At 68.3% G+C, this 44,891-nt stretch carries 60 protein-coding genes and 4 pseudogenes; 31 read left to right on the top strand and 33 right to left on the bottom strand.

From position 1 onward, the window contains the following. Positions 1-58 precede the first annotated feature (58 nt). From BLS95_RS60170 to BLS95_RS56605, 3 genes are read left to right on the top strand one after another with little or no spacing between them, the layout of a single operon-like run. Entirely contained in the window at positions 59-529 is a 471-nt protein-coding gene (locus BLS95_RS60170; RefSeq protein ID WP_425434809.1) for an IS5 family transposase, read from the top strand. Continuing rightward, a complete protein-coding gene (locus tag BLS95_RS60165; RefSeq protein WP_425434810.1) occupies positions 421-1,005 on the top strand; it encodes an IS5 family transposase in 585 nt (194 codons plus the stop codon). Before BLS95_RS60170 ends, BLS95_RS60165 begins: the two co-directional genes overlap by 109 nt. A gap of 23 nt (positions 1,006-1,028) precedes the next feature. After that, positions 1,029-1,190 carry a hypothetical protein gene (locus tag BLS95_RS56605; RefSeq protein ID WP_176993911.1) on the top strand — a complete coding sequence of 54 codons (162 nt, stop codon included), beginning with the start codon at positions 1,029-1,031 and terminating at the stop codon, positions 1,188-1,190. Positions 1,191-1,438: 248 nt separating this feature from the next. Here BLS95_RS56605 and BLS95_RS52865 read toward each other — a convergent pair whose 3' ends face one another. Beyond that, positions 1,439-2,095: a MerR family transcriptional regulator gene (locus BLS95_RS52865; RefSeq protein ID WP_090947211.1), complete on the bottom strand. Its 657-nt coding sequence runs from the start codon at positions 2,093-2,095 to the stop codon at positions 1,439-1,441. Positions 2,096-2,621: 526 nt separating this feature from the next. Here BLS95_RS52865 and BLS95_RS52860 point away from each other — a divergent pair. Beyond that, positions 2,622-3,086 carry a hypothetical protein gene (locus tag BLS95_RS52860; RefSeq protein WP_143044311.1) on the top strand — a complete coding sequence of 155 codons (465 nt, stop codon included), beginning with the start codon at positions 2,622-2,624 and terminating at the stop codon, positions 3,084-3,086. A 466-nt stretch (positions 3,087-3,552) separates the two neighbouring features. Here the strand turns inward: BLS95_RS52860 and BLS95_RS52855 are convergent, their stop codons facing one another. Together BLS95_RS52855 and BLS95_RS59465 are read right to left on the bottom strand one after the other, a co-directional pair. Then, the gene (locus tag BLS95_RS52855) at positions 3,553-4,497 is read right to left on the bottom strand and encodes an ATP-binding protein (protein ID WP_245765824.1); all 945 of its coding nucleotides are present in this window, start codon (positions 4,495-4,497) and stop codon (positions 3,553-3,555) included. Then, entirely contained in the window at positions 4,498-4,806 is a 309-nt protein-coding gene (locus BLS95_RS59465) for a response regulator transcription factor (RefSeq protein WP_281250149.1), read from the bottom strand. Positions 4,807-4,930: 124 nt separating this feature from the next. Here BLS95_RS59465 and BLS95_RS52850 point away from each other — a divergent pair, with 124 nt between their 5' ends. The 7 genes from BLS95_RS52850 (at position 4,931) to BLS95_RS52820 (ending at position 9,747) form a co-directional block, all read left to right on the top strand. Then, on the top strand, positions 4,931-5,194 hold the full coding sequence (locus BLS95_RS52850; RefSeq protein WP_245765823.1) for a VOC family protein: 264 nt from the start codon (positions 4,931-4,933) through the stop codon (positions 5,192-5,194). A gap of 143 nt (positions 5,195-5,337) precedes the next feature. Then, positions 5,338-5,913, top strand: a complete 576-nt coding sequence (locus BLS95_RS52845; RefSeq protein WP_090947209.1) for a DoxX family protein — start codon at positions 5,338-5,340, stop codon at positions 5,911-5,913. Between the two features lie 640 nt (positions 5,914-6,553). Continuing rightward, entirely contained in the window at positions 6,554-6,952 is a 399-nt protein-coding gene (locus BLS95_RS52840) for a DUF6069 family protein (protein ID WP_090947208.1), read from the top strand. A gap of 25 nt (positions 6,953-6,977) precedes the next feature. Further along, positions 6,978-7,334: a YciI family protein gene (locus BLS95_RS52835; RefSeq protein ID WP_090947207.1), complete on the top strand. Its 357-nt coding sequence runs from the start codon at positions 6,978-6,980 to the stop codon at positions 7,332-7,334. Between the two features lie 6 nt (positions 7,335-7,340). Beyond that, complete coding sequence (locus BLS95_RS52830) at positions 7,341-8,528, top strand: RNA polymerase sigma factor (protein ID WP_090947206.1); 1,188 nt, start codon at positions 7,341-7,343, stop codon at positions 8,526-8,528. 1 nt (position 8,529) lies between these two features. Next, positions 8,530-9,027 (top strand): SRPBCC family protein, encoded by a 498-nt coding sequence (locus BLS95_RS52825; RefSeq protein WP_090947205.1) that lies wholly within the window; start codon positions 8,530-8,532, stop codon positions 9,025-9,027. A gap of 135 nt (positions 9,028-9,162) precedes the next feature. Further along, positions 9,163-9,747 (top strand): dihydrofolate reductase family protein, encoded by a 585-nt coding sequence (locus BLS95_RS52820; RefSeq protein WP_090947204.1) that lies wholly within the window; start codon positions 9,163-9,165, stop codon positions 9,745-9,747. Between the two features lie 288 nt (positions 9,748-10,035). On the opposite strand, the gene BLS95_RS52815 is transcribed toward BLS95_RS52820, so the two are convergent. From BLS95_RS52815 to BLS95_RS59460, 7 genes are all read right to left on the bottom strand, one after another. Further along, entirely contained in the window at positions 10,036-11,406 is a 1,371-nt protein-coding gene (locus BLS95_RS52815; RefSeq protein ID WP_090947203.1) for a LuxR C-terminal-related transcriptional regulator, read from the bottom strand. Between the two features lie 50 nt (positions 11,407-11,456). Next, a complete protein-coding gene (locus BLS95_RS52810; RefSeq protein WP_090947202.1) occupies positions 11,457-11,669 on the bottom strand; it encodes a hypothetical protein in 213 nt (70 codons plus the stop codon). A gap of 301 nt (positions 11,670-11,970) precedes the next feature. Further along, entirely contained in the window at positions 11,971-12,597 is a 627-nt protein-coding gene (locus tag BLS95_RS55280; RefSeq protein WP_143044310.1) for a hypothetical protein, read from the bottom strand. Next, a complete protein-coding gene (locus BLS95_RS55275) occupies positions 12,575-12,844 on the bottom strand; it encodes a hypothetical protein (protein ID WP_143044309.1) in 270 nt (89 codons plus the stop codon). The genes BLS95_RS55280 and BLS95_RS55275 overlap by 23 nt, the downstream gene beginning before the upstream one ends. 151 nt (positions 12,845-12,995) lie before the next feature. Then, positions 12,996-13,367: a hypothetical protein gene (locus BLS95_RS52805; RefSeq protein WP_090947201.1), complete on the bottom strand. Its 372-nt coding sequence runs from the start codon at positions 13,365-13,367 to the stop codon at positions 12,996-12,998. Between the two features lie 57 nt (positions 13,368-13,424). Further along, complete coding sequence (locus BLS95_RS56600) at positions 13,425-13,592, bottom strand: hypothetical protein (RefSeq protein ID WP_176993910.1); 168 nt, start codon at positions 13,590-13,592, stop codon at positions 13,425-13,427. A 61-nt stretch (positions 13,593-13,653) separates the two neighbouring features. Further along, the gene (locus tag BLS95_RS59460) at positions 13,654-13,779 is read right to left on the bottom strand and encodes a hypothetical protein (RefSeq protein ID WP_281250148.1); all 126 of its coding nucleotides are present in this window, start codon (positions 13,777-13,779) and stop codon (positions 13,654-13,656) included. Between the two features lie 6 nt (positions 13,780-13,785). Between BLS95_RS59460 and BLS95_RS52800 the strand changes: the two genes are divergently transcribed. Continuing rightward, complete coding sequence (locus BLS95_RS52800) at positions 13,786-14,070, top strand: hypothetical protein (RefSeq protein ID WP_143044308.1); 285 nt, start codon at positions 13,786-13,788, stop codon at positions 14,068-14,070. Between the two features lie 20 nt (positions 14,071-14,090). On the opposite strand, the gene BLS95_RS58790 is transcribed toward BLS95_RS52800, so the two are convergent. From BLS95_RS58790 to BLS95_RS52790, 3 genes and pseudogenes are all read right to left on the bottom strand, one after another. Beyond that, positions 14,091-14,279, bottom strand: coding sequence for a hypothetical protein (locus BLS95_RS58790; protein ID WP_245765822.1), 189 nt, complete (start codon positions 14,277-14,279; stop codon positions 14,091-14,093). Positions 14,280-14,299: 20 nt separating this feature from the next. Further along, positions 14,300-14,575: pseudogene (locus BLS95_RS60160) on the bottom strand (GntR family transcriptional regulator); the annotation flags it as partial. A 303-nt stretch (positions 14,576-14,878) separates the two neighbouring features. Then, the gene (locus BLS95_RS52790) at positions 14,879-15,472 is read right to left on the bottom strand and encodes an NUDIX domain-containing protein (protein ID WP_143044306.1); all 594 of its coding nucleotides are present in this window, start codon (positions 15,470-15,472) and stop codon (positions 14,879-14,881) included. Positions 15,473-16,084: 612 nt separating this feature from the next. On the opposite strand from BLS95_RS52790, the gene BLS95_RS52785 reads away from it, so the two are divergent. Beyond that, complete coding sequence (locus BLS95_RS52785) at positions 16,085-16,636, top strand: hypothetical protein (protein ID WP_090947197.1); 552 nt, start codon at positions 16,085-16,087, stop codon at positions 16,634-16,636. 239 nt (positions 16,637-16,875) lie between these two features. On the opposite strand, the gene BLS95_RS52780 is transcribed toward BLS95_RS52785, so the two are convergent. Then, positions 16,876-17,307 (bottom strand): MarR family winged helix-turn-helix transcriptional regulator, encoded by a 432-nt coding sequence (locus BLS95_RS52780; RefSeq protein WP_090947196.1) that lies wholly within the window; start codon positions 17,305-17,307, stop codon positions 16,876-16,878. A gap of 105 nt (positions 17,308-17,412) precedes the next feature. Here BLS95_RS52780 and BLS95_RS52775 point away from each other — a divergent pair, with 105 nt between their 5' ends. The 4 genes from BLS95_RS52775 (at position 17,413) to BLS95_RS52760 (ending at position 20,530) form a co-directional block, all read left to right on the top strand. Further along, positions 17,413-18,798 carry an MFS transporter gene (locus tag BLS95_RS52775; protein ID WP_090947195.1) on the top strand — a complete coding sequence of 462 codons (1,386 nt, stop codon included), beginning with the start codon at positions 17,413-17,415 and terminating at the stop codon, positions 18,796-18,798. Continuing rightward, positions 18,795-19,196, top strand: coding sequence for a PPOX class F420-dependent oxidoreductase (locus BLS95_RS52770; RefSeq protein ID WP_090947194.1), 402 nt, complete (start codon positions 18,795-18,797; stop codon positions 19,194-19,196). Before BLS95_RS52775 ends, BLS95_RS52770 begins: the two co-directional genes overlap by 4 nt. A gap of 361 nt (positions 19,197-19,557) precedes the next feature. Beyond that, the gene (locus BLS95_RS52765) at positions 19,558-20,187 is read left to right on the top strand and encodes a hypothetical protein (RefSeq protein WP_090947193.1); all 630 of its coding nucleotides are present in this window, start codon (positions 19,558-19,560) and stop codon (positions 20,185-20,187) included. Between the two features lie 16 nt (positions 20,188-20,203). Continuing rightward, complete coding sequence (locus BLS95_RS52760) at positions 20,204-20,530, top strand: hypothetical protein (RefSeq protein WP_090947192.1); 327 nt, start codon at positions 20,204-20,206, stop codon at positions 20,528-20,530. Positions 20,531-21,051: 521 nt separating this feature from the next. Here BLS95_RS52760 and BLS95_RS52755 read toward each other — a convergent pair. Continuing rightward, positions 21,052-21,621, bottom strand: coding sequence for an Imm1 family immunity protein (locus BLS95_RS52755; RefSeq protein WP_245765825.1), 570 nt, complete (start codon positions 21,619-21,621; stop codon positions 21,052-21,054). A 35-nt stretch (positions 21,622-21,656) separates the two neighbouring features. After that, positions 21,657-22,049 (bottom strand): hypothetical protein, encoded by a 393-nt coding sequence (locus BLS95_RS55265; protein WP_143044304.1) that lies wholly within the window; start codon positions 22,047-22,049, stop codon positions 21,657-21,659. Positions 22,050-22,513: 464 nt separating this feature from the next. On the opposite strand from BLS95_RS55265, the gene BLS95_RS55260 reads away from it, so the two are divergent. Together BLS95_RS55260 and BLS95_RS52745 are read left to right on the top strand one after the other, a co-directional pair. Then, positions 22,514-22,933, top strand: a complete 420-nt coding sequence (locus tag BLS95_RS55260; protein WP_143044303.1) for a hypothetical protein — start codon at positions 22,514-22,516, stop codon at positions 22,931-22,933. Between the two features lie 2 nt (positions 22,934-22,935). Continuing rightward, positions 22,936-23,274 (top strand): hypothetical protein, encoded by a 339-nt coding sequence (locus BLS95_RS52745; RefSeq protein WP_090947189.1) that lies wholly within the window; start codon positions 22,936-22,938, stop codon positions 23,272-23,274. Between the two features lie 331 nt (positions 23,275-23,605). Here the strand turns inward: BLS95_RS52745 and BLS95_RS52740 are convergent, their stop codons facing one another. The 9 genes from BLS95_RS52740 to BLS95_RS52705 form a co-directional block, all read right to left on the bottom strand. Next, complete coding sequence (locus BLS95_RS52740) at positions 23,606-23,938, bottom strand: hypothetical protein (RefSeq protein WP_090947188.1); 333 nt, start codon at positions 23,936-23,938, stop codon at positions 23,606-23,608. A 653-nt stretch (positions 23,939-24,591) separates the two neighbouring features. Beyond that, positions 24,592-25,398 carry a hypothetical protein gene (locus BLS95_RS56595; protein WP_176993908.1) on the bottom strand — a complete coding sequence of 269 codons (807 nt, stop codon included), beginning with the start codon at positions 25,396-25,398 and terminating at the stop codon, positions 24,592-24,594. Between the two features lie 294 nt (positions 25,399-25,692). Continuing rightward, positions 25,693-26,283 carry a Pr6Pr family membrane protein gene (locus tag BLS95_RS52730; RefSeq protein WP_090947186.1) on the bottom strand — a complete coding sequence of 197 codons (591 nt, stop codon included), beginning with the start codon at positions 26,281-26,283 and terminating at the stop codon, positions 25,693-25,695. Beyond that, positions 26,280-26,441, bottom strand: a complete 162-nt coding sequence (locus tag BLS95_RS56590) for a hypothetical protein (RefSeq protein ID WP_176993907.1) — start codon at positions 26,439-26,441, stop codon at positions 26,280-26,282. Before BLS95_RS56590 ends, BLS95_RS52730 begins: the two co-directional genes overlap by 4 nt. Before the next feature lie 244 nt (positions 26,442-26,685). Then, complete coding sequence (locus BLS95_RS52725; RefSeq protein WP_281250147.1) at positions 26,686-27,276, bottom strand: IS66 family transposase; 591 nt, start codon at positions 27,274-27,276, stop codon at positions 26,686-26,688. Between the two features lie 40 nt (positions 27,277-27,316). Further along, a complete protein-coding gene (locus BLS95_RS59455; RefSeq protein WP_143044302.1) occupies positions 27,317-27,508 on the bottom strand; it encodes a transposase in 192 nt (63 codons plus the stop codon). Next, positions 27,509-28,027 carry a DUF6444 domain-containing protein gene (locus BLS95_RS52715; RefSeq protein ID WP_281250146.1) on the bottom strand — a complete coding sequence of 173 codons (519 nt, stop codon included), beginning with the start codon at positions 28,025-28,027 and terminating at the stop codon, positions 27,509-27,511. It lies immediately after the preceding gene. Positions 28,028-28,335: 308 nt separating this feature from the next. Further along, positions 28,336-29,406 (bottom strand): FAD-dependent monooxygenase, encoded by a 1,071-nt coding sequence (locus BLS95_RS52710; protein ID WP_090947182.1) that lies wholly within the window; start codon positions 29,404-29,406, stop codon positions 28,336-28,338. After that, the gene (locus tag BLS95_RS52705; RefSeq protein WP_090947181.1) at positions 29,403-30,152 is read right to left on the bottom strand and encodes an SDR family NAD(P)-dependent oxidoreductase; all 750 of its coding nucleotides are present in this window, start codon (positions 30,150-30,152) and stop codon (positions 29,403-29,405) included. Before BLS95_RS52705 ends, BLS95_RS52710 begins: the two co-directional genes overlap by 4 nt. Positions 30,153-30,254: 102 nt before the next feature. Here BLS95_RS52705 and BLS95_RS52700 point away from each other — a divergent pair, with 102 nt between their 5' ends. Further along, positions 30,255-30,845 carry a TetR/AcrR family transcriptional regulator gene (locus tag BLS95_RS52700; protein WP_090947180.1) on the top strand — a complete coding sequence of 197 codons (591 nt, stop codon included), beginning with the start codon at positions 30,255-30,257 and terminating at the stop codon, positions 30,843-30,845. A gap of 83 nt (positions 30,846-30,928) precedes the next feature. Then, a complete protein-coding gene (locus BLS95_RS56585; protein ID WP_176993905.1) occupies positions 30,929-31,102 on the top strand; it encodes a hypothetical protein in 174 nt (57 codons plus the stop codon). 243 nt (positions 31,103-31,345) lie between these two features. Here the strand turns inward: BLS95_RS56585 and BLS95_RS55245 are convergent, their stop codons facing one another. Then, positions 31,346-31,633 carry a hypothetical protein gene (locus BLS95_RS55245; protein WP_143044300.1) on the bottom strand — a complete coding sequence of 96 codons (288 nt, stop codon included), beginning with the start codon at positions 31,631-31,633 and terminating at the stop codon, positions 31,346-31,348. 14 nt (positions 31,634-31,647) lie between these two features. Beyond that, a pseudogene (locus BLS95_RS60155) lies at positions 31,648-31,959 on the bottom strand (nSTAND1 domain-containing NTPase); the annotation flags it as partial. A 278-nt stretch (positions 31,960-32,237) separates the two neighbouring features. Here BLS95_RS60155 and BLS95_RS52695 point away from each other — a divergent pair. Next, complete coding sequence (locus BLS95_RS52695) at positions 32,238-32,426, top strand: hypothetical protein (protein ID WP_143044299.1); 189 nt, start codon at positions 32,238-32,240, stop codon at positions 32,424-32,426. 400 nt (positions 32,427-32,826) lie between these two features. Then, positions 32,827-33,606, top strand: a pseudogene (locus BLS95_RS52690) (Tn3 family transposase); the annotation flags it as partial. A 79-nt stretch (positions 33,607-33,685) separates the two neighbouring features. Here BLS95_RS52690 and BLS95_RS52685 read toward each other — a convergent pair. Then, positions 33,686-35,119, bottom strand: a complete 1,434-nt coding sequence (locus BLS95_RS52685; protein WP_218136448.1) for a DHA2 family efflux MFS transporter permease subunit — start codon at positions 35,117-35,119, stop codon at positions 33,686-33,688. Between the two features lie 89 nt (positions 35,120-35,208). On the opposite strand from BLS95_RS52685, the gene BLS95_RS52680 reads away from it, so the two are divergent. From BLS95_RS52680 to BLS95_RS52675, 3 genes and pseudogenes are all read left to right on the top strand, one after another. After that, entirely contained in the window at positions 35,209-35,781 is a 573-nt protein-coding gene (locus tag BLS95_RS52680) for a TetR/AcrR family transcriptional regulator (RefSeq protein WP_090947177.1), read from the top strand. Between the two features lie 54 nt (positions 35,782-35,835). Continuing rightward, positions 35,836-36,036: pseudogene (locus tag BLS95_RS60150) on the top strand (site-specific integrase); the annotation flags it as partial. A gap of 30 nt (positions 36,037-36,066) precedes the next feature. Then, a complete protein-coding gene (locus BLS95_RS52675; protein WP_218136447.1) occupies positions 36,067-36,522 on the top strand; it encodes a tyrosine-type recombinase/integrase in 456 nt (151 codons plus the stop codon). Here BLS95_RS52675 and BLS95_RS52670 read toward each other — a convergent pair. The 3 genes from BLS95_RS52670 to BLS95_RS52660 form a co-directional block, all read right to left on the bottom strand. Next, complete coding sequence (locus BLS95_RS52670) at positions 36,434-37,051, bottom strand: reverse transcriptase domain-containing protein (protein ID WP_218136446.1); 618 nt, start codon at positions 37,049-37,051, stop codon at positions 36,434-36,436. The two genes, BLS95_RS52675 and BLS95_RS52670, sit on opposite strands and share 89 nt — an antisense overlap. Positions 37,052-37,477: 426 nt before the next feature. Beyond that, complete coding sequence (locus BLS95_RS52665; protein ID WP_090947176.1) at positions 37,478-37,687, bottom strand: hypothetical protein; 210 nt, start codon at positions 37,685-37,687, stop codon at positions 37,478-37,480. A gap of 105 nt (positions 37,688-37,792) precedes the next feature. After that, positions 37,793-38,425 carry a TetR/AcrR family transcriptional regulator gene (locus tag BLS95_RS52660; protein WP_143044298.1) on the bottom strand — a complete coding sequence of 211 codons (633 nt, stop codon included), beginning with the start codon at positions 38,423-38,425 and terminating at the stop codon, positions 37,793-37,795. 122 nt (positions 38,426-38,547) lie between these two features. Between BLS95_RS52660 and BLS95_RS52655 the strand changes: the two genes are divergently transcribed. Then, positions 38,548-40,002, top strand: a complete 1,455-nt coding sequence (locus tag BLS95_RS52655) for an MFS transporter (RefSeq protein ID WP_090947174.1) — start codon at positions 38,548-38,550, stop codon at positions 40,000-40,002. Between the two features lie 70 nt (positions 40,003-40,072). Here BLS95_RS52655 and BLS95_RS56580 read toward each other — a convergent pair whose 3' ends face one another. Next, a complete protein-coding gene (locus BLS95_RS56580; protein WP_176993904.1) occupies positions 40,073-40,387 on the bottom strand; it encodes a helix-turn-helix domain-containing protein in 315 nt (104 codons plus the stop codon). A 30-nt stretch (positions 40,388-40,417) separates the two neighbouring features. Here BLS95_RS56580 and BLS95_RS56575 point away from each other — a divergent pair, with 30 nt between their 5' ends. Both BLS95_RS56575 and BLS95_RS55240 read left to right on the top strand, forming a co-directional pair. Further along, positions 40,418-40,819, top strand: coding sequence for a hypothetical protein (locus BLS95_RS56575; RefSeq protein WP_176993903.1), 402 nt, complete (start codon positions 40,418-40,420; stop codon positions 40,817-40,819). 99 nt (positions 40,820-40,918) lie between these two features. After that, on the top strand, positions 40,919-41,161 hold the full coding sequence (locus BLS95_RS55240) for a hypothetical protein (RefSeq protein WP_143044296.1): 243 nt from the start codon (positions 40,919-40,921) through the stop codon (positions 41,159-41,161). 176 nt (positions 41,162-41,337) lie between these two features. Here BLS95_RS55240 and BLS95_RS52645 read toward each other — a convergent pair whose 3' ends face one another. Next, complete coding sequence (locus BLS95_RS52645) at positions 41,338-42,600, bottom strand: MFS transporter (protein ID WP_090947172.1); 1,263 nt, start codon at positions 42,598-42,600, stop codon at positions 41,338-41,340. A gap of 117 nt (positions 42,601-42,717) precedes the next feature. On the opposite strand from BLS95_RS52645, the gene BLS95_RS52640 reads away from it, so the two are divergent. Both BLS95_RS52640 and BLS95_RS52635 read left to right on the top strand, forming a co-directional pair. Continuing rightward, positions 42,718-43,107: an ArsR/SmtB family transcription factor gene (locus BLS95_RS52640; RefSeq protein ID WP_090947171.1), complete on the top strand. Its 390-nt coding sequence runs from the start codon at positions 42,718-42,720 to the stop codon at positions 43,105-43,107. A gap of 250 nt (positions 43,108-43,357) precedes the next feature. Beyond that, positions 43,358-44,509 (top strand): hypothetical protein, encoded by a 1,152-nt coding sequence (locus tag BLS95_RS52635; protein WP_090947170.1) that lies wholly within the window; start codon positions 43,358-43,360, stop codon positions 44,507-44,509. The last annotated feature ends 382 nt before the right edge of the window (positions 44,510-44,891 follow it).

The raw sequence follows: 44,891 nt of genomic DNA, 5'->3' as shown, positions 1-44,891 counted from the left end.
CTAAGAGCTGTTTCTTAGATCTGCTGACTGATCGTGGTTGAATCGTCACGATGGGCGTATGGGGCGAGGAGACTTAACCAACGCAGAGTGGGAGCGGCTCGAACCGTTGCTACCCGAGGGCGGTCAGCGGGGCGGGCGATGGAATGACCACCGCAGAACGATCGACGGCGTGTTGTACCGGGCCCGCACCGGACTGCCGTGGCGGGACCTGCCCGAACGGTTCGGTCCGTGGATCACGGTCTACAAGCGGCATCGCCGCTGGTCGGCCGATGGCACCTGGCAGATGCTGCTGACCGCGATCCAGGTCGAGCAGGACGCCGAGGGGCGGGTGGACTGGAATATCTCCGTGGACTCCACCACGGTGAGGGCGCATCAGCATGCCGCCGGCGCGCCTCGCACACCGCCCCCTGCACCTCCTGCATCCGGGGGCGGCAAAAGGGGGGATGCCGCCGGGACAAAGCGGGGCGATCCGGTGCTGGCCAGGCTGGCCGCCCGGCTGGCGGAGGTGGTCAGACTGGGGAGTGCTTAGGCCGTTCCCGTGGCGGGTTCACCACCAAGATCCATCTGTCCGCGGATGGCCGCTGCCGGGTGTTGTCGCTGGTGCTGACGCCGGGCCAGTATGGCGACAGCCCGCAGTTCCGGCGAGTGCTGGGCGCCATCCGGGTGCCTCGGCTGGGGCCGGGACGTCCGCGTACCCGGCCCGACAGCCTGGCCGCGGACAAGGCCTACTCCTCCCGCGCCAACCGCGTCCACCTGCGCCGCCGCAAGATCCGCCACACCATCCCCGAACCACGCGATCAACGCGCCCACCGCCGCCGACGCGGCTCGGCAGGGGGTCGGCCCACCGGCTTTGACGCCGAACGCTACAAGGCGCGCAACGTCGTCGAACGGGCGATCAATCGGCTGAAGAACTTCCGGGCCGTGGCCACGCGTTACGACAAGCGCGCCTACATCTTCCTTGGCACCGTCACCCTGGCCGCGTTGGTCATCTGGCTCCGAACCTGATCCAAGAAACAGCTCTTAGGTCCGTGGCGGATCTGATGGCCTTCGTGATCGACCACCGGCAGGAGGGGACACAGGTCCTGGGCCCGTCCCCTTGGGACGCGCTCACTGACGCGCATCCGGCGACCTGGCTGCGGCAGCGCACCCGACTGCCGCGCCAACAGCTGATCAGCGACGAGACCCACTAGGTCGACGACCATGCCCTCGCGCAGATCTCCGCCTGCCTGCCCGCACTCGGCGAGCCGAGCACGACCACCCTCACCATCACCTCCGGTGAGGTGACCCGCGTGCTGCCCGGCCAGGATGATCCGCAGTTGATGCGGATGCTCCTGCTGCAGATCGTCACCGGCCGCGGGGAGAGTGCGCGCCACGTGGAGGCGGGAGTGTGTTCTCGATCAGGGGTTCCGGTGCCATCGGTCGATCGGGCACGGCCGACTCACATCCGCTTGATGATGACGGCCTCCTGGGCGAGCCGACGCAGAGCGCTCAGGGCACGGTCTCCGACCACCGTCCAGACCAGCATCCGTTCGGTCGACTCCTCCAGCGTCGCAGGTGAGAGGGCGAGCTCGACGTCGACTTCGGCAACGGAGTGTGCCGCCTGCGCATAGCGGTCTAGCAGGTCGAGGGCGTCGCCCATGTCGAGCGCCTGGACCGCGGCGATGGCCGAGGCCAACTGGGCCCGGGCCGGGTTATCGGGTCTGACCGTCCAGCCGTAACGGTCGAGGAGGTCGTTGACCCTGGTCACGCTCGCCGTGTCGAGGTCTAGTGCGCCGACACGCGCGTTATCGTCCGCGCCTGGCGGCACCGCGGCCGGGAAGCCGCGGGCCAGGGCGTAGGCGGCCCTGCCGATGCTCGTAAGCGGGGACTCGTCGGGGTCGTCGAGTGCGGCGATGATCCTTTTGGCGGTGGCGACTGACAGTTCGCCTACGTCGAGCAGGGCGCGCACCAACCGGAGGCGGCGAAGGTGGGCCTCGCTGTAGTCGACTTGGTTCGCCTTGGTGCGCAGGCCGGGGGGAAGGAGTCCTTCCCGGACGTAAAACTTGATCGTCGCGATGGCCACGCCCGAGCGCTTGCTCAGTTCGCCGACCCGCATGCGTAGCCTCCCTCTTGTGGTGATAGTTAGACTATCGATAGTATCGGTACCCATAAGGGCTAGGTCGAACTCCACCTGGGACCCGATCGAGGGATCATTATGGCCGACGTCCAGCCACCTTCACCAGCGAGTTCGACTTCCGCTGAGCGCACACCGAACGAGAACGCATCCGAAGACCAGCCAAGCGGTACAGCGGCAATCGGCTCATCGCAACCGGGACCTCGCCCGCTGGCAGGCGCCCGACGCGGAGGTCGTTCCTTAGTCGGGGTGCATCTCCCCGGCAGGGAGAAAACGGGAAGTACGTCACCTCCTGACACCCACCAAACGCTATTTCTAGGCAATTCGCCGCCCGACACACCATCACGGTTAAGCGTGCACGTTGCCGACCGAGCCGGACAAACAACGTCCACTGAGAGGAATCAGTATGACGACAGGACGTGAACCATTCGCGCCGCCTCGTCAGCGGATGCGTCCACCCGGGGGCGCCAAGTCCCTGTGGAGCAGGGGCGCCATCGTCACCGCGATCGTGTCCCTGCTGGTGCTGGCGCTCTCCTCCCCGGCGAGCGCGGACGTGATCTACGACGATGGACATGTGTACGCCGGCGACGGCCCCTGCACCTGGGCGCGGGCCGAAGTCTCCCACGGCGGCGGAGGAGGATACACCAGATCCGATGTCGCTCAGGATTACCAGCTTCAGACTCCGTGGGGATCCTACGACTGCCGCGACACAACACCGACCCAGGGCGCTGGACGGATGGCGCTCCGCTACGACTGGTACTACTGGAACGGCACCGAGTGGCGTATTTGCGGCGTATCCGACTGGCATTACAACCCGCAAACCTCCCACTCATTCGCCATCGCCTGGGACTTTGGGGCCAACCCGCTTTGCGGACCCGGCTACTACGGGACCATGACCGCCGCCTTCACGCTCAACGGCACCGAGTGGCTCGGTGGGCCGCTGTGGTCCGGAAGCCATTACCTGCCGGCCTGATGACGCCCGGATAACCCTCACAAATGGGGAGAAATCAATGACAGGGAAAACATGGAAGCGGCTGGCGGGAGCCGTCGCCGTCGGTGCTCTAGTGGGCGGCTTAGGCCTGACCATGGCCGCACAGGCTGACCCAAACCCCGCCCCGCCGCCCCCACCGTGGGTCAACAGCGACGGCTCCGTCGACCCGGCCAAGATTCCCGACTCGGTTGCTGTCGTCGGTCCGGACGGCAAGCCCGTTCGCGATCGCAAGGGCAACGAGATCCGTTACAACCTCCGGGACAAGCTCCGGCCTCCGGCGAACCCTCCGGCGGCCAGCAACACGCCTCGCGACAGCTTGCGGTTGGATGACGGCACTCCCGTCAAGGAAGCAGAGCCCCAGCGGCCCTACTAGTAGTGGGCCGGTTCGGCGCGATACGACCGCGCCGAACCGGCCACACACGCGTTCCGGAACGCCGGCGTCGATAATTCAGGGAACGGCTTCTGGGATGGGTGCGGCTCCTTCTGAGGGACCGAGTTGATCAAGTGATGAGCTGGTAGTCGTGCGGATGGTCTCCAGCGCCCGGTACCCGGTCCCGCCCAGGGATGTCGTCACCGTCAGCAGACTCTGCTCGGCGAGCCGGGCCAGGCCGTCGGCGACCATGCCTTCCGCGTCCTCGTCCCCGGTCACCTCCGCCGCCGCCGCGGCGGTGAACGGGGCCACGAACACCGACACCCGGCGCAGCAGCACCCGGTCGGCCGGCTCCAGCAGGGCATGGCTCCAGTCCAGCGCCGCCCGCACCGAGCGATGCCTGTCATCGGCACGGGAGCCGCCGGTGAGCATCCGCAGCGGGTGGGACAGGGCGGTGGTAATGCCATCGAACCCGAGCATGGGAGAGCGGGCGGCGGCCAGCTCGATCGCCAACGCCATTCCGTCCAACCGCTCACAGATCGCGGCCACCTGGTCGCGCAGCGGCGGATCCAGCGGCCAGCCAACCGCCGCCGCCCGTTCCATGAACAACGCGACCGCGTCCGACTCGCCATCGACGGCCAGCGACAGCGGCGGGACCGGATACACCCGTTCGAACGGCACCATCAGCCGCGCCCTGCTGGTTGCCAGCACCGTCACCCGCGGGCACGCCGCCAGCAGCCGCTCGAGAAACAGCGTTACCCCGTCCACCACGTGCTCGCAGTTGTCCAGCACCAGCAGCGCATGACGGTCGGCCAGCGCGGCGACCACGGACTCGGTCATGTCGCGGCCGGGCTGCTCACCGAAGCCGAGCGCCCCCGCGACCGCCGCCGCGATCAGGCCCGGATCGGTGACCGGGACCAGGTCGACGAACCACACCCCGTCGGCGTACTCGCCGGCCACCTCCGCGGCCACCGCCGACGCCAGCCGGGTCTTGCCCACTCCGCCGGGGCCGACCGCGGTCACCTACCGGTACGCCTTGATCATCTCGGTCAGCTCGGCCCGCTCGCTCACCCGGCCGATGAACGAGGTCAGCGGGGTCGGCAGAACCGGTGCCGGGCGGGCCGGCGTGAGCGCACGCCGGGCCAGCGCTCGCCGATCCGGCACCTCCAGCTTGCGCAGCAGCGAGGAGACATGGCTCTCCACGGTACGCACCGAGATGCACAGCCGTGCCGCGATCTCGGCGTTGCTGAGATGGGCCCCGACCAGTTCCATCACCTCGGCTTCCCGAGGCGAAATCTCCCCTCCTGTCACCACCGTCCAAGTTTGCCGCATTCCCTCCGTAATCCATCCGTACTGACAATCCGTGGTCACCACGGATGTGGAGCGGCCAGGCCGGGCGAAAAGCTGAGCACACGCGAACAGCGGGTCGATGCGACCCACGACAACAGGAGCGACCATGACCGGCTCTTCCTCCCAGGAAATCAAGACCGTGCTGCATCCCGTGTCCCATCTGGCCAAGGCCAAGGCGGTGTACGCGGCCCTCCTCGGTGTCGTGCCACAGACCGACTCGTCCTATTACGTCGGCTTCGAGGTCGGGGGGCAGCACATCGGGCTGGTGCCTGGCGGTGGGCCGCAGGGCATGACCTCGCCGGTGGCGTACTGGCACGTACTGGACATCGAAGCGAAGCTGGCCGAAGTGATCGCCGGGGGGCCACCGTGAAGGAGGCCGCGCACGACGTCGGCGGCGGCCGCCTCGTGGCCACCGTCACCGACCCCGACGGCAACGTCCTCGGGCTGCCTCAAGACCGATGAACCCCGACGCCGCCGCGCCACCTCGTCCGATGAGAAAGGCAGTGATAGAGCATGAACAGGCATGTCAGCGGCAACCTGCTCGGCGTCAAGGACATTGAGCAGCAGCCTAAGAGGCGTGGAATGAGGTTCACGCTCAACGGTGCACTTTGGTCACTGCAAGCGTTGTTCGGCTTCTTCTTCGCCGGCAGCGGTTTCGGCAAAGTGCTGTTGTACGACGCGGCTCTGTATGCGGCAGCGCCCCGGGCCGTGGCCTGGTACGCCGCGGTGCCGCAGCCCCTGATCGTCTTCATCGGGGCCTGTGAGACACTTGGCGGCGTCGGCCTGATCCTGCCGGCGATGACCAAAGTCAAACCGATGCTGACGCCGCTCGCCGCCGTCGGCCTGACACTGACGATGATCCTCGCGGCTGGTTTCCATATCACGCGCAGCGAATACGCACTGGTGCCCGCGAATCTCTTGCTGGGAGGCGTCGCGGCGTTCATCGCGGTCGGACGATGGAAGCCGCGGCCCATTGCACCCGCGCCCCTCACCACCTCACGCGCACTCACGTCGTTCGCGGTCCTCGTCGCACTGGCCCTGCTGGCATGCGTTCCGACGTGGTACACGATGACCAACGTCCAATTCTGAACGCTCTCCGCCGAGCCCACCCTAAGCAGCTGATCATCGAGAGTGAGCCAGAGCCTGTAAGTCCATCCGACGGCGCTGGGAAACGATCAACCTGCACGCGGTCGGGTAGCCGGGAGGGATCTCACCTCCCGGCTCCCACAGATCCGTAGGTAAACCTCTCGATTTATACGGCTCTTGTCACCCCGGTCACCAGACGGCGGGCATGGTGGTGATCCAACGCCAGTGCTTGTACAGCCTCGGGTACTGTGTCGCTTTTCGCAGTCGCGTGCACAGATTCCCGAAGTCGTGTGCACACGACTACCGAGCCGTGGTTCTGTCGGTGACAAGTGACAGCGTTTGACGGTCTGCTGCAACAGCGATCTTTTCCGCTTGAAGACGATGTCGCCGAGAAGTAACAGCGCCCCGAGGGCCTGCAGCGAGAGCAGTGATGTGCTTCGCGGGGTGGGATCACGCCGGTGATGCCGTGGTTGGCGGATGCCGTCGGATCGCTCGTGGCGAGTAGGCCTTGATGCCTCTGACGCGGTCGGAGTGAATAGGTCTTCAGATTTTTTTCTGCGGTGATGTCGAGTGGCGTCGAGCCCGTTCGTAGCCAGGGTGAGAGGCCGGCAAGGAGCCGGTCACCACTCACCGGAGGTCTGCAATGTCCGTCATCACCACCACCGCTCCCGCCAAGCCGCTGATCATCGGCGGCTTGACCGCCGCGATGGTCGCAGGCGCGGCGACCGCGGCCGTCGCCACAGCGGGTGAGTTCGCCGGGATCAGCCTCGTTGTCGGCGGCGCGCCGATCCCGGCGTCCGGGTTCGCCATGCTGACCGTCATCTTCTCCGTGGCGGGCCTGGTGCTGGCCGTAGGGTTGGCTCGCTGGGCTCGCCGGCCGCGCACGACGTTCGTCCGCGCCACGCTTGCGCTCACCGCGTTGTCCCTGGTACCGGATGCGCTGGTGGGCGCGTCGGTGGCCACGAAGGTGCTGCTGATGGTGACCCACGTGGTCGCCGCCTCGATCGTCATCCCGGCCATCGCCCGCCGCCTGTCCGCCTGACCCGCTTTTCGCAAGGAGTTCGCCCGTGAAGAAGTACCTGCTGGCCGTCCAGTACGACGAGAGCGCACCGTGGCCGTCCGAGGAGGATCTGCGGGAGCAGCAGGCCCGGACCGGCCAGGTGACCGCCGACATGCAGTCCGCCGGTTGCTGGGTGTTCGTCGGCGGCCTGCTGGGCTCGCACGCCACCACCGTCGTACGCCCCGGCAACGGCGTGACCACGATGACCGACGGCCCCTTCGCCGAGACCAAGGAACAGCTCGGCGGGTTCTGGGTGATCCAGTGCGACGACCTGGACCAAGCGCTGGCCTGGGGCGAGAGGTGCGCGCTGGCCTGCGGGTCCCCGATTGAGGTGCGCCCGTTCGAAGACGCGCAGTGGACGTGAGCACCGGTGGATCTTGACGGCATCTACCGGGCCGAATACAGCCGATGCGTGGCCACGCTGACGCGCCTGCTCGGTGACATCGGACTGGCCGAGGAGTTCGTGCAGGACGCGTTCACGGTGGCCGTCCAGAAGTGGGACGAGCAGCCGCCGCCCAATCCCGGCGCGTGGATCGTGACCACCGCCCGCAACCGGGCGATCGACCGGCTGCGCCGGGAATCCACCCGCGAGGCCCGCCACGCCCAGGCGCTACTGCTGCACCACGTCGACGAACCACAGGAGATGGGACCGGTGCGCGACGACCAGCTCCGCATGATCTTCACCTGCTGCCACCCGGCGCTGTCGCCGCCGGCACAGACCGCACTCACCCTGCGCCTGCTCGGCGGGCTGGAGGTGGCCGAGATCGCCCGGGCCTACCTGGTGCCCGAAGCGACCGTCGCCCAGCGGATCGTCCGCGCGAAGAAGAAGATCCGCGACGCCGGCATCCCCTACCGGGTGCCCGGCGCCGCCGAACTCCCCGACCGGCTGGCATCGGTGCTCACCGTGCTCTACCTGGTCTTCAACGAGGGATACACCTCGACGTCCGGGCACCTGCTGCGGACCGACCTGTGCCTGGAGGCGGTCCGCCTGACCAGGGCGCTCGCCGAGCTGATGCCTGATGAGCCGGAGGTGATCGGGCTGCTGGCGCTGCTCCTGCTCACCGAGGCCCGCCGGCCCGCGCGGGTGGGACCTTCGGGCGAGCTGGTGGTGCTCGCCGAGCAGGACAGGTCGCTGTGGAACCGCGAGCTGATCGCCGAGGGACACGAGCTGGTACGCCGCTGCCTGCGCCGCAACCAGCCGGGACCGTACCAGTTGCAGGCCGCAATCAACGCCGTGCACACCGACGGGCCGGCGACCGACTGGGCTCAGGTGCTCGCGCTGTACGACCAGCTCCTGCACCACACCCCGACCCCGATCGTGGCACTCAACCGCGCGGTCGCCGTCGCCGAGGTACACGGACCGGCGACGGCTCTGGCCGCCATCGAGGATCTGGACCTGCCGGGCTACCACCTGCTGCCCGCCACCCGCGCCGACCTGCTGGCCCGTCTGGGCCGTACCGCCGAGGCGGTCGCCGCCTACGACGAGGCCATCACCCTGGCCACCAACGACACCGAACGAACCTTCCTGCAGACACGACGAGCCCGGCAAGGAGCATGAGATGACCACGAACGTCCACACCATGGAGCGGGAGAGCGTGAGCGCCACCCTGACTTTCGCCGTACCCGCCGCGAGGGTGTTCGCAGTGCTGGCGGACCCGACCAGCCATGCGGCGATCGACGGCACGGGCTGGGTGCAGGAAGCCGTCAACCAGGCGCCGCTCACCGAGGCAGGGCAGATCTTCCGGATGGACATGCACCACGCCGACCATCCGGACGGTGACTACCGCGTGGTCAACAAGGTCGAGGTGTTCCAGGCACCGCACGCCATCGGCTGGCTGACCGGGGTGGAGAAGGACGACGGCCAGCTGGAGCTCGGCGGCTGGCTCTGGCGCTATGACCTCGCACCGCTCGGCCCGTCCCAGACCGAGGTCACGCTCACCTACGACTGGTCGGCGGTGCCGCAGTTCCGCCGCGAATACATCCAGTTCCCGCCCTTCGGCCCCGACCATCTCATCAACTCGCTGCACCACCTGGCCGAACTCGTCTCCAGCAGGTGATGCCGCCGACCGACCAGTCGTTCGGCCAGCCCCGTTCCCCACGTCGCTCCGCGCGTCGAGTTCCCAGACAACCAGTCAGGGCGACACGTCGTTGCCAGTCTGTTTCTTCACACCTGATCATTAGAGGAGAACATCATGGCCGCCACCTACACTTTCGACGTCTTCACCACCCTCGACGGCTTCGGCTCCTACAACAGCAGCGGCGACTGGGGCGGATACTGGGGCAAGCAAGGCCCCGAATTCCTCGACCGCCGCCTCGCCCTGTACGAGCAAGAGCAGCGGATGGTCTTCGGCGCCAACACCTATCGGGCGCACGTGCAGTTGCTGGCCGCGAGCACCGAGGAGTCCAGGGGGGGTGACCCATGGGCCACCCGGATGATGAACCTGCCGGCAACGGTGGTGTCGAGCACGCTGCAGGGACCGCTCGACTGGCCGAACGCGACCCTCGTGAGCGGCGATGTCGTTGACGTCGTCGCCCGGCTCAAGGAGAAGTCCGAGGTGCCGTTGCGCTCGCACGGCAGCCTGTCGCTGAACCGGGCGCTGATGGCCGCCGGCCTGGTCGACCTCGTCCAGGTGACCGTCTTCCCTGTGATCACCGGTCAGACCGGAGTAGACCCGATCTTCCAGGGCGCGGCCGACTTCGACCTTGAGCTGATCGAGAGCCGGACGCTCGACGGCCACACCCAAGAGCTCATCTACCGGCCCACCCTGCATGCCTGAGTCCGTCCATGCACCCTCCCCCAAGCCGTCGACCTCTTCCTCAGCGGTGACTGTTTGATCGCGAAGGGGTAGAGGTCTGCACCTCCGGACGCTGCTACTTCTCACCGACATTTCCGGCCCGATCAACCTCCGAGCGCTGTCCGAACTGACCGGCAAACGCTGCTACTGATCACCGGCAAAATCAGAGCCGGGAGCCTCAGGGTGGTTGCAGCAGTCGAACAGCCACTGGTCAGTTCTGATGTGGGTGGGTCGCTGGATCGGCCTACGAATCCTTGGCGGTGGCCCTTGTCATGCTGGGAGAGCCGGGTTGGGACGGACCGGGGCACCTTGTTGGGGAGAGGAGAGGTAGCCGGCCTGGAGCGCGGTCAAGACAGCAGCAACTCGGCGGCTGCTCTCGGGGGTGTCCTTCAGATCGAGCCGGGCGAGAATCGCGGTGATGTAACCGTCGACGGTCTTCTCAGAGATATGCATGCGTCGCGCGATGCCGCTGTTGGATAGCCCTTCGGCCATCAGCATGAGGGCTTCCCGCTGCCGGGGTGTGAGTCGGTTGATCTTGTCCTGCGTCTGCCCGCGAGTGAGCAGCTGCTTGACGAGATGCGGGTCCATGACGATCTCGCCGGCGACGACCCCGTGGAGGGCAGCCAGGATGGTCTCCAGATTGTTAGTGTCCCTCACGAGGTAGCCGACGCCGTTGCCGATCTGCACAAGGCGTTCGGCGTACGCGGCTTCGCCAAAGGCCGCCAGGACGAGCACACCCAAGTTCGGATAACGCTGACGGAGGTCAACGGTGCCGACGATGCCCTCATCGATGTGGGTGGGTGACGTGGGGACGCCGACAACCACGGCGTCCGGCAGCGACTCTCGCATCAAATGGCGAAGCTGCTCGAAGTCTTTCGCCACACCGGTGACATGGACGCCCTCCGTCTCCAGGAGCATTTTCAACCCGTCGCGGTAGGGCCCAGGGTTGTCGCAAATCATCACTCGTATCGCAGCTGTGTCTCTGGAGCCGCGGGACTCGGCTCCAGACGGTGAAGGGAGTCGGGCGGCCGCGCCTGATTGGAGGCGGTCGAGTAGGGCTTCTAGGTCCGCGCAGCGGGTTTCGGCGGCAGCGCGGCGCTCGTGGGCGAGGTTCAGCTGGCTGGTGAGGTCGGCGATCTCGCGGTTCAGCCGGTCGCGGTCGGCGTCCCAGTCGGTACGCATTCGGGCGTTGTCGGCAGTGAGATCGGCGAGCTGTCGTTCGCGGCCGGTGAGTTCGGTTTCCAGTCGGTTGACGTGGCGTTCGCTCTCACGGCGGGCGGTGAGTGCGATGTCGAGTTCGTCGGTGACGCGACGAACCTTGTAGTCGTGAGGGTGGGCGACTTGGAGCGCGGCCAGCTGGAGGTCGACCAGATGGCCCTGGGCCTCCTCGGTGAGCGGGGTGCCGGCCTTGACCCGCAGGGCGAACAGCCGGTCCAGGAGCCACCGCTCGCGGGGGACGCGCTTGCCGTTGAGGTAGCGGGACAGGCTGCCTTTGTCGATGATCCCCTGGCTGGTAGCGCAGAACTGGCCGAGGGTGAGACCGACGGTATCGAACAACCGCTTCAACTCAGCCGCGAACAGGACGACCTCGGTCCGCTCTTCCACGAGGACGTGCCGGGTGCTGCGTTCGATGTCAGCCACATGTCCATCATCTCCATGAGCGCCCGGATCCGCCCGGATGTCGAGGACGCTCACCGTTTGCCGATGACGTCGTGGAGGCCGCGGGCCGTCCCGCCGAACGCGGCCATCCCGGTCAGTACCGCGGCCGGCGGGACCGCACCGGTCCACAGGGTGAGGGCCCCCACGACGACTCCGGCGGCGAGGGCGAGAGCAAGGATGACCGCCGCTCGCAGCGACAGCAGCGGCTCGGGCAGACGGTCGGGGTTGGGGGCCTGTCGGGCCATGGTCGGGGCTCTCCTCATCATCGGTGATGGGCTTGATGACCCCATAAGGCCATACCGCCGCGGTGTTGCGTTTTTCTGCAACGGCCGCAAGCGTTGCCACCCCCTGCAACGCCTGGACACAGCCCGGCAGCCGCCGCCCGAACCCCCAGGGCTGGACTGGAGCAACTGCTGACAGCTCCCAAGGAACCAGGGACGTCCTTTCCAGCAAACCCCTCGATTACTAGAGAAGATCGCCTGACGGGCGTCGGCGTGTCTGTCTTGGCGTTTCATAGGCGACCACCCAATGCCGCGAAGGCAACGATCATGGGGCCGTGTCCAGAGCGGTTGAGTGCGCGATCCGGTAGATGCCCGGAGCGGTCTTGGTGAGTCTGCCCCGACGGGCCCAGGCGGACATCTGGACGTAGAAGCTGTGGAGGCTCTGCTTACCGGTGATGCCGAGGGCGGCGGCGATGTCCTGGGCTCGTCGTGGGCGTTCTGGAGTCTGCTGCAGGATGGCCTGGGCTTTCTGCCAGCGGCTTTGAGTGGGTGTGGCGCCTTTGGCCTGGTCGGTAGGTCGGGATTGGCGGTGCCGCTGAACTGGTGAGGCGGGCTGGGGCTTCTTCGGCGGGTCAGCCGGGGGCTTGGGCTGCTGGATGGCGACTTCCACGGAGGCGATGTCAGTGCTGGTCGCTGGCCTGTTGTCGTCAGCTCGGCGGTTCCATGTGCCGTAGCGGGAAACGCTGGCTTTGACGATCCGGGCGCTGAAGCGCGCTCGTCGTGGTGGGGGTAGGTCGGCCAGGACGGCTGTGGCAATGTGCCCGATCGAGCCGCCTTTGCCGCCTGTGACGGGCATGACGATGTCGGTAGCGGTGATGACAGTGACCCGGGCGGCTTCGAGCGCGATGGTGAAGGACGCACGGTCGGGATCAGCACCGGAGCGCGTCTCCACGGCGGTGACCATGGCGTGCCGGAGCGCCTGGTAGAGCGTAAGCAGGGCCCATACCTCCCTGCTCGATGCCGACCGGATCCTTGGAGCGCGGCACCCGGCAGCGAAGGAGCGTGTGGCGCAGCGCGAAGAAGGCCGACTCGATCTCCCAGCGTTCGTGATAGAGCTGAACGAGCGCGGCGGCGGGATCCGCGCGGTGGTCGGTCAGCGTGGTGAGCAGCCGATACAGGCCCGTGGTTGCACTTGTCAACGACTTGTTGACATGATGCGGGTGGGCGGCCGAGCACTCAACCATGGCAGGCGTTGCCGGCAGATGCGGAGTACTGGATTCTGCGATGGGGGCGTTCGTGCTGACATCGATCCGCGGGTGCTGGTGGGGTGTGACACGGGTCGGACTCGGGTCAGGTGGTGCGTTGCCGCAAGCGGCCGGACAGCTGGGCGGCGCCCTGACGCGTCATCCCGACGGCCTGGCCGAGGAGGTCCCACGAGGTGTCGGCTTTGCGGGCGCGGCGCACGGCCTCGGCCAGCAAGCTGTCGAGGGCGGCGGTGGCGATGCGGTGATGCTCGGCGGCCACCACGACCACAGCCAGCGTGATCTGCGGACCCGGGTCCGAGTCAGCGAGGGCCGCTCGCAGGGCCTCCTCCAGCGGCAGCGTCCGCAGACAACGCCGCCAGTCGAGCGCGGCCTGGCCGGTGGCGTAGCGGGCGGTGAGGAGCTGGCCGGTGGCGTAGCGGGCGGTGAGAAGCTGGACGGCGCGGCCGAGCTCCCGCAAGCATCTCAGCAGCCTGGCCGCGGCGGACGGGAGTGCCTGACACGTCTGCCGTCGAGCTCAGCGCCACGTGTCTCCGCGGCCAGGCGGGTATCGTCGGCTGTTGGAGAGGTGGTCGTGTTGCCGGGTCGGCAGCTCGATCGCGCCGCTGTCGCGCAGTACCTGCTCGGTCAGGGCTTCGGCATCGGCGGCGCTGTCCACACCGTCGGGGACCTCGGCCAGCGCCAAGGCTATGGCGTCGGCCCCGGGACAAGCCCGGCGTGGAGTTTGCCCGGGATGCGGCCCGCTGTCACATGCGCGTGGTGATGTCGGCCGGGGCAGGCCGCGCGGGCAGGCCGACGACGGCGGCGATGTTGAGGCGTGGGAAGGACAGCCCGTTGCCGATGCCGTGCGTGACCGGCCGGCTGCCGACCACGCCAGCATGAGACGGCCCGAGATTCACCTCTACCCAGACGACCCCGAGGTCCTCCAGCAGGCCGCCGCGGCCATCAACCCGCTGCGCCTGGACTCGGCCGCGCCGGTGACCACCGCCGACAACCGCGTCAAGGACCCCACCGCCGACATTGAGATCCGCCACGGACATGACGGCTGGTGGTACCCGTTCGCCGCCACCGGCCACGACTGGCAGCTCATCGCCCTTCCCGCCGGCCGACAACCGTCCTGCTCGCCCCTGGTCCTCGTGTACGGTTCGGGCTCCAGTGCGTGATAGAAGGTCAGCGGTCCTGCTCACTGCAAGTGCAACACCGCATCGGGGTAGCGCGCTGCCAGGTCGCGAGCTGTGATGACGATCTCGCGGTCGTTGTTGGCCCACTCCTGCCACAGTGCCTGGCTTTCGGCTTCTGACTGCTCGATCCTGGCGCGATAGTGGCGGCTGACCCAGCCCTCGGGGAGTGGCTGATCCACGTGGACCGGCACGAAGAGGTCCTCGCCGTCCGACTGAGCACCCCGTTACGCTCCAGGCGCGATAGCGCTTGCTTGATCGCCAGATGGGTCACGCCCAGGTCGTCGGCGAGGTCACCGACCTCTGGCAGCCGGCTTCCCTGTGGATAGATCGCGTGCTGCAAGCGTTGTGCCAGCGCCTTGACGGCCGTGGCCACCGCCTTTTCATGATCTTGCTCCGACACTGCCCGTGCTCCTTGGCCGATGAACGGGACGGATCGCCCGCCAGGGATGCTGGTGAGAGCGATATACCCGCGGGTCGGATAGATCATCGCATATGACCCGATATGGCCTCGCAGCGGCCAGCCGCGCCTGCGATCCACCATCGGACGCAACGGCGCGATCGGCAACGCCCACACCGGCGACCACTTCACGGTCTCGGCCCTGCCTGTCGCCGTCCAGCAGGTACCGGGGGGCGGATCAGCCTTCAGCGCCGCGTTGATCCACGCGCTGAGCCAAGGGATAGCCGGTCAGCAAGCAGCGGCGTTCGCCTGCCGGGCGGGCAGCCTGAGGTGCAGCCGAACCCCGCACGGCCGACTGCCGACGCTGGGCGACCTCCAGCCGGACCAGCCCAGCTAGCCGACGGGAGCCAGTTCCAGCGCGCTGGTGAGCTTGGCCATGAATCGGAACATCTGCGGATCGAACTCACCGACCCAAGCTGCCGTATCGTTCAGGGCGAACCATCGGCACACCGAGAATTCCGCCAGGTCGGGGACGATCTCCTGCTGCTGACTGGCCGAGAAGACGAACCACAGCGTCACATCGGTGTGCGAATGCGGCGGCCGGGTCTCGGTCACTGTCAGGAAGAACGGAGCCGAGCCGAGCCGCAGGTGGAAGGGCGGGGCGATCTTCAGCTCCTCGTCCAACTCCCGGACGACCGTCACCTGCGGATTTTCTTGAGGATCGACGTGCCCGCCCGGCAGGAGCCAGGCCTTCGCCTTCGCATGGTCCACGAGCATGAGTGTTCGGGCCGCCTCGTCCAAGAGCGCGGCATAGACCGCGAGATGACGGTGCGGCGTCGCCGGCTTGGCCGTGCGGAACAGCGGGTGCCCGGCATCGATCCAATCAAGCACCCATTGCTGGTCGGCGGACTCTCGCTCGTCATACGGCACGACGGCCTGCACAAGGTCTCGAACAACCAGCCGGGGGTCATGCTGCCTGCCGGGCATCGGACACCTTCCGCTGCTGAGAGAGATCTGGTGAACCTCCAACCCCTCCGTGCTCGCCAATTGCAGGCACCCTACCGATCAGAGCCCATCCACGCCCCGCCATCGACAAGACACGCTGGCCGCCCCTGTCTCCTGCTGCGTGTCAGTTAATTGGGTCAGCCGCGTGCCGCACGGCCCGGTCAAGCGATCCGGCCCGGCCTGCTGACCGCCCGCGAAGCGCCGCGGGCCCTGCGCGCGTGGGCCGAGCACGGCGGCGATGGACGCTGTGGGCGTTGGTCAGCTCGTCCCTGCGGATCTCCAGCAGGGTGGTGAGCTCGTCGATCCTAACCGTGGCCGCGATCGCCTGACCGTTGGAGGGAGTGGCTCGCCCGCACCGAGGGCGGAGATCCCGTCGATGCCCGACGGGACTTCAACACCTTCTCACCTTCAGCGCCTCGGTGCCACCGCCCAGAACGAAACTGTCAGTGGTCGCCGTAATACTCTCCGCTATGGCAGATGATGCCCTCGACATGGCGAGATCACGATCTCCGACTGGTACGGCCACGCCGACAAGATGGCCGAAGTTCGCTTCCTCACGATCACCAGACGCCTGCCCCCCTCGCCCGCCAGGCCATGGACGTCGCCTGGCGGGCCGGCCCCCGCGACATCCTGTGCGCGGTCATCCTCAACCTGCTCGGCGGAATCTTCACCGCCTTCTGGCTGCTCGCCACCACAGGCGTCCTCACCGCGCTGTTCACCGCCGGACCCACCCTCGACCGGGTCCAGGCCGCGCTACCGAGCCTCGCCCTGGTCGCCGCAGCTGCGACGATGCGCGCCTCGGTACAAGCAGGCGCGGGATGGACTCAATCCCGCCTCACCCCGCAGATCTCCTACCGCAGGGGCGCCGTCGTCACCCACGCCGACGCCGCCCATCGCCGCCACCACCATGTTCCTCGTACTCACGCGTGTCTGCCTGTGCTGAGGCGTGGCCTGCCTCTGGCGCAAGGACGCGGCCAGGGCGGGAAGGCCAGGGCGGGAACACGTGCAGGCACGCCGCGAGCCAGTGGTCGGCCCACTGGCTTCGATGTCCCTGGTCTGGCGCAGAGCCAGGCAGGCCAGATCTGCGCGGCGGTGAGGCAGACCAGGTGGGCCCGCGTCAGGGGGTCGGGGCGGCGTTCGAGGTAGCCGGTGGCTTGGATGGGCGAGGAGTTCGCCCATCGACTGGTGGGTGATCCCCGCCCGACGACCTGGACGAAGACCTCCCCTCCCTGGACCGGCTCGCCGGCTGCAGGCATCGTAGGTGCTGCCGGGCCGCCACGCACCCGCGGCCGCCTCGACGGCAGAGCTTGCAAGCCGGCGGCAAAGCAGGTCACGCGCTGGCGCGGGTCACGCTACACAGCGCGGGACGCGTGTAAGGTCGCCGTCTAGTGGGTCTGCGCGAGCAGGGTGGTCAACGTGCCGGCGACCCGCAGCAGGTCCTCGCCCGGCAGGTCCGCGGCCAGCTCCTCCAGCCTGCTGACGATCTCCCCGTGCACCCGCACGGCGAGGACCTCGCCCTCGGGCGTCAGCTCGACCCGGCACGCGCGCCGGTCGGCGCCGTCGCGCACGCGGCAGACCAGCCCGCGCCGCTCCGCCCGGTCCACCAGCCCGGTCAGGCTCGGCTTCTCCAGGTGCAGGAGCCTGCTGAGGTCCGTCATCCCGATCCCGTCGCCGCTCGTCAGCACGCACAGCAGTTGTGCCTGCTGTGGGGTGACGTCGCGCTCGCGGCTGACGTCGGCGAAGACGTGCTGCACCAGGTGCGACATCCGCACCAGCGCCGCGGCGAAGCCGAGCCCGGCGTCTATCGCGCTCTTCATCCGCACCTCCTGCCGCTGAGTGTAGTTGCGAACAGTTCGTGTCACAAACTATGTTGTTAGCATTACGAACTGTTCGTAGAACGAATCAAATCTGGAGATGAGGCCATGCCCGCATCCCCCCGGCAGATCGTGACGGCGCTCGTCACGACGGTCTTCGGCTACTCCCTGATGCAGACGGTCGTGGTGCCCGCGCTCGGCCTGCTCACCCGCGAGTTGCACACCACACCGGCCTGGTCGGCCTGGATCCTCAGCGCGTTCCTGCTGTCCAGCGCGGTGCTCACGCCACTGCTCGGACGGCTCGGCGACCTGTACGGCAAGCGCCGCGTCATGGTCGGAGTGCTCGCCGCGTACGCCGTCGGCATGGCCGGAGCCGCGCTCGCTCAGGACATCGCCCAGCTCATCGCCGCCCGAGTCGTGCAGGGCGCGGCGCTGGCGGTGGTGCCGCTGTCGATGGCGATCCTTCGCGAGGCGCTGCCCAGAGAACGGCTGGCGTCCGCGATGGGCCTGGTGTCCGGCATCGTCGGCGCGGGGGCCGGAGCCGGGCTGGTAGTCGGCGGGCTGCTCGCCGACCGGCTGTCGTGGCGCCACCTGTTCGTCCTCGGCGCGCTGCTGGCGCTGATCAGCCTCGGCATGGTCGCGCGATGGGTGTCCCGCGGCGAGCGCGCGGCCTCCGGCGGGCTCGACGTGCCCGGCTCTGTGCTGCTCGGCCTCAGCCTCGTCGCGGTGCTGCTCGCCCTCACCCAGGGCCCCTCGTGGGGGTGGTACTCGGCGCCGGTGCTCGGCTTGTTCGCGCTCGGGGTGCTGCTCGCCGCCGGACTGCTGGCCCTGGAGCGGCGCAGGAGTGACGCCCTCATCGACGTCGCGGAGCTGGCCGACCGGCCGATGCTGGCCACGCATCTGGCCGCGCTGGTGTTCGGCGCGGGATCGTACTTCTTCTACGTGGCGATCCCGCTGTTCGCCCAGCAACGGCCCGGCCCTGACGGCGCCGGCTTCGGCGCCTCGGTCACGGTCGCCGGCCTGCTGATGCTGCCCGGCATGCTGGCCATCATCCCAGCGGGCATCGCGATCGGCCGGATCTCGCAGGCGATCGGCTCCCGCTGGCCGCTGGCGATCGGGTTCCTGGCGATAGCCGGGGGATCGGCGCTGATCGCCATGGCGCACGGCGCGTACTGGCATCACCTAGTGTTCTACGGAATGGTCGGCGCCGGGTCCGGCCTCGTCATGGGGGCGCTGCCGAAGCTGATCGCCGACATCGTGCCGCCGGCCAGGACCGGCACCGCGAACGGGCTCAACAACATCGCCCGCACCGTCGGCGGCGTCGTCGGCAGCCAGCTCGCCGCCGCCGTGATCGCCTCCGGCAGCGGCGGGCGCGCCGGGGCCGTGCCCGACTCGGCCTTCACCGCGCTGTTCTGGCTGGCGGGAGGGGTGGCGGTGGTTGGGGTCGCGGTCTCACCGTATGCCGTGCGCGCCGTGCGAACGGTGACGGCATGAGTATCTTCAGCGAACGCGAGCTGGCCTACCTGCGCGGCGAGCGGCTGCTGGGGCGCTTGGCCACCGTCGGCGCCGACGGCTTGCCGCACGTCGTACCCGTCGGCTGGTCCCTCGACGAGACCGGCACGCTGGTCGAGATCGGCGGGCGCAACCTCGTCCGCTCCAGGAAGTTCCGCGACGTCGCACGCGACGGCCGCGCCGCGCTGGTCATCGACGACGTGCTGCCGCCGTGGCGGCCGCGCGGTGTGGAGATCCGCGGCGACGCCGAGGCGATCGACGGCGACCGACCGCTGATCCTGCTGCGCCCGGCCCGGATCGTCAGCTGGGGCCTGCACAGCGGCGCCACCATCGAAGACACCTACCGTGCCCGCGCCGCAGGACAAGCCGTCGACACCTGACTCATAGCCACGATACGGGTCCATCAGCCGATGAGAGGCAGTCCAGCCTCCCTCGCCCGTTCACCGCTCCCTGTTTCACAGGCGACCATTACCTGTAGCGCCTGAGCCGGAGGGTGAGCTCGTCGAGAATGACACGGCGGGGGCCATGGGGGCGGCGGACGAGGAGCCGCCTGGCGGAACGGTCGAGGTCGGCCAGTAGCAAAGCATGATCAGCGAGCGATGAACGACAGCATGCCGCGGGACATCGCGGCCCTGGGTACGGAACTCGCCGATCGTCGTGCCGTAGTACTCAGTGGTCATGACCACGCTGGAGCGCACGCTGACGAAGCACTCCTCGAGATCGTCATCGGGCTGGACAGCGATGACAACGCACGCGCTGGTCGAGTACGGCATCGACTCGCGGGTGGAGGCGGTGATCCTGGACCTGGAGGGGAACGGCACGCACACCCGGTACGGCGGCGACGGCCCTTACTACAACCCGGACGGCACCTTCAACGGGCACGCCGTGCTGATCGTCCCCGCGGCCGATCGCCTGCTGGACCCGACGCTGCAGCAGTACCGCGAGGTTCCCGACACCGAGGCGGCCACCGTCCCGCTCATGGTCAAACTCGGCGGGACCAGCTTGGGCCCCGCGTCGGCCGAGGTCGCCCGTAGCGATCACCGGGTGCGCTATCACCCGGCGCCGGAGCATCTGCGCGAGGCCTGGCGCAACGTCACGATCACCGCGAACGAGGACGCCTACCGGTGGGCGGGCGCCAACCTCGCGGCCAACGTGTTCGACATGCTGCGCAGCGAGTTCTTCCGCGATAAGTCCCTCGCCTCGCCCTACCCGCGCTTGCATCGCCTGGTGCGGGCGCTGGGCGAGGCCAAAACGGTCGCCGACCGGCAGAGGGGCTACCGGTTCCTCTGGCCGGGGCGGTCGGCGAGGTCCGCCTGGCGGACATCCCCTGACCCGCCGAGTCGCGCGCTCAGGCGGCCGGGGTGGGCCTGAGGGGGTCCGGAGCCTCGTGGTCCCGCTCGGTGGCTTCCTCGATGCCGAGAGCACCCCGGGCACGAGGGCGGCGCTTTACCGGATGCTCGCCGATCTGCCGGGCACACGGGTGGCCGTCGGCGTCACCGACCCCGACGGCCGCACCGGAGTCGCGCTGATGTACGGCGGCCTACATACGCTCGGGCAGATCGTCATCGACCGCGACAGCGGCGACCTGCTTGCCCTCCAGGATGAACAGGTCCCAGCGAATGGCAAGGCGAGTGGCCTTGATGACCGCGGAATGTTCGATTCGTACGTGGTCCAGCGGCTGGGCTGGACCAACGAAGCACCTGGGAGTGACTGAGACCGCCCGGCGGGCGCAGGTTCAGCTTCATGCTTGAGGACGCGCGGGTCGAGGCCTGTAACAGGCTCACCCTCGCGCACCTCACGAGCAGCCCCGAGGGTTAGAAGCGCCTCGGCCCGGAAATCCAACACCTTCCCGGCCGAGGGCTGCGCCATGCCCACCAGGCCATTCACCACGCCCACACGACCGCGTGACAGCATCCGAGCCCACTCATCTCGCCGACTCTCGGATCCCAAACCAGGACAAACTAGATTCGGGAAACCCCTGAAACTGTCCTATCGCAACGAAGTTTGAGTAGTGTCAACGAAGCTTGAGTGCCACAGCTCGCCTCCAGTACCCGATCGCCCTGGCCGCCGACGGAGTCCGGCCGCAGGGCATGAGTACGCGGCCGGGCACCGTGGTGCGCAAGCGCCTGCAGGCCAAATCGGAAAGTCTGCGTGCTGGCAGTGGCCGGATGAAGGCCGCTGGGATCATCCAGGCCGGGGACCCCATCCGGGCCGCCACGGCTGATTTGTCATGCTTCAGCCAGCGTCACGCACACTATAGATCACAACATCTGGCCGTTCTACTTCGTCGAGATCGGGCTCCGGAGCCCACTCGACGCAGGTGGGGCGCTTGCCGGTGGTGACGTACTCCAGCACCGCGCGGCGCGCGGTCGCGGTGCTCACCCGCGCCAGCTCTCCGGGGAGCGTGACAAGGCGCGCGTCCTCCGACCACATGACGGTGATGGGCGGGCCCGGTTCCAGCTCGATGCCGATGGTGTCGTGGCCGAGCGGCTGCGGCGCGCGGCGCCCGGCAGGGGCACCGGGTCGGGGGTGGCCAGTTTGTCCACGGCCGCGCGGCGCGTCTTCTCCGGCCGCCGGGGCGACTTCTCGCTCGCTGACGGGCGGAAAGGCGAACCCCACGGCGCCTCCGGTGTTGGCCACCGCCGTCCAGCAGGCGACCAGCTCCACACGGAGCTCCGGGGCGGCAGTATCCGGGCTCATGAGTTGCAGGAACTCGGGGTATCGGAGGGCATTGGGTGAGTGTGCCAGATCAAGCTGGGCACGCCTGCGCTCGGCGCCTTCCATGAGCCAGGCATGCTGTTTCATGGTCACGCGCAATCCATGCCGCGGACTGCCCCCGACTATTTCGACCAGCCATGTGGCGGCAAACGCGGGATGATCGTCATGACCGGCCGCTCCGCTTCCTTGTGCAGCGCCTCAACGAGAAGCAGCTCCAGCGCCACGTCCTCCTCGAGGCCGTTCAGAACTTCCACAACACCTCCTGGTGAACAGACGTCCCAATCGCCCCAAACGTTTACGGCCAAGCGCACCAGGAGCCGACGCACGGCCGTTCCTGCAACAACCGTGCCGGTGCTGTGCAGCACGGCGATCGCCGATCGCAACACCGGGAGGAGCTGCCCCCACGTGACGCCGGCCTCGCTCACCGCTCGATGAGCGCGGCGAGCGGGGCCATCCCGGATATCGGCTGGCAGGTCGTCGAGGGAAGAAGCTTTCATTCTCGCCAGCTTGTACAAGAACGGACCCTGGCCCCGCCGACCTCAACGTGGGGACGGCTCAGGAACCGCACTTCGTCCCCCGGGCAGACACCCGGCTACCGTGAGCGCACGACCCGGCGCCCGGCCGACCGCGCACCGCGGCGACTCAGCGCCGGTACCAGTCAGCACGCCGGGGCGAAGATCCGCCACACGCCAGCGTGCTTCACCAATTCCCCCGCTTCGAGCTTCGTACCGGCGGCCGAGCTTCGGCGCCGCCGAGCACCAGGCCACGCTGGCCGAGCGCGAGCCGCGAGCTCGCCGATTCTCCGTTCCGTGTTGGCGTGGTGGCGTAACGTAGGCATGTGCCGAAATCGCGACGTCGTGCCGCTCGTCGCACGCGGGAACGGCCCGGGTTGTCGGGCAATCCTGCCCGCCGGGCGATCAGTGGCCCTGAGCACGTCGAGCAGCGGGCACGCGCACGTCTAGGGGAACACCTTACGCGCGTGCCGGCCTCCGACCCGCTCCTGGTGACCGGTACGCCCGCACTGTTCCTGTCCGCAGTCGCCGCAGCTTTGGGAGCGCCCGTCGAAAGCTGCGTCGATGACTGCGCCGCGCTCGTCCACGCCTACGCCCAGCTGGGCGTACCCGCATATGTACGCTCTGCCGCGGTGACTGTGGTGAACGTGCGCACCGGCGCGGTCGGCCGATATGGCGCGCTCCTTCCAGAGTGGGAAGGCGACAGAGTTCACGGGCACGCTGTCGTCTGGCTGCCTGCCCATGGACATCTCATCGACGTGACCGCCGAGCAGTTCCCCCTCATCGCTGCGGTGGAGAACGGCCCGGTCATCGCCGTCAGGAGTTCACGCCGGAGGACGCCGAGCACGCTGTACTGCAACGGATCGCCGTCGACCTTCATCCGCTGAGCATGGAGTACGCACTGGCTGATGCGGAGATCACTCACATCCTGCTCGACCATCCCCTCGTCCGCGGCCAGGCCGCCGACCACCGCCGGCGAGGCGTCGACATCGCCACCGCCGCCGTGCACCTGCTTGCCCGCAATCTGCCACCGGAGGCCGACGCGGACATGCCGCTGCCGCGGGCGGCCGCCCTCGTCACCGCGGCTCGTGACCTGCCGAACACGCTCACCCCTCGGGGAGAAGTGCGGTTCCTACTGGCTGAGCCCAACGGCCACGACCGATGGGTGGACGTGAGCCAGATCCCGCTGCCGGATGGCACGCCCGAGGCACTCGACGTCGCGCTGTAAGTCGGCGTCGGCGGGCACCTCGCCCAGGTCCAGGCGAAATGTCTGGCCCATGCCGCACGCTGATGTCGGCGCCGTGGGGCTACCGCCAGCGGCGCGGCAGTAGCAGCTGGTCACGCCGGTGGGTGGCCAGGATGCGCTGGACGGTGGGACAGAGCTGGCCTTCCTCATGCGGGTCGCGCCCAGCCGCGGGCGGGAAGGTCCCCCGCGATCACGTTGCCGGGAGCCGGCGGCTCCGCAAGGGCGGCTGGGGCCGCCGGCGCCTGCCTGCACAACCTGGTGCCCGTCAGCTGCTCAGTGACGAGCCCTGGTCCTGCCCCCTCTCTACCGTTGATCACGCGGATACGGGCGCCGGCTCCACACCTCGCCTCGATGAGGAGGGCCGCTGCTCCCGAACCTCGCCCCGTCGCCTACCGCTACGCTCAGCGACGACCAGGCCGGCCCCGATGGCTGCCGCCACCGGCCATTCGATCACCTCGAACGCGGCCAAAGCGGCGAGACCGCCGTAGTAGACGAGGTGATCCGGCCGCAGGATCGACCGAGTGGTTCCCGCCACGGTTCCGACCACCTGTGCGACCTGCTGGCGGCTGACGTTCGGCGGGTGGACATTGAGGCTGAGCACAGGCAGGTCCAGCGTGACCCCGCGTCTTTGTCCGTCGTGCTCCACGACCGGTCCTGTGCCCTTCTGCTTCTCGGGCTCCCCCTTCGCGATCCTCGCCGGCCTAGGCTTGCGAGCGCGCGGTGTTGGCTGGGTCATGACTCCTCCCAACAGTTGAAGCATCGATTCAAGCGATATGCGTACCGTTGGATTTCTGGATCCCCCTTTCTGGGGAGCGCCGGTCCAAACCCCCACAGTCGCAAAATGAGCTTGTGCATTCCCCCTTGAGAAGGAGAAGATCCCCGGGTCTCGGGAGGCCGCAATCGTGGGGTCGGCGAGGCGCGGGATCGACACCTGCGGCGTGGCCCCGCGCAAGATCGTCGCTGGAGTGACAGGGATACACCTCCGCCCACCGTGGCGGTGGACGTGACCGGGTGACGCGTATGGCACGATGCCACCGCCGTCACATTCCGTCAGGCCCGCGTTCGACGCGCTGCCCCGCACTGGCCCCGGCGGCTGGCAGGTGCTGTTCTGGCTGCTCGCCCAACCGCCGCTCCCCCGCGGCTGCCCGCTCTGGGCCGGTGCCGACCGCCGAACGTCCGTGAGGCAGGTGGATCGCGCAGTTCGGAGCTGCGCACGCCGTCATGAACCCGGCCGACCTGGCACCCGGCGCTGATGTACAGCACCCCTGACGGCGCCAAGACCCTGACCGCCTCGCTGAACTACATCGACGACGCCGGCCTGTCCACGGCGCGGCGTTCCAGAAGGCGACGCAGAGGCTCGTCCAGGAGGTGTTCGGCGGCGCTCAGGCTGACGAGGCGGCCCACTGAACAGCCACGGCACCACAGTCCCATGCCGGCCAACGCGGGCACGGGGCCTTGGCAGACGTCGACTGGCACCGACGACCATATCCGGCAGCCCCGGCTACTGTTCGTGACGGTCAGGCCGTCTCTTCGCTGGCTTCCCACCTCGCGTAGCAGGGGCGAGCACCACTGTCCGTCACCTCGGTCGAGGAAGTTCTCCTGTAGAAACTGATCCCAGCCGCCGGTCGCGTTGAGCTCGATGACCTGGGCCACCATGAGCAGGATCGCCGCGTTGGCCAGCAGCGATACCGCGTCGACATCGCCGACGATCTTGGCGGCGTGCTGGTTGGTCGGCGAGGTAGCACAGGGAGATAGGTCGACATTGTCGGGAAGCATCTTCACCTGCTCGAAGGCGCGCCCGGCCTGCTGCAGCTCCTTGTCGGCGAGCACCCACAGGTTCCCGCCGACGGCAAACGGGCTGCCGATCATCTCGACGACTACTGCCCTGGCCTCAGGCTCGTCCGCCGGGTGCCGGTGCTGGATGGTGGCCAGCCGCTGGGCGCAGGTGGTGAGGATGTCGCGCCGCCCGTAAGGGCGGAGGTCTTCCCAGACGGTGATGTCGGCGTCGGCGGCGATCTGCTTGGCGGTGTCGCCCAGCGACAGGTCCAACGCGCCGTCCGCGTCGGGTTGCGTCTCGGCGAGCTGGGCAGCGATCCGGTGGAGCACCAGCCCACCGTCAGCCAGTTCGAGGTGCAGCCGCCGTTGCCGGTACTCCCGCGGCAACCGCCGGTGGCCGGTGGCGGTGTCCTCCTGAAGCAGAGCACCGGGTTCCCTCGCCAGCGGGCACGTGCAGTTCCACCACCGGCCCGCCGCCGGTCTCTTCTACCAGGTAAGCATTCAACAGGGCTCAAGATCGAGTAGGTCGTGAGGATAGCCTTCGTCCCGTCCCGGGCGGTGCTGCCGTCCGGCTGGGGTGCGCCCGTCAACGGTGCGTGTGTTGTGCACGGATCCAGCGCGGGCTCAGCAGTCCGCGGGTTCGGCCCTGAGCCGGTGGATGCCGAGCAGGGCGTAGCCGAGCACCACGAAGGCGGCCAGCGCTGCGAGCGACGCCGACGCGACGGCCGGCCAGCCCAGTCGTTCCACGTTCAGGAACGGGTAGACGTAGCGGCGGGGCAGATTGGGGCTGACAAGAAGCACGAAAGCGCCGTACAGAAGCGGGTAGCCCAGCCAGGCGAACGGCGCCGCCCATCGGACTCGGCGCGACCGGTCGAAAGCGGTCCAGTCGACCAGCGCCATGACGGGCGTCACGTAATGCAGCAGGAAGTTGCCCAGCCCGCGTATCCCGCCGCCGGCCAGCAGTGCCAGTGGGTTGGCCAGGTCCCGCGAGACGTAGTTGACCAGGCATGTGACCAGCAGGTACAGGGTCACCGCGCCTTTGACGTCGGCGGAGGCTGGTTTCCTGCGGTCGTTGACCAGCCGCCAGCCGTAGTAGAGCGCGAGCATGACGTTGCTCTGCACCGTGAAGTATGCCCACGGGCGGCCGATCGACGTCGCCATGCACACCAGGCCTGCGACGGCCGCCGTGACCAGCAGTATCCGCCACGCCGTCATCCGACTCTCCGTAACCAGCGCGGGTGCTCGGCCCGGGCCGCCGCGTACCAGAAGGGGTGAGGCGGGCTGAACGTGCTGCCCGGCAACGGCCGCAGCGCGGCCGGGATCTCCCCGAGCTGGGCGAACCCGATCACCCAGCTCGGCTCGGCCGCTGGCACGCCGCCACACCGGAGCTCACCCTGGCGAGGATCCGTGCCGTGAGCGTGCAGATCAGCACGGTGCGGAGGATGTCGCTCGCGCACTTCGACACGAGGCCGTCGAACAACGTGTGCACGCTCAACATCGACGCGGCCCGCAACAGTCAGGACGGCTGCGCAGGGGGCGGGCAGGCGGAACATCGTGATCACGGTAGCGCCAGGGCAAAACATTCATCAACTCGGTGGCGTTGTGTGATGCTCGCTGTCAGTCGGTCAGGACGATAGGGGGCATCCAGAGGTGGCCGGTGAGGGCGCGGCGGATCGCGTCCAGGGCGTTCAGGCCGTGCTTGCGGGCCGAGTCGAGGTAGGAGCGGACCGCCAGCCAGGCGACGGCACCGGTCTCGGATTGATGGCAGCCTGAGATCTTCACCTGGGCCTTGACCGGCCGCAGCGCGCGCTCGCCGGTGTTATCGGTGAAGGGCACCAGGCCCGGAAGGTCGGCGAAGCGCAGCACGTCAGCGCTGCGGTGGCGCAGGCGCTCCAGCAGGTTGCGGGTCGGGCTCTGTTTACGACCCGGGGCACGCGGATGCAGCGACAACCCGACCGCCACCCCGTGGTGGAAGGACTCCAGGTAGACCAGCGCCCGTTCCGGCGCAATGTCAGCCAGCCCCTGCTCGGTGGCCTTCTTGGCCTGCTTGTTCAACTCCGCCAGCGCCCAGCGCACCTGGAGCGGCCAGCGCTCATCGGGATGGTCCTCGGCCGCGGCGGTCAACTCCCTGATCAAGTGCGCCCCGCACAACTGGTGCCGAGCATCGGGGTAGCCGTCGTACAAGGCGAGGAAGTCGTGGACCCCCACACCGCGAAACTCCGGTAGCACGCCCAGCGCGTTGGCGCCCTCACGCGAACGCGGCCCCCAGCCCGAGCAGGGTCAGCCGCTCGGTGCAGGCCACATGCAGCCACCGCCGCCCGCTGCCGATCCGGGTGGTGGTTTCATCGGCGTGCAGCACATGTACGAGAGTTAACAGGGCACGGATCAGTTTCAGGCTGTCGGCCACCGCCTCGGCGGCCTGGCCGGGCACCCCTGACACTCAGCCGGTTGAGACATTCGCGCCGGTCAAGTCCGTGATCAGTTGGGCGGTCCGCTCGACCGGGATGTGTTGGAAGACCAGAAGGTAGGCCGCCAGCGCGCGCAGATTCGGCCCATAGGAGGTCGGCGAGCCGGCCACGGTGGCGGGCATCGCCGCCCGAGTCGTCGTCCCGCACGCGCAGCGGCACCGGTGTGCCCGATGCTCGGTCACCGTCACGGTGACCAGGGGAATGTCCCACACCTGGCAGGGCTCGTATCCGGTGCTGTCGGCCAGCCCCGGTCCGGCCCCGCACCCCGTACACGACTCGGGCAAGTGATCGTCGACCGTGTCGGGCCGATCGATCATGGCCAGCCCGCCGCCCGCCGAACCCGGCTGGCCTCCCCGACGCCGACCGCTCTGTCCTCCTGGCTTCTTCTCTGGGCGGGTGAAGGTGTCGGCCGACGGCGGCAGCGAGGAGTTCCCCGAGTTGCGGCCCAGTCGCCGCTCCAGTTCGGCCACCCGTCCCGAGAGCCTCGTCAATCACAGCAGCTGGGAGGCCTGCGGGTTGACAATCCACACTCTTCGCCGCGGGGTTATGGTTGTCAGGCGGCGGCGAACCTGCTCACACGCTACTGAAGCTCGTCCTGCTGCTCGCCGCACCCGCACTGCTGTTCTGGCTATCACGGCGCGATTGCGCGGATCGCAGCCAAATCCATGAGCGGCCCGCGGCTGGCGTCACTACGGTCCCATCGCACCGGTGGCCGCCTGGCCCGTCGCCGACGAACTGACCGCTGTTGTAGCGGGCTGCCAGGCACCCGGAAATCCAAGCCGATGCGGGCCGCGGGGGTTCAGTGTGATCGCTGATGCGTTGTGCCTACGTTCGCCAGCGTCCCGAAGTCGAGTGCGCCGTTGGCCTGACCGGTTCGGAGGGTGGCTGTGTGGGAGTGCTGCTGGACGAGTCGCGCCATGGGTTGGCGGATCGTGGCGTACCCCGCGAGCGCGGCCGGGACCGGCATGTCCGGCAAGGCAAGGAGTTCGGAAAGCACTGCGGCGTCCTGGAAGCCGACTCCCGCGCCCTGGCCGATTCGGGGACTCATCGCGTGCGCCGCGTCGCCTGCGAGTGCGATCCGGCCCTTGGCCCAATCGTCGGTGACGACTTGATTGATGTTGGCATAGAAACTCGTGGGTTCGGCGCGCATGGCGCGGACGAGGCTGCTGAGCGGGCCTCGTAGGTCGCGGTAGGGTTCGGCCAGTTCGGCGAGGGTGCGGTCGCGGTGGTTATCCGCTTCGCCCGGCAGGAACAGCGTGCCATGGAGGGTGGTGCCGCCGTTCAGGATGAAGTAGCCCAAGGAGCCGTCGCTGGTTATCGCGGTGACGTCGAGACCGTCGATATTGGGGACCTGGAAGCGGATGACGGCACAGCCTACGTAGCTGGGCTCCGGCCCCGCAAAGACGGCGTGCCGGGTCCAGGAGTTGATGCCGTCGGCGCCGATCACGGCGTCGAATTCGCCGGTGCTGCCGTCGCTGAAGCCGACCTCGACGTGGCCGCCGTGATCGGTGATCGCGGTCGGGGTGATCCCGGTACGCACAAGGTCGGCGACTGGCTTGGCCAGCCACAGTTGCAGATTGGAGCGGGACGTCACCACGATTCCCATATCGGCGATTCCGACGGGGACGGACGTCTCTCGGTCGAACAGGATCGTGCGGGACACCGTGTCGGCAGCGATGTCCTCCAGTGTCAGGCCCAACTGCCTGAGCGCATCGACATGTCGGCCTGTCAGGCCGATCGCCCAGCCCGCTTCGGTGATGACCGGCGCCTGCTCGATGATGCTGACGTCGATGTCCTTGGCGCGGCGCAGGCCGTGGGCCAACGCCAGGCCGGTCAATCCGGCTCCGATGATCAGGACGCGGCGAGTCATGCGATCACCATGCCGCCGTCGACCGCGATCACCTGACCGGTCACCCACGATGAGGCCGGGTCGGCGAGCGCGACGATCCAACGCGCGACCTCGTCGGCGGTGCCCCGCCGCTTGAGCGGGAGCGAGGCGGCTTCCTTCGCGGTGACCTCGGCGATCTTTTCCGCCGGCAGCACGGTCGACATGATCGGTGTCTCGGTGGGACCGGGGGCGACTCCGTTGACGCGGATGCCGTGCGCAGCCAGTTCGGCGGCCCAGGACCGGGTCAGGTAGTCGAGCGCGGCCTTGGACGCACCGTAGAAGCCCGCCCGGGAGCTGGGGCGCTGAGCGACCGCGCTGCTGACGTTCACGACGCTGCCGCCGGAGACGGACAGGTGTTTCACTGCTGCGCCGACCAGATAGGACGGTCCGAAAACGTTGATCGAGAACAGCTGTCGCAGCGCCTCGGGTTCAGGGTTGGTGGCGGGGAGGGGGACCAGTACGCCTGCGTTGTTGATCAGCGCGTCCAGTCGGCCATGGATGTCGGCGACCTCATCGACCAGCGAGGCGACTCGGGCGGGATCGGCGACATCCGCGACGCGGTGATCGATGGCCGGATGCCCGGAGGCAAGGTCGGCGAGCGGGGCATGGCGGCGGCCGGTCACGATCACCCGCCAGCCCGCCTCGGCGAGTTGGAGAGCGGTTTCGCGGCCGATTCCGGTGCCGCCGCCGGTGACCAGGGCGACCTGGCCGCTGTCATTCACGGTCATGGTCCAGATCCTCAGGGTTGCTACAAAATGAATGATCTTTCGTTTTAGAGTGCCTCATGGGAGGTGGCGTGTCAAGGCGAAAGATCGTTCTATATTGGTCCCATGCCCCAGGTCACACCGCAGTACCTTGCGCAACGGCGCGCATCGATCCTGGCCGCGGCTGCGCGCTGCTTCGCGGCCAACGGATTCCACGCCACGTCGATACCGGACATCTGTGCCGAAGCGGGGATGTCCGCAGGCGGGGTCTACCGCTACTTCGCCGGCAAGGACGAGCTCATCGCGGAGCTGGGAGACAGCGTAATGACGCCCGTTCTCCGGGCGCTGCGCACGGCGGCATCCGCGGATCCAGTGCCAGGCCCCGCCGAAGTCATCGACCTGATCCACCGCGCACTGCTGACCGAAGGGTCGTCATCGGATGCGTCGCTCATCCTGCAGGTCTGGGCCGAGGTTGTCCGCAATCCTGGTATGCGTGAATCCCTGCACCGCCATGTCGTCGAACTCGTTGATGCCCTGAGTGAATTCACCCGCCAGTGGGCGCCCAGCGAGAACGAGTCGGCGGAGACCGCGGCGCGCGCCCTGATGGCGATGAGCATGGGCACGTTCCTGATGCAGAACGTCCTGGAGGCCGAGACGCAGCCGACACCCACACAGACGTTGCTCGACTCAGTGAGCGTACTCATCCGGCATCGCTAACAGCCTCAACCAGGTTTGCCGCACTTACCCACCACGAGCCCATATTCGGACCACGAGGACGGAACGGCAGCCTGACGGCTGCGATGCGTGAACTGGTGACCGCAGGTACGCACGCCGCTGACCCACGCGATCACCAGGTCGGCGATGTGACGGTCTGCCGCCGACCCGCGGATGGCATCCCAACCATGGAGGAAGAGTCCGATGCTGCCGCTGAACTCGCCGGCCACGCCGAGGAATTCGGCCGCGTCGCAAAATGAGCCGACCCGCGGCGGATACTCCTCCAGCAGGCCAGTTGTGCCCGCAAGTCCTCGGCGTGCCGTAGCGCAGCCGTCTCGGCCTGGGCCACGCGTTCCAACAGTGATGTCACCATCGCCTCCCAGAGGAGAAGCAGCCGGACCCACCAGTCGCATTCACGCCATGCAGTCCAACAACTCCACACTGTAAACGGCAAAGCACCGGCAGTCACTACGAGGCTTAAAGATCCTTCAGGCCATGCATCGTCAATGGTGGAACAGCCGAAGATCGGTGCGGGCGAGCGCGATCTGGCGCCCCCGGCAGGTGTCATGCACCTCCGCGGACCGGATCGAACCACCTGGCTCGCACAAGGGCGAAATTGGGATGTAAGAAAGCCTTCGTCCGGACCACATGCTCCATGGACAACGTGCCTCCCGACCGAAGGAACCGGCTTGCCAGGGAGTGTCTGACAATTCGGCTTGCCGGAGCCAGAGCATGAGCGAGGCGATGGTGACGCCTGCCAGGTAGCGGCCGGCCAGCTTGTCGAGCGGCATTCCTCCTCGGCGGCGGGGATGAGACCCGCCCGCAGCAGCGACGACTTGCCCGCTCCCGACGGCCCGGTCACCAGCAACGGCCCGTCCCGCCCGATCTGCGCCGACACCCGATCCCACAGCAACCGGGTCAGATCCCGGCGCCCGCAGAAGTACTTCACATGCTCAGGCTCGAAGACTTCTAGACCTCGGTACGGGCACCCATCGTCGGCGCGGTTGGCGCGAGCATGGGCCTGCTTCCACGCGCCCAGATCGGCTTCGGCGATCCCGACAGCCCCAAGGACCTTGCGCAGAGTCGTCCACCGCGGGAAGCTCCTGCCGCTCACCATGTCGTGCACGGTCGCCACGCCGGTGCCCGCCGCGGTGGCCACATCCAGAAAGCTGCCCTCGAACTCCTCGAACAAGTCGCGCAGCGCCGCGTGCAGCTCCGCACGGCCGTTGATTCTGGATGGGTCGGCCATCACCCCTCCCGCTGGAGGCGTCTTCCGGTTCGGCTATTCGGTTCCGTTCGGGATCGTAGAGCTGCCCATGGTCTGCTATCTGCCGTTTCCGGTGAATGTGCGATACCGGATGCCTCTGAACACCGCCGGACCCGATCGTGGACGTCATGACGACCACGATCCTCACCACGATCGGCGCGACCGTCCTGCTCCTGCAGACCGCCACCCGCATCCCGCCCGCCCTCACCGACCTCGTCCGCGCCCTCATCCCCGTACGCGAGGCGCTACGCGAACTCCTGCACCGGCAGGACCATCCCAGCAGCCCTCACCACCCCGACCAGAGCGCTAGCGGCTAGCTCCCGATACCCGAGGGGCCGCCGCTACTGACACTTTCGTGGCAGAGCGACTGACGTCCGGCGCAATACGCACTGACACTCTCGTGGCACTTGGCAGGATGCGAACTGGCCAGATGAAGCGGTCAGTCACACCATGCCCGGCCATGCCCCCGCGTCCGGGTCCCTGGGGGGCCCGGACAGCATCCGTTCGAGCGGCACGCGTCTCCTGAGCGCTGAAGTCCGGAGTTGATCATAAGCGAGATCGAATAGTGATGACTTTTGAAAATCATGGAGGGCTTATCAAATCGTCGAAACGAAACAGGCTGTGGGTATGTCAGAGACGAGCCCTTCAGATGCCCCCACGCCCGGCGCCGAGACCGGCCGGGCCTGCGGATACAGCCGGTGCGACCAGCGCATCACCTACATCATCGAAGGGCTGTTGAAGAACGCCTCGAAGATCCAGCCCGACACCATCCATGCGGACACTCAAGGCCAGTCGCTGCCGGTCTTCGGTCTCGCCGCGCTCATGGGGTTCGACCTGCTGCCCCGTATCCGCAACTGGCACGACCTGATCTTCTACCGGCCCACCCCGGGCACCCGGTACCAGCACATCGATTCGCTGTTCGGCGACGAGGCGATCGATTGGACTCTTACAGAGACCCACTGGACGGACCTGCTCCGTACCGCGATCTCGATCCGGGAGAACCGGCTGTCCTCAGTGACTCTGCTGCGCCGCCTGGGCAACCACTCTCGCAAGAACCGGCTCTACCGAGCCTTTCGCGAGCTCGGCCGCGCGGTCAGGACGATCACGCTCTTGCGGTATTTGTCGGATCCAGACCTTCGCGAGCAGATCACCCAGATCACCAACCGCAACGAGTCCTTCCACAACTTCGCCGACTGGCTGATGTTCGGCGGCAAGCTCATCGGCCACAACGACCCCGACTACCACGAGAAGATCATCAAGTTCAACGAGTTGCTGGCCAATTGCGTCATTTACTCGACCGCCCAGGACATCACAGACGCGGCCAACGCCATCGCCGCCGACGGCCACCCCGTCGACCTCGATGACCTGGCCACCATCTCGCCCTACATCACCCACGTCATCCGCCGATTCGGCAACTGGATCCTCAACCTGACCCCGCCGGCCACCAACCCCACCACCCGACTCGACCTCGAGGCCCAAGTCCTCTTCGCCCCATAACCGGCGGCTCGCTCGCCGCTGCGGCTCTTCTTCGGCACCGAAGGGCTGCGGACGACCCAGCAGGCCTACGCCAAGCGGCTCAAGACGTGGGCCGACTGGGAGGAGCTGTCAGCGGCCGCTCACTGACTGCTTGGCCTCCTGACTGTTCGGCCCGGACGCCCCTCGGCGTTCGGGCCGCGCTCAGCCACAGGCCGGTGAACACGGCGCAGGCCAGCGTCACGGCACCCGCCGCGAGGAAGGCGCTGTTGAGGCCGGATCCGAAGGAGGCTCCGCCGGACTCCCGCGTGTGGACGATCGCCCCGAGCACCGCCACGCCGAGCACCGCGCCGATCTGCCGGGTGGTGCTGCTGACGCCCGAGGCGAGGCCGCCCTCCTGCGGGCTGACCGCCTGGATGGCGGCCCCGGTCAGCGGCGACATGGTCAGAGCGAACCCGATGCCGGCGACCGCCAGCCGCCACCACACGTTCCCGTAACCGGTATCGGCGTGGACGAAGCCCAGCGCCAGCAGCCCCAGCCCGGCCAGCGCCAGGCCGATGCTGACGACGACGCGGAAGCCGTACCTGGCCGCGAATCGGCCCGCGTACGGGCTGACGATCACCATGGCCAGCGAGACGGGCAGGGTCCGCAGCCCGGCGACAAGGACCGAAGTGCCCTGGACGTAGACGAAGAACTGGGAGAAGAAGAACGACGACCCCATCAGCGCGAACCCGACCACGACCATCGCCGTGTTGGACACCGTGAACAGCCGCTGACGGAACAGCCGCAGCGGCAGCATCGGCGTCGACACTCGACCCTCGACCACGACGAACGCGGCCAGGAGCACCAGCCCGGCGGCGAAGCCGCCCAGGATCACCGGCGAGGTCCAGCCTCGGGAACCGCCCTCGATCAGGCCGTAGGTCACAGCGCCCACGCCCGCGACGGACAGGACCGTGCCGGGAACGTCGATCGGCGGCGCGCTCGGGTTGCGGGACTCTCCCAGCACGCGCAGCCCGGCCAGCAGCAGGACCGCCCCGATGGGCACGTTGACCAGGAAGATGGCGGGCCAGCCGAAGGCCTCCGCCAGGACCCCGCCCGCCAGCGGTCCGGCGGCCAGGCCGATGCCGCTGAACCCTGCCCACAACCCGATCGCTCTGACGCGCTCCCTTGGAGCGGGATACGCGGCGGCGAGCAGCGCCAGCGAGGCGGGGCTCAGCGCCGCGGCCCCGACGCCCTGCAGCACCCGCCCGGCGATCAGCCAGCCGATCGAAGGCGCGAGCGAACACACCACCGACGCGGCCGTGAACACCACCACCCCGGCCAGGAACACCCGCCTGCGGCCGAACCGGTCGGCGAAGACGCCGCCCGACAGCAGCAGCATGGCCACCAGCAGCACGTAGGCGTCGACGATCCACTGCAGGCCGGTCAGCCCGGTGTGGAGCCGCTGCTGCATGTCGGGCAGGGCGGCGCCGACGATCGTGTTGTCGAGCAGCACCATGAACTGACCTGCGCAGGTCAGGGTGAGCAACGCTTTCACGTACATCTCTCCTAAAAGCAGTTTGTGACTGCGTTAACGTAGACCCTCATGAGCTCTAACGCAAGTCTCGACTGCGTTAAGGTGGAGGTATGGACGAGCAGCAGGGGCGGGCCAGGCGGCCCGGCGGGCGCAGCGCCCGGGTCCGCGCGGCAGTGCACCAGGCCGTTACCGAGCTGGTCAGGGAGCGCGGCTACGGAAACTTCGCCGTCGGCGACATCGCGGCCCGCGCGGGCGTGGCCGACACCAGCCTCTACCGCCGGTGGGGCAACCTCCAAGCCCTGCTCAGCGATGTGCTGCTGACCCGGCTCAACGCGCAGTCGCCGATGCCTGACACCGGCAGCCTGGCCGGCGATCTGCGGACCCACGCCGCCAACGTGGCCCGCGAGGTCACCGGACCCGACGGCCTGGCGCTGGTGCGGCTGACCCTCGCGCTGTCAGGCGAGGGTCAGCAGGGCCTTCAGGCGCGCGACGAGCTCCTGGCCGACCGCACCAGGCAGTTGCAGGCCATGCTCGACCGCGCCCGCGGCCGCGGCGAGGACCCACCTGACGTACTGGAGGTGCTGGACCATCTTCTGGCGCCGATCTACATGCGCGTCCTGTTCGGCGCGGGCCCGCTCACCCCTGACTACCTCGACGGGTTGGTCGACCGGTTGCTCGCCTGATCCACTCAGTCGCTCGGCCGCGCCCACCCGCTCGCCCGCCATCTCGACGACTTCCTCACCGATCTGGCCAACGCCGGGAAGTCGGCGCACACCCGGCGCGCCTACCGCGGTGACCTGGTCGCCTTCGCCCACCACGGCGAGAACCTCGCCGAGCTGACCGCCGCGCCGGTCCGCGCGTTCCTGGCCGAGCTCGCCGACCTGTCGCCGGCCAGCCGCAAGCGCAAGCGCGCCGCCGTCGCCTCCTTCACCAAATAGGCCGTCCGCCACGACCTCAAGGTGCTGGCAGTGATCTGCTCGCGGCGGCCGCGCAAGGACCTGCCGCTGGACCGGCTGCGGGATCGGGTGCTGTTCGAGACCGCCTACGTGTGCGGCGCCCGCGCCTCCGAAGTCTGCGGCCTGTACGTCGAAGACCTGGACCTGCGCCTGGACGACGAACACGTCCGCATCCATGGCAAGGGCGGCAGCGTACGCACCGTCCTGCTCGACGACCGCGGCTACGTCATCCTGCTCAAGCTCTACCTGACCCGCGCCTGCTACACCACCGGACCCCTGTCCTACGACGCCGTCCACCACCGCTGGCAGACCTACTGCACGCAGCCGGACGTCGAGATCGATATCCACCAGCTGCGCCACGCCCACGCCACCGAGCTCATCAACACCGGACGGCGTCGTCGGCGTAGCACTCGAACTCCACGGTCGGGAACTCCCGTTCCAGCCATGTGTCGAACGCGTAGTGCATGAACAGGTTGGCCAGGACGGGCGATACCGCTGATCCTTGTGGGGTTCCTCCGTGCCGCTCGGCCAGGGTTCCGTCGGGTTGCTGGATAGGAGCGGCAAGCCACCGCTTCACATACAGCAGTACCCACCGTTGGTCGATGGTGATATTGACCTCGACCGCCTTGACCATCAGGTCCCACGGCACGCTGTCGAAGAACTTGGCGGCATCAAGGTCAATCACCCAGTCCTTCTTCCAGCACCGCTGGAGGCACTTGGCCACCGCGTCCAGCGCAGAGCGGCGGGGCCGATACCCATAGGAGTCGTCATGAAAGATCGACTCCGTTCGAGGCTCCAGCGCCAGCGCCGCCACCGTCTGGGCGACCCTGTCGGCCACGGTCGGTACTCCCAGAACGCGAGTACCTCCCCCGGCCTTCGGGATTTCCACCGCCATCACCGCAGGAGGGAAGTAGGTCCCCGATGACATCCGATTCCAGATCTTGTAGAGGTTGTTCCTCAGATCGGCTTCGAAATCCTCGATGGACTGCCTGTCCACTCCGGCGGCGCCCTTGTTGGCCTAACTCTCTCGTATGCCTCCCACACCAGCCGCTTCGGAATGTCGAACGGCTTGTCCTTCGGTTCCGACATGCCCACCCGCTTCCTCCCAGGCCAATTGCCCGGTTGTTCGTGCGAACAGATCGACAGATGAGCCGGCCCCTTCGCTCCACCCCGATTACCAGGGCTTCGTCACTACTACGGGCCGGTCCGCCGGCGGACGCCGCGACGGTAGTCAACGCCTCACGATTTCTGCCGCCCGGCGCGCTCCCTCTCACCACCCCGACCGCGCACGGCCCAGAGCAGCGGTATCGGCATCCGCCTTCCCACGTTCCATGCAGAAGCCGCAGACCGGACTCGCGCCGCCTCTACGCCGGACACCACCTGGCCAATAGACGGGCGCCCGCCAGGCTGATCCCGGGCCCTTTTAACCACCCCGGTTTTCGATGTCATCTACTTGTTTCGACGCGTCCTCGGGCGGTTCGCTCGCGCTCGCCTTCCCGGTCCCCACCTGACGCATCACGTGCGCCTTTTCCTCAACGCTCACCACGACGGTCTTCAGCCAACGCAGCTTGAGGCGGTTTGACGTCTCCTCCCGCAGGGCGACGCCGAAGGGCCAGACCTTCATCTCCTGCACAGCACCGCATCCAGCAAGGTCACCTACACAACAACCTGACCTTCTGCGCTCGTGGCGCACTTAAAGATCAAGCTAAGGCGCCATCGTCGATCAGAAGGCTTCCGATCAGGGGGCCAGGCTGGGCGGTTCGCCGGGGAGGGCGCTGGGGTCGGGGCTGCGCAGGCCGTCCAGGATGACGTGGAGGTTGCGGTCCCACTGGCGGGCGCCCGCGTGGAGGCCCAGCGTGTAGGGTCCGGCGGAGGACGCGGCGACCATGAGGAAAGCCACGTCCTCCCAGGTCACGTCCGTACGCATCATTCCGGCCTGCTGGGCTCGCTCGACCAGGAGCTGAATGCGGTCGCGCAGTTCGGCTCTGGAGTGGTCCAGCACGTCGCCGAGGCGCTTGTTGACGTCGCACAGTTCGTTCCGTAGGTGAATGTAGGAGAGGGCAAATGTCGTGAAGCCCGCCCAGGGGTCGGGATTGGCCAGCCCTTCCTCGCCCTTGGCGACGATCTCCCCCAGCACCTCACCGAGGACCGCCTTGAGCAGCGCCTCGAGGGTACCGACCCGGCGGTAGAACGTGCCGATTCCCACACCGGCACGGCGTGCGATCTCGTGCGCGGTGATCTCGCCGCCCACGACGGCGGCCTGACGGGCAGCGACGACGAGACGTTCCACGTTGCGCCGGGCATCGGCGCGCGGGCGTCGGCCCGAACCGTCGTCCAGGAGTTGCTCCACTGCGGGTGCGACTGCTGCCATGCGACCAGCATAGCAATAAGTGGACTAAACGAGTCCGGTTTAAGTGGACAAGAGGCGTCCGGTTGCACTAGCGTCCAAATCCGGACAGACGACGTCCGTTTAGCTTCGAGGACGTGAGGTCGATGATGCCCAAGATTCCGCCAGGCCCGATGAAGATCACGGCGTTGGCCGCTGGGTTCATCATGGCGAGCCTGGACACCACCGTGATGCAGGTAGCCGGGGTAACGATCCAGGAAAGCCTGGACGCTTCCCTCTCCCAGCTCACCTGGGCCGTGGACGGCTACGTCCTCACCTTCGCCGCGCTGCTGATGCTGGCCGGCGGCCTGGCGAACCGGGTGGGCGCGAGACGCGTCTACATGTGGGGCATGGCGACCTTCGGTGTCGCGTCGCTAGCTTCCGCGCTGGCAACGGGCATCGAGGTCCTGATAGCGGCGCGGCTCCTCCAGGGGGCCGGGGCGGCGCTGTTCATGCCGAGCTCGCTCGCGCTGCTGGTGCGGGCCTTCCCGGACGCGCGCGAACGCACAAAGGTGCTGGGAGTCTGGTCGGCGATCGTCTCCTCGTCAATGGCGCTGGGCCCGACGGTCGGCGGCATCATGGTCGGCGTGTTCGGCTGGCCGAGCATCTTCCTGATCAACCTGCCGATCGGCATCGCGGGCATGCTCCTCACCCGCCGGCACATCGCCGGGGGCGGAGGAGACGCCCGGCCGCTGGCGGCCCCCGGGCACGCCGCCGTCATCGTCCTGCTGGCAGGCGTCAGCCTCATGCTGATCGAGGGACCGCAGCGCGGCTGGAGCGCGGCCCCAGTGCTCGCCGCCATCGCCGCCACGGTGCTGGCCACCGTCCTGCTCATCGGCCGCGAACGCCGCACCGACAACCAGGTGATGCCCTGGACGCTGTTCCGCGGCGCCCGTTTCGCCGGCGCCAACGCCGTGGGCTTCCTGTTCAACGCCGCGTTCTACGGCTCGCTTTTCATGATCGGTCTGTACGTCCAGCACGGCCGCGGCGCGAGCCCGTTCCAGGCCGGACTGCAGATCCTGCCCCTCACGATCTTCATCCCGTTCGCCAACATCGCTTTCGCCCGCATCTCAGGGCGCGTCGCGACCGGCCTCCTCCTGGCCGTCTCCTTCCTGGTCGCGGGGACCGCATCCCTGGCCCTGACCGCCCTGTCGGCTGCCACCCCGTACTGGATGCTGGCCGTCGCCCTCGGGCTCACCAGCATCGCGAGCGGCTTTATCGCGCCCGCCATGACGGCGGCCATGGTGAATGCGGCGGGCACCCGGCACGCCAACACTGCCGGTTCGGTCCTCAACGCCAACAGGCAGATCGGATCCCTGGTCGGTATCGCCGCCATTGGCGCCATCCTGGCCGTTACCTCCGGCTGGACTACCGGAGCGGCCCTGTCGTCCCTCCTCGTCGGCGCCGCCTACATCGCCAGTGCCCTGATCGCCTGGCGCCTCATCCATCTGCCAGAACGCCGCGAGGCCACCGCCACGACCGCGGCCACCGTGGCCGGACTGGCCCCCGAGGCACAGCCCCGCCACGCCGGGAAGACGTCCCGGCCGGGCTCACCCTCGTAGCGCAAGCAGATCTCTGCCGGCTGACCGCGGGGCCGAACAGGAATCTGGCGCGGGACGACCCAGCCGCTGTTCAGCGTTGAGCCAGCGCCTCGTAAGCCGTGGAGCGGCCGATTTTGAGGGTGCGGGCAGCCTCGGTGACCGAGACACCATCGTCGACCAAGCGGCGTAGCGCGGCCAGCTCGGCGGGGCCGATGGCGCGCGGCCGGCCGGTCTTCTTCATGCCTGGCAGCATGGCACCGGTGGCTTCGCGGCGCTTGGCGGCGGCGATCCCCTCGGCCTGCCACTCGGCTCGCAGCTCCAGCTCGTACTCCGCGGCCGCGGCCAGAACCACGAACATGAAACGGCCCTTCTTGGTGGCCAGATCGAAGTTCTCCGTCAGTGACACCACGGTGATGCCGCCGCCAGAATGGTGATCATGGCAGACGACGTTGACCCACCCGCCGGCCCCGAGGACGACCCGCGTAACGAGCCCGCCCCCTTCGGGCTCGTGGTGCTTCTGACGGCCGCCTCGGCGGTGGTGGTCATGGCGCTCGAGGTGTTCCTGTCCGACCCGCCCGGGCTGAGGTTCCTCCTGTTCGGCCCGGTCGCTCTCGTGGCGTTCGAGGTGATCACCCATGAGGTGTGGTGGCAGCGCTGGTGGGGCGCGATCCCCGGGGCGGTGGCGGGCCTGGGGCTCTACTTCGAGGGCCGCGCCGCGCTGAGCGACCTCATCGGCGCCGCCTGGGCCCATCCCGTCGCGTACGTCGCCGCCTGGACCCTCTTCGCCGTCGTCTTCGCCGTCTGCAGCCGCTACCCCCGGACCCTCCGGCCGACCTGATCTTCTCCACCGCGCAGGAGACCCGAGGTCGGCCGGCAGGCGGACGACGGGCGGCGCGGTCGGCGAACCGCAGGAGGAGGCCCGAAGACGATCAGCGTGGTGCCCACAGGCGCAGGTCGCGACGCGCACCATCTCGATCTCGCGGTGCGCGGAGTCCGCTCTCCGGAAGTGACGGGCAAGATCAGCCGCCATCTGGAGCGGCTGCGCGCCTGGATCACCACCGGGCTCGGGCACGAGCGCACCTCGGCGATCACCGCCCGCGAGATGACCGCCTGGCGCGATCACCTGGCCGCCGCCGGGCGGCACGCGAAAAACGGCAGCAATATGATCATGCGCCTATGAGCGACATCACCGAACCCCCGATCGCCCGGGTGGACGTCGTGCGCGAGACCCGCCGTGACCAGGAGACTGTCCCTTTCGGCGGTACTTGGTCTGGGCCCCACATGGGGAGATCAGAGGCGGAACCCGAGCCGGTGGACCCCCGTCGAGGGCGACGCGCTGGTCTGCGGGACCTGACCTCATGAGGACCTCGTCCTCGACCTGTGAGCGGTGCGGCGGGTGGTGATGACGCCCGCGCCGCCGGCGACGGCCAGGGCCATCAGCACAGTGGCGAAGACGGTGGTGGCGGCGGTCAGCCCGATGGCGTCGCTGAGGTAGCCGGCGCTGACCGGTAGGACGCCGGCGAGCAGGTAACCGCCCACGTTGAGGGCCGCGTTGGCCTCGGCCAGCCGCTCGGGGGGGACGCTGGAGTTCAGCAGGGACAGCCCACCGAGTTGGCCCATGCCCTGTCCGGCGCCGGCCAGCAGTGCGGCGGCGACCAGGGCCGGGGCGGACGCGGCATGCACGGCGGCGACCAGCGCGACCATGCCCACTGTCGTCCCGGCAGCACCCGCGACGAGGATGGTCCGCCGGCTTAGCCGCCGCACGGCGAACTGCACCCCCGTGGCCGCGAGGAACATCACGAACGCCATGGCGCCCGCCACGCTGCGGCTGCTGCTGCCCAGCAGGCCGGACAGCAGCGAGGGGCCCAGTGAGAGCACGAACGAGGTCGCGGTGATGCCGGGGGCGAACACACTGATTCCCTGAGCGAGCTGCGACCCGCTTCCATGGGGCACGCGCGGGAGGCGGATCCAGGATCCCGCACCGGGCGCGGCTGGCCGAGGCAGGGGCATCCGCGCGACCGTGACGACGGCGGTGACCAGCAGCGCGGCCTCGACGGCGAAGACAGTGACGGTCGGGCCGGGCAGGGTCTCAGACAGCACGCCGGCCAGCAGTGGGCCCAGTCCCGCGCCGAAGACCATGGAGCAGGACGCGAGTAGCGCGGCGAGCCGCCGGCGTCTGGGCCCGGCCACGTCGGTGACCGCCGCCATCCCGGCCGAGACGACGGCGCCGACCGCGACGCCGGTGAACAGGCGGGCCACGATCAGCGCCGCCACGGACGAGGCCGTCGCGAAGATCACGCAGGCGGCCAGGGCGAGGCCGAGCGCGGGCAGCAGCACCCGGCGGCGGCCGAGCCGGTCGGAGACCACACCGCAGATCAGAAGGGAGCCGAGCAGCCCGACGATGTAAGAGGCGAAGATCACCGTCAGGGTGCCCTTGGAGAAGCCGATGTCGCGCTGCCACAGCACGTACAGCGGGGTCGCCGCGTTGGACAGTATGAAGACCGCGGTGACCGGCCAGGCCGCCAGCCAAACCCAGCGGTTGGGTGCCTCAAGGTCGCGCTTCTCGGGCCAGCTTCCGCCCGAGATGGCCTCTCTTAGGATGGTTTCGCTCTCTGACACTACTGTCCTCCCAGCATGACACAAGTACGACTTGACTCGAACTTGTACGAGTGAAGTCGAAGTTAGCACGTAGTACGATTGGAGTCGTACAGAGGGATCGCTTGTGAGGAGCCGCTCGTGCCGCCAAAAGGGGCCGCCACACCCACCGCGCCGGTCGTCCGCGACCTGCCGGAGCCACCCGTCCTGCCTGAACCACTGCCCGAACCGGCGATCGACGACCTGCGCCTGGAAACCGTTCTGGGCGTGCTGAGCGATCCGCTGCGGCTCACCATCGTCCGCAAACTCCTCCTGGAACGGGAACAGTTCGACCACACCTGCGGCTGGTTCGGCCTCGACCGTCCCAAGTCCTCGCTCACCCACCACTTCAAGGCGCTACGCGAGGCGGGCGTGATCAGGCAGCGCCAGTACGGCCTGGAACGCCGCAGCCACGTACGGCGGGCCGATCTCGACACCCGCTTCCCCGGGCTGCTCGACCTGGTCATTGCCTGGACACCCGCCACGCGCTGAGCACGCCCCAGATCCGGGCGAATGACGATGCCCTCAGCGTCCTGGCGACCTTGTGGCGCTGGCCCCCTGTGACGGCCCGCAGCGCCTCTGCAAGCCGAGGTTTCTCGGGTCTTCCCGCCGGTACGCCCCGATGGGACACTGCGGACGGCGACCGGCCGATAACCGTCCGGGCCGCCGTCACGCGACCCGGGGAGGGGCCACGATGGCGCCAGAATCACGTCCGGCCACCGACGACCAGCTACGGGGAGCCGTGGGCCAGCCCGCGGGCCAGTGGGCCGACGACACCGATCGAGCGCTGCGGACCAAATGGGACGATCCCAAGAAGCTCGAAGCGATGCTGAAGGGCGTCCCCGCGGGAGAACGGCGCACCTGGTGGGTGCAGCAGCTGGTGAGGTACGCAGGCGAGCGCACCGCGACGTTCCATCTGGCGGTGGATGCACGCCGACGCGAACTGGCCGAGCAGATGTTCGCCCTGCTGCAGGCGATGGAGCCCCGGCCGGCCGAGGCCGAGGTTGCCAGACCGACCGCGGAGTTCCGCAGCATGGTCGCGGGTCTGGCCCCGGCCGGCACGGCCGGACGCGACCTGCTCGCGATGGCCGCGGACATCGACGCCGCCCTCACCGAGGTAGTCGACCGCGCACCGACCTTGGACGAATTACGCGCCGGCAGGATCGTCCAGCTCACGTCCGCATGCGAGGGGCCGAGGACGGATCTGGCCCACGTGGATCAGGTCGTGACCGGCCTCACAGCGATGGATACGCCCGCCCTCGCGAAGGCGTTCGTCGAACTCGACGTCGACGCGCCGGCCCTTCAAGCGCTTCGGGCTGCCATTCCCGACGAGCGCCACGTCGGCGATCAGGCGGATCAAGCCTTGCGGGGGAAGCTGGAGCAGGCCCTACGCGGCAACCAGGTGACGACCCTGTCCTCGGAGGAGCTGCGCCAGACGCTCGCGGCTCCCTTCGAGGCGGCGATGAGCGCCGCGAGGGCGGTGCAGCCGAAGACGTCCGCGCTGAAGGCGGCGGTCGACGCGCGCGTGGCCCTGTACGACAGATACTTCGGGCGCACGGCCATACAGTTTGATCGGGGTGCCGGATTCAGGATCGAACGCTTCGTTGTGCGCTATGGAAGGCCTGCGGCGCAGGCTATGTACGACTGGCTCCAGGCCGAGTCCGCATGGCGGAGCGATCCGTTCTTGGCAGAGGCGGATTACATGCACGCAATCACCATCGCCTTCGAGCGCTACGGCTTCGACAACCCCACGGAGGCACTGATACGCGAGACGCTCGAGGCGATCTCGGCCGCCGCGCGTTCGCGGCACACGGATAACGGGCGCGTCAATGAGGCGGTCGACGGCGTATGCAGCCGCTACGCCTCAGCGCTGAGCCCCTCGGAGCCTGAGTAGCCGCCCCCGCGAGCACCAGGATCCACAGCTCACATGGGCTGTCGTCATCGCTGGTCAATCTGTCTCCTGTGCACGGGGTTTCGGCAAAGCAGGCCGGAGGCCCATCTGGTCAGTCGCTGCGTCGGCGGCGCCGGGCGGGGTCGTGTTCGGCCGTGATGCGGGGACCCCTCCAGGGGTCCCCATAGCAATGAAGAAATTTTCAACAAAGTAGCGTCTGACCTGCGATAACGCAGGAGCCTCCGACTGAGGTCCCGGTTTGATCACGGTGTTGGATCATGACGCCAAGGACAGTTCGCGGCTCGGGTACCGGCCAGGGTCTACGGCCGTTGCTTCGCATCGTCGGCTCGGGCGCCCAGCTCGGTGATGCTGGTGTCGTGGTCAC

The sequence above is a fragment of the Nonomuraea jiangxiensis genome (assembly GCF_900099965.1).
Classification (GTDB): domain Bacteria; phylum Actinomycetota; class Actinomycetes; order Streptosporangiales; family Streptosporangiaceae; genus Nonomuraea; species Nonomuraea jiangxiensis.
Note: the sequence above shows the minus strand (reverse complement) of the source record. Positions and strands in the feature narration are given on the sequence as shown.

Bases quoted from the DNA above. Each gene is read 5' to 3' on its own strand.
- BLS95_RS52710 (WP_090947182.1), bottom strand. From the start codon at position 29,406: ATGACTCGCCGCGTCCTGATCATCGGAGCCGGATTGACCGGCCTGGCG.
- BLS95_RS52790 (WP_143044306.1), bottom strand. From the start codon at position 15,472: ATGCCCGGCAGGCAGCATGACCCCCGGCTGGTTGTTCGAGACCTTGTG.
- BLS95_RS52825 (WP_090947205.1), top strand. From the start codon at position 8,530: ATGACCACGAACGTCCACACCATGGAGCGGGAGAGCGTGAGCGCCACC.
- BLS95_RS52770 (WP_090947194.1), top strand. From the start codon at position 18,795: ATGAGTATCTTCAGCGAACGCGAGCTGGCCTACCTGCGCGGCGAGCGG.
- BLS95_RS52700 (WP_090947180.1), top strand. From the start codon at position 30,255: ATGCCCCAGGTCACACCGCAGTACCTTGCGCAACGGCGCGCATCGATC.
- BLS95_RS52840 (WP_090947208.1), top strand. From the start codon at position 6,554: ATGTCCGTCATCACCACCACCGCTCCCGCCAAGCCGCTGATCATCGGC.
- BLS95_RS52810 (WP_090947202.1), bottom strand. From the start codon at position 11,669: ATGGCCCGACAGGCCCCCAACCCCGACCGTCTGCCCGAGCCGCTGCTG.
- BLS95_RS52780 (WP_090947196.1), bottom strand. From the start codon at position 17,307: ATGAAGAGCGCGATAGACGCCGGGCTCGGCTTCGCCGCGGCGCTGGTG.
- BLS95_RS52660 (WP_143044298.1), bottom strand. From the start codon at position 38,425: ATGGCAGCAGTCGCACCCGCAGTGGAGCAACTCCTGGACGACGGTTCG.
- BLS95_RS52765 (WP_090947193.1), top strand. From the start codon at position 19,558: ATGACAACGCACGCGCTGGTCGAGTACGGCATCGACTCGCGGGTGGAG.
- BLS95_RS52705 (WP_090947181.1), bottom strand. From the start codon at position 30,152: ATGACCGTGAATGACAGCGGCCAGGTCGCCCTGGTCACCGGCGGCGGC.
- BLS95_RS56585 (WP_176993905.1), top strand. From the start codon at position 30,929: ATGCGTGAACTGGTGACCGCAGGTACGCACGCCGCTGACCCACGCGAT.
- BLS95_RS52800 (WP_143044308.1), top strand. From the start codon at position 13,786: ATGAGACGGCCCGAGATTCACCTCTACCCAGACGACCCCGAGGTCCTC.
- BLS95_RS52655 (WP_090947174.1), top strand. From the start codon at position 38,548: ATGATGCCCAAGATTCCGCCAGGCCCGATGAAGATCACGGCGTTGGCC.
- BLS95_RS52820 (WP_090947204.1), top strand. From the start codon at position 9,163: ATGGCCGCCACCTACACTTTCGACGTCTTCACCACCCTCGACGGCTTC.
- BLS95_RS56575 (WP_176993903.1), top strand. From the start codon at position 40,418: ATGGCAGACGACGTTGACCCACCCGCCGGCCCCGAGGACGACCCGCGT.
- BLS95_RS52865 (WP_090947211.1), bottom strand. From the start codon at position 2,095: ATGCGGGTCGGCGAACTGAGCAAGCGCTCGGGCGTGGCCATCGCGACG.
- BLS95_RS52755 (WP_245765825.1), bottom strand. From the start codon at position 21,621: ATGAAACAGCATGCCTGGCTCATGGAAGGCGCCGAGCGCAGGCGTGCC.
- BLS95_RS52845 (WP_090947209.1), top strand. From the start codon at position 5,338: ATGAACAGGCATGTCAGCGGCAACCTGCTCGGCGTCAAGGACATTGAG.
- BLS95_RS52745 (WP_090947189.1), top strand. From the start codon at position 22,936: ATGGAGTACGCACTGGCTGATGCGGAGATCACTCACATCCTGCTCGAC.
- BLS95_RS60170 (WP_425434809.1), top strand. From the start codon at position 59: ATGGGGCGAGGAGACTTAACCAACGCAGAGTGGGAGCGGCTCGAACCG.
- BLS95_RS52730 (WP_090947186.1), bottom strand. From the start codon at position 26,283: ATGACGGCGTGGCGGATACTGCTGGTCACGGCGGCCGTCGCAGGCCTG.
- BLS95_RS52775 (WP_090947195.1), top strand. From the start codon at position 17,413: ATGCCCGCATCCCCCCGGCAGATCGTGACGGCGCTCGTCACGACGGTC.
- BLS95_RS55245 (WP_143044300.1), bottom strand. From the start codon at position 31,633: ATGCCGCTCGACAAGCTGGCCGGCCGCTACCTGGCAGGCGTCACCATC.
- BLS95_RS52680 (WP_090947177.1), top strand. From the start codon at position 35,209: ATGGACGAGCAGCAGGGGCGGGCCAGGCGGCCCGGCGGGCGCAGCGCC.
- BLS95_RS52785 (WP_090947197.1), top strand. From the start codon at position 16,085: ATGGACGTCGCCTGGCGGGCCGGCCCCCGCGACATCCTGTGCGCGGTC.
- BLS95_RS59465 (WP_281250149.1), bottom strand. From the start codon at position 4,806: ATGCGGCAAACTTGGACGGTGGTGACAGGAGGGGAGATTTCGCCTCGG.
- BLS95_RS52850 (WP_245765823.1), top strand. From the start codon at position 4,931: ATGACCGGCTCTTCCTCCCAGGAAATCAAGACCGTGCTGCATCCCGTG.
- BLS95_RS52695 (WP_143044299.1), top strand. From the start codon at position 32,238: ATGACGACCACGATCCTCACCACGATCGGCGCGACCGTCCTGCTCCTG.